Origin of the sequence: Rhodohalobacter halophilus (assembly GCF_001715195.1) — a bacterium.
Taxonomy (GTDB): Bacteria; Bacteroidota; Rhodothermia; order Balneolales; family Balneolaceae; genus Rhodohalobacter; species Rhodohalobacter halophilus.
The window spans coordinates 1-57,671 of the sequence record NZ_MDWE01000042.1; the positions used below are offsets into that span (position 1 = coordinate 1).

The 57,671-nt window shown below is 45.3% G+C and carries 55 protein-coding genes, 1 pseudogene and 1 riboswitch (1 of these 57 running past the window's edge); of the genes and pseudogenes, 37 read left to right on the top strand and 19 right to left on the bottom strand.

Annotation, left to right across the window (positions count from 1 at the left end):
- Window positions 1-204 precede the first annotated feature (204 nt).
- Both BG260_RS14620 and BG260_RS14485 read left to right on the top strand, forming a co-directional pair.
- On the top strand, window positions 205-600 hold the full coding sequence (locus tag BG260_RS14620) for a CDP-glycerol glycerophosphotransferase family protein (protein WP_176719483.1): 396 nt from the start codon (window positions 205-207) through the stop codon (window positions 598-600).
- Window positions 601-649: 49 nt separating this feature from the next.
- On the top strand, window positions 650-1,381 hold the full coding sequence (locus BG260_RS14485) for a CDP-glycerol glycerophosphotransferase family protein (protein ID WP_069132670.1): 732 nt from the start codon (window positions 650-652) through the stop codon (window positions 1,379-1,381).
- A gap of 17 nt (window positions 1,382-1,398) precedes the next feature.
- Here the strand turns inward: BG260_RS14485 and BG260_RS11125 are convergent, their stop codons facing one another.
- The gene (locus BG260_RS11125) at window positions 1,399-2,289 is read right to left on the bottom strand and encodes a hypothetical protein (protein ID WP_141691585.1); all 891 of its coding nucleotides are present in this window, start codon (window positions 2,287-2,289) and stop codon (window positions 1,399-1,401) included.
- Between the two features lie 302 nt (window positions 2,290-2,591).
- Here BG260_RS11125 and BG260_RS11130 point away from each other — a divergent pair, with 302 nt between their 5' ends.
- The 4 genes from BG260_RS11130 to BG260_RS11145 all read left to right on the top strand — a co-directional run bounded on the left by BG260_RS11130 (window position 2,592) and on the right by BG260_RS11145 (window position 7,269).
- Entirely contained in the window at window positions 2,592-3,668 is a 1,077-nt protein-coding gene (locus BG260_RS11130; RefSeq protein WP_069132674.1) for a hypothetical protein, read from the top strand.
- A 351-nt stretch (window positions 3,669-4,019) separates the two neighbouring features.
- Entirely contained in the window at window positions 4,020-5,603 is a 1,584-nt protein-coding gene (locus tag BG260_RS11135) for an amidohydrolase family protein (protein ID WP_069132676.1), read from the top strand.
- An 88-nt stretch (window positions 5,604-5,691) separates the two neighbouring features.
- Entirely contained in the window at window positions 5,692-6,183 is a 492-nt protein-coding gene (locus tag BG260_RS11140) for a hypothetical protein (protein WP_141691586.1), read from the top strand.
- Window positions 6,184-6,315: 132 nt separating this feature from the next.
- The gene (locus BG260_RS11145) at window positions 6,316-7,269 is read left to right on the top strand and encodes a threonine ammonia-lyase (RefSeq protein ID WP_069132680.1); all 954 of its coding nucleotides are present in this window, start codon (window positions 6,316-6,318) and stop codon (window positions 7,267-7,269) included.
- A gap of 60 nt (window positions 7,270-7,329) precedes the next feature.
- Here BG260_RS11145 and BG260_RS11150 read toward each other — a convergent pair whose 3' ends face one another.
- Window positions 7,330-8,163: a hypothetical protein gene (locus tag BG260_RS11150; protein WP_069132682.1), complete on the bottom strand. Its 834-nt coding sequence runs from the start codon at window positions 8,161-8,163 to the stop codon at window positions 7,330-7,332.
- A gap of 108 nt (window positions 8,164-8,271) precedes the next feature.
- Between BG260_RS11150 and BG260_RS11155 the strand changes: the two genes are divergently transcribed.
- The 3 genes from BG260_RS11155 (at window position 8,272) to BG260_RS11165 (ending at window position 11,615) form a co-directional block, all read left to right on the top strand.
- Window positions 8,272-8,658 carry a hypothetical protein gene (locus tag BG260_RS11155; RefSeq protein WP_069132684.1) on the top strand — a complete coding sequence of 129 codons (387 nt, stop codon included), beginning with the start codon at window positions 8,272-8,274 and terminating at the stop codon, window positions 8,656-8,658.
- 19 nt (window positions 8,659-8,677) lie between these two features.
- Window positions 8,678-8,884 carry a DUF3185 family protein gene (locus tag BG260_RS11160; RefSeq protein ID WP_069132795.1) on the top strand — a complete coding sequence of 69 codons (207 nt, stop codon included), beginning with the start codon at window positions 8,678-8,680 and terminating at the stop codon, window positions 8,882-8,884.
- A 316-nt stretch (window positions 8,885-9,200) separates the two neighbouring features.
- A complete protein-coding gene (locus BG260_RS11165; protein WP_069132686.1) occupies window positions 9,201-11,615 on the top strand; it encodes an outer membrane beta-barrel family protein in 2,415 nt (804 codons plus the stop codon).
- Window positions 11,616-11,685: 70 nt separating this feature from the next.
- Here BG260_RS11165 and BG260_RS11170 read toward each other — a convergent pair whose 3' ends face one another.
- On the bottom strand, window positions 11,686-12,033 hold the full coding sequence (locus BG260_RS11170) for a DUF971 domain-containing protein (protein ID WP_069132687.1): 348 nt from the start codon (window positions 12,031-12,033) through the stop codon (window positions 11,686-11,688).
- Window positions 12,034-12,113: 80 nt separating this feature from the next.
- Here BG260_RS11170 and BG260_RS11175 point away from each other — a divergent pair, with 80 nt between their 5' ends.
- Window positions 12,114-12,836, top strand: coding sequence for a hypothetical protein (locus BG260_RS11175; protein ID WP_069132688.1), 723 nt, complete (start codon window positions 12,114-12,116; stop codon window positions 12,834-12,836).
- Here BG260_RS11175 and BG260_RS11180 read toward each other — a convergent pair.
- The gene (locus BG260_RS11180) at window positions 12,833-13,267 is read right to left on the bottom strand and encodes a CoA-binding protein (protein ID WP_069132689.1); all 435 of its coding nucleotides are present in this window, start codon (window positions 13,265-13,267) and stop codon (window positions 12,833-12,835) included. The two genes, BG260_RS11175 and BG260_RS11180, sit on opposite strands and share 4 nt — an antisense overlap.
- A 73-nt stretch (window positions 13,268-13,340) precedes the next feature.
- On the opposite strand from BG260_RS11180, the gene BG260_RS11185 reads away from it, so the two are divergent.
- The 3 genes from BG260_RS11185 to BG260_RS11195 are packed head-to-tail and all read left to right on the top strand — an operon-like array spanning window position 13,341 to window position 15,635.
- A complete protein-coding gene (locus tag BG260_RS11185) occupies window positions 13,341-13,772 on the top strand; it encodes an FKBP-type peptidyl-prolyl cis-trans isomerase (RefSeq protein WP_069132691.1) in 432 nt (143 codons plus the stop codon).
- A gap of 42 nt (window positions 13,773-13,814) precedes the next feature.
- Window positions 13,815-15,068 carry a THUMP domain-containing class I SAM-dependent RNA methyltransferase gene (locus BG260_RS11190; protein ID WP_245683959.1) on the top strand — a complete coding sequence of 418 codons (1,254 nt, stop codon included), beginning with the start codon at window positions 13,815-13,817 and terminating at the stop codon, window positions 15,066-15,068.
- 24 nt (window positions 15,069-15,092) lie between these two features.
- Entirely contained in the window at window positions 15,093-15,635 is a 543-nt protein-coding gene (locus tag BG260_RS11195) for a hypothetical protein (RefSeq protein WP_069132693.1), read from the top strand.
- A gap of 4 nt (window positions 15,636-15,639) precedes the next feature.
- Here BG260_RS11195 and BG260_RS11200 read toward each other — a convergent pair whose 3' ends face one another.
- A complete protein-coding gene (locus BG260_RS11200; RefSeq protein WP_069132695.1) occupies window positions 15,640-16,275 on the bottom strand; it encodes an O-methyltransferase in 636 nt (211 codons plus the stop codon).
- 147 nt (window positions 16,276-16,422) lie between these two features.
- Here BG260_RS11200 and BG260_RS11205 point away from each other — a divergent pair, with 147 nt between their 5' ends.
- Window positions 16,423-17,100, top strand: a complete 678-nt coding sequence (locus tag BG260_RS11205) for a lysophospholipid acyltransferase family protein (protein WP_245683960.1) — start codon at window positions 16,423-16,425, stop codon at window positions 17,098-17,100.
- Between the two features lie 134 nt (window positions 17,101-17,234).
- On the top strand, window positions 17,235-18,656 hold the full coding sequence (locus tag BG260_RS11210; protein ID WP_069132697.1) for an NAD-dependent malic enzyme: 1,422 nt from the start codon (window positions 17,235-17,237) through the stop codon (window positions 18,654-18,656).
- 54 nt (window positions 18,657-18,710) lie between these two features.
- On the opposite strand, the gene BG260_RS11215 is transcribed toward BG260_RS11210, so the two are convergent.
- The gene (locus BG260_RS11215; protein ID WP_141691587.1) at window positions 18,711-19,103 is read right to left on the bottom strand and encodes a sll1863 family stress response protein; all 393 of its coding nucleotides are present in this window, start codon (window positions 19,101-19,103) and stop codon (window positions 18,711-18,713) included.
- A gap of 173 nt (window positions 19,104-19,276) precedes the next feature.
- Here BG260_RS11215 and BG260_RS11220 point away from each other — a divergent pair, with 173 nt between their 5' ends.
- On the top strand, window positions 19,277-19,714 hold the full coding sequence (locus BG260_RS11220) for an META domain-containing protein (protein ID WP_083750278.1): 438 nt from the start codon (window positions 19,277-19,279) through the stop codon (window positions 19,712-19,714).
- A gap of 61 nt (window positions 19,715-19,775) precedes the next feature.
- On the opposite strand, the gene BG260_RS11225 is transcribed toward BG260_RS11220, so the two are convergent.
- Complete coding sequence (locus BG260_RS11225) at window positions 19,776-21,332, bottom strand: NAD(P)/FAD-dependent oxidoreductase (RefSeq protein ID WP_069132804.1); 1,557 nt, start codon at window positions 21,330-21,332, stop codon at window positions 19,776-19,778.
- 113 nt (window positions 21,333-21,445) lie between these two features.
- Entirely contained in the window at window positions 21,446-22,894 is a 1,449-nt protein-coding gene (locus tag BG260_RS11230; protein WP_069132702.1) for an N-acetylmuramoyl-L-alanine amidase, read from the bottom strand.
- Window positions 22,895-22,998: 104 nt separating this feature from the next.
- Between BG260_RS11230 and BG260_RS11235 the strand changes: the two genes are divergently transcribed.
- The gene (locus tag BG260_RS11235) at window positions 22,999-24,552 is read left to right on the top strand and encodes a M20/M25/M40 family metallo-hydrolase (RefSeq protein WP_069132806.1); all 1,554 of its coding nucleotides are present in this window, start codon (window positions 22,999-23,001) and stop codon (window positions 24,550-24,552) included.
- A gap of 399 nt (window positions 24,553-24,951) precedes the next feature.
- Here BG260_RS11235 and BG260_RS11240 read toward each other — a convergent pair whose 3' ends face one another.
- Both BG260_RS11240 and BG260_RS11245 read right to left on the bottom strand, forming a co-directional pair.
- Window positions 24,952-25,914 (bottom strand): D-2-hydroxyacid dehydrogenase, encoded by a 963-nt coding sequence (locus tag BG260_RS11240; protein ID WP_176719484.1) that lies wholly within the window; start codon window positions 25,912-25,914, stop codon window positions 24,952-24,954.
- A 17-nt stretch (window positions 25,915-25,931) separates the two neighbouring features.
- A complete protein-coding gene (locus tag BG260_RS11245) occupies window positions 25,932-27,167 on the bottom strand; it encodes a glycosyltransferase (RefSeq protein ID WP_069132704.1) in 1,236 nt (411 codons plus the stop codon).
- 128 nt (window positions 27,168-27,295) lie between these two features.
- Between BG260_RS11245 and BG260_RS11250 the strand changes: the two genes are divergently transcribed.
- A complete protein-coding gene (locus tag BG260_RS11250; RefSeq protein ID WP_069132706.1) occupies window positions 27,296-28,450 on the top strand; it encodes a ribonuclease D in 1,155 nt (384 codons plus the stop codon).
- A gap of 4 nt (window positions 28,451-28,454) precedes the next feature.
- Here BG260_RS11250 and BG260_RS11255 read toward each other — a convergent pair whose 3' ends face one another.
- Together BG260_RS11255 and BG260_RS11260 are read right to left on the bottom strand one after the other, a co-directional pair.
- The gene (locus tag BG260_RS11255; protein WP_069132708.1) at window positions 28,455-29,471 is read right to left on the bottom strand and encodes a TIGR00341 family protein; all 1,017 of its coding nucleotides are present in this window, start codon (window positions 29,469-29,471) and stop codon (window positions 28,455-28,457) included.
- Between the two features lie 220 nt (window positions 29,472-29,691).
- Window positions 29,692-29,898, bottom strand: a complete 207-nt coding sequence (locus BG260_RS11260; RefSeq protein WP_069132710.1) for a YgaP family membrane protein — start codon at window positions 29,896-29,898, stop codon at window positions 29,692-29,694.
- Between the two features lie 283 nt (window positions 29,899-30,181).
- Here BG260_RS11260 and mtnA point away from each other — a divergent pair, with 283 nt between their 5' ends.
- Entirely contained in the window at window positions 30,182-31,231 is a 1,050-nt protein-coding gene (gene mtnA / locus BG260_RS11265; RefSeq protein ID WP_069132712.1) for an S-methyl-5-thioribose-1-phosphate isomerase, read from the top strand.
- A 1-nt stretch (window position 31,232) separates the two neighbouring features.
- Here the strand turns inward: mtnA and BG260_RS11270 are convergent, their stop codons facing one another.
- The gene (locus tag BG260_RS11270; protein WP_069132714.1) at window positions 31,233-32,330 is read right to left on the bottom strand and encodes an NHL repeat-containing protein; all 1,098 of its coding nucleotides are present in this window, start codon (window positions 32,328-32,330) and stop codon (window positions 31,233-31,235) included.
- Window positions 32,331-32,455: 125 nt separating this feature from the next.
- A pseudogene (locus BG260_RS11275) lies at window positions 32,456-33,436 on the bottom strand (PLP-dependent cysteine synthase family protein); the annotation flags it as partial.
- Window positions 33,437-33,620: 184 nt separating this feature from the next.
- On the opposite strand from BG260_RS11275, the gene BG260_RS11280 reads away from it, so the two are divergent.
- The 5 genes from BG260_RS11280 to BG260_RS11300 all read left to right on the top strand — a co-directional run bounded on the left by BG260_RS11280 (window position 33,621) and on the right by BG260_RS11300 (window position 38,846).
- Window positions 33,621-33,896, top strand: coding sequence for a DUF4290 domain-containing protein (locus BG260_RS11280; protein WP_069132718.1), 276 nt, complete (start codon window positions 33,621-33,623; stop codon window positions 33,894-33,896).
- Between the two features lie 177 nt (window positions 33,897-34,073).
- The gene (locus BG260_RS11285; RefSeq protein WP_069132720.1) at window positions 34,074-35,528 is read left to right on the top strand and encodes an isochorismate synthase; all 1,455 of its coding nucleotides are present in this window, start codon (window positions 34,074-34,076) and stop codon (window positions 35,526-35,528) included.
- Window positions 35,521-37,203, top strand: coding sequence for a 2-succinyl-5-enolpyruvyl-6-hydroxy-3-cyclohexene-1-carboxylic-acid synthase (gene menD, locus BG260_RS11290; RefSeq protein ID WP_069132722.1), 1,683 nt, complete (start codon window positions 35,521-35,523; stop codon window positions 37,201-37,203). Before BG260_RS11285 ends, menD begins: the two co-directional genes overlap by 8 nt.
- 1 nt (window position 37,204) lies before the next feature.
- On the top strand, window positions 37,205-38,014 hold the full coding sequence (locus tag BG260_RS11295) for an alpha/beta fold hydrolase (protein ID WP_069132724.1): 810 nt from the start codon (window positions 37,205-37,207) through the stop codon (window positions 38,012-38,014).
- A complete protein-coding gene (locus tag BG260_RS11300) occupies window positions 38,007-38,846 on the top strand; it encodes a 1,4-dihydroxy-2-naphthoyl-CoA synthase (protein ID WP_069132726.1) in 840 nt (279 codons plus the stop codon). The genes BG260_RS11295 and BG260_RS11300 overlap by 8 nt, the downstream gene beginning before the upstream one ends.
- A gap of 33 nt (window positions 38,847-38,879) precedes the next feature.
- Here BG260_RS11300 and mutL read toward each other — a convergent pair whose 3' ends face one another.
- The 3 genes from mutL to BG260_RS11315 all read right to left on the bottom strand — a co-directional run bounded on the left by mutL (window position 38,880) and on the right by BG260_RS11315 (window position 41,613).
- Complete coding sequence (gene mutL, locus BG260_RS11305) at window positions 38,880-40,721, bottom strand: DNA mismatch repair endonuclease MutL (protein ID WP_245683961.1); 1,842 nt, start codon at window positions 40,719-40,721, stop codon at window positions 38,880-38,882.
- A gap of 31 nt (window positions 40,722-40,752) precedes the next feature.
- Window positions 40,753-40,968 carry a hypothetical protein gene (locus BG260_RS11310; RefSeq protein ID WP_069132728.1) on the bottom strand — a complete coding sequence of 72 codons (216 nt, stop codon included), beginning with the start codon at window positions 40,966-40,968 and terminating at the stop codon, window positions 40,753-40,755.
- 129 nt (window positions 40,969-41,097) lie between these two features.
- On the bottom strand, window positions 41,098-41,613 hold the full coding sequence (locus BG260_RS11315) for an NlpC/P60 family protein (protein WP_083750280.1): 516 nt from the start codon (window positions 41,611-41,613) through the stop codon (window positions 41,098-41,100).
- A gap of 72 nt (window positions 41,614-41,685) precedes the next feature.
- On the opposite strand from BG260_RS11315, the gene BG260_RS11320 reads away from it, so the two are divergent.
- From BG260_RS11320 to BG260_RS11360, 9 genes are all read left to right on the top strand, one after another.
- On the top strand, window positions 41,686-42,417 hold the full coding sequence (locus tag BG260_RS11320; protein ID WP_069132730.1) for a pyridoxine 5'-phosphate synthase: 732 nt from the start codon (window positions 41,686-41,688) through the stop codon (window positions 42,415-42,417).
- 87 nt (window positions 42,418-42,504) lie between these two features.
- The gene (gene era, locus BG260_RS11325) at window positions 42,505-43,386 is read left to right on the top strand and encodes a GTPase Era (RefSeq protein WP_069132732.1); all 882 of its coding nucleotides are present in this window, start codon (window positions 42,505-42,507) and stop codon (window positions 43,384-43,386) included.
- Window positions 43,387-43,485: 99 nt separating this feature from the next.
- Window positions 43,486-45,339, top strand: a complete 1,854-nt coding sequence (locus BG260_RS11330) for a Xaa-Pro dipeptidyl-peptidase (protein WP_069132734.1) — start codon at window positions 43,486-43,488, stop codon at window positions 45,337-45,339.
- A 267-nt stretch (window positions 45,340-45,606) separates the two neighbouring features.
- Window positions 45,607-45,733, top strand: a riboswitch (SAM riboswitch).
- Window positions 45,734-45,853: 120 nt separating this feature from the next.
- Window positions 45,854-46,333, top strand: coding sequence for a CoA-binding protein (locus BG260_RS11335; protein ID WP_218089762.1), 480 nt, complete (start codon window positions 45,854-45,856; stop codon window positions 46,331-46,333).
- A 54-nt stretch (window positions 46,334-46,387) separates the two neighbouring features.
- Window positions 46,388-47,719 carry an O-acetylhomoserine aminocarboxypropyltransferase/cysteine synthase family protein gene (locus BG260_RS11340; RefSeq protein ID WP_069132738.1) on the top strand — a complete coding sequence of 444 codons (1,332 nt, stop codon included), beginning with the start codon at window positions 46,388-46,390 and terminating at the stop codon, window positions 47,717-47,719.
- Window positions 47,720-47,842: 123 nt separating this feature from the next.
- On the top strand, window positions 47,843-48,928 hold the full coding sequence (gene sfnG / locus BG260_RS11345; protein WP_069132740.1) for a dimethylsulfone monooxygenase SfnG: 1,086 nt from the start codon (window positions 47,843-47,845) through the stop codon (window positions 48,926-48,928).
- Window positions 48,929-48,986: 58 nt separating this feature from the next.
- The gene (locus BG260_RS11350; RefSeq protein ID WP_083750282.1) at window positions 48,987-49,526 is read left to right on the top strand and encodes an OsmC family protein; all 540 of its coding nucleotides are present in this window, start codon (window positions 48,987-48,989) and stop codon (window positions 49,524-49,526) included.
- Window positions 49,527-49,613: 87 nt separating this feature from the next.
- Window positions 49,614-50,660 (top strand): homoserine O-acetyltransferase MetX, encoded by a 1,047-nt coding sequence (metX, locus tag BG260_RS11355; protein WP_069132741.1) that lies wholly within the window; start codon window positions 49,614-49,616, stop codon window positions 50,658-50,660.
- A 3-nt stretch (window positions 50,661-50,663) separates the two neighbouring features.
- Window positions 50,664-51,734: a homoserine dehydrogenase family protein gene (locus tag BG260_RS11360; protein WP_069132744.1), complete on the top strand. Its 1,071-nt coding sequence runs from the start codon at window positions 50,664-50,666 to the stop codon at window positions 51,732-51,734.
- A gap of 59 nt (window positions 51,735-51,793) precedes the next feature.
- Here the strand turns inward: BG260_RS11360 and BG260_RS11365 are convergent, their stop codons facing one another.
- Both BG260_RS11365 and BG260_RS11370 read right to left on the bottom strand, forming a co-directional pair.
- The gene (locus BG260_RS11365) at window positions 51,794-52,303 is read right to left on the bottom strand and encodes a hypothetical protein (protein ID WP_141691588.1); all 510 of its coding nucleotides are present in this window, start codon (window positions 52,301-52,303) and stop codon (window positions 51,794-51,796) included.
- 320 nt (window positions 52,304-52,623) lie between these two features.
- Window positions 52,624-53,196 carry a hypothetical protein gene (locus BG260_RS11370; RefSeq protein WP_141691589.1) on the bottom strand — a complete coding sequence of 191 codons (573 nt, stop codon included), beginning with the start codon at window positions 53,194-53,196 and terminating at the stop codon, window positions 52,624-52,626.
- Window positions 53,197-53,682: 486 nt separating this feature from the next.
- On the opposite strand from BG260_RS11370, the gene mraZ reads away from it, so the two are divergent.
- The 4 genes in view from mraZ to BG260_RS11390 are tightly spaced (at most 8 nt apart) and all read left to right on the top strand, a layout consistent with a single transcriptional unit that may run on beyond the window.
- Complete coding sequence (mraZ, locus tag BG260_RS11375) at window positions 53,683-54,150, top strand: division/cell wall cluster transcriptional repressor MraZ (protein ID WP_069132750.1); 468 nt, start codon at window positions 53,683-53,685, stop codon at window positions 54,148-54,150.
- A complete protein-coding gene (gene rsmH, locus BG260_RS11380) occupies window positions 54,147-55,070 on the top strand; it encodes a 16S rRNA (cytosine(1402)-N(4))-methyltransferase RsmH (RefSeq protein WP_069132752.1) in 924 nt (307 codons plus the stop codon). Before mraZ ends, rsmH begins: the two co-directional genes overlap by 4 nt.
- Complete coding sequence (locus BG260_RS11385) at window positions 55,070-55,522, top strand: hypothetical protein (RefSeq protein ID WP_069132754.1); 453 nt, start codon at window positions 55,070-55,072, stop codon at window positions 55,520-55,522. Before rsmH ends, BG260_RS11385 begins: the two co-directional genes overlap by 1 nt.
- Before the next feature lie 8 nt (window positions 55,523-55,530).
- A protein-coding gene (locus BG260_RS11390; protein ID WP_069132756.1) for a penicillin-binding protein crosses the window boundary here: on the top strand, window positions 55,531-57,671 show its 5' portion. The gene runs 13 nt beyond the window's last position; only the first 2,141 of its 2,154 coding nucleotides appear in the window; its start codon is at window positions 55,531-55,533; its stop codon lies off the right edge, out of view.

Sequence of the window (57,671 nt, forward strand, 5' to 3'; positions counted from 1 at the left end):
AAATTAAAAATACCATCGGGAGGTAGATTCAAAATAACGAAGTCAATTCATTCTATGAGCTGGCTGTGCAGGATTTAATCTCACAAAATAAAATTAAGCTGAAAATGGTGGATTTCTCAGCATCCTGGTGGGATGAAATTGACACACCTGAAGACCTATCCATGGCGAGTAACTCTCATCGGCAAGTTCACTATTTGAATGAAAATGCCTGAGCGAAGCTCATATATCAGGCAGCTTTTTTGGTTTTCTATCTCTATTTGCTCCTTTTTTACAAGAAAACAAAAATCACTGGTTGTATTAACCTCTTTTCACGGCGATGGATTTAGGGGAAATACGAAAGAGATATTTGAAAAGTTAGCAGACCATCCATTCTTAAAACCGATTTGGCTGAGCCGTAATAAAGCCCTTGTTCATTCCATTCAAAGCAAGCACGGATCGGAATCTGCACTTCTCACCTACTCTATAAAAGGACTTTCAACGCTCGCATCGGCCGGTGTCATTTTATTAACGCACGTTACCAGCGATTATCCATTTATGTTTCTTCCGCGAAGAGCCGTCATAATACAAAGTTATCATGGGTTACCAACCAAAACGGGGTGAGTACCTAAGGCCACATTCAGATAAGAAACCGAACGTTTTCCATCGGCTAATGTTAAAGTATCGATTTTCGCCTATCGATTATTTCCTCTCATCATCAGAAATAGTAACGGAAATTTTTTCGAAGAGATTTAACCTCACACATGACCAATTTATTCATACCGGCTATCCAATGTACGACAGCCTTAAAAACAATATTATTCCTCCGAACTTCTCTGATGTTCTGCCCAAACCCCGGTGTGAATACAATTGTATACTCCTTTATGCACCAACTTTCAGAAAGAAAAACAAAACGAAGTGGTTCCCTTTTAGTGATTTCACTGAAAAGAAGCTTGAACAGGTTCTACAAAAATATGAGGCTCTATTAATTCTAAGACCGCATCCTAATGAAAAGCTCGATTCAACTCTTTTCAAAGCGAAAAATGACCGGATTGTAGTTATGGATCATCATACAGTAGAAGACACAACAGAATTACTAAAAATCGCTGACTGCATCATTACCGATTACAGCGGTATCTATATTGAAGGTTTATTGGTGGATCTTCCCCCCATATTGATACCGTATGACCTGGCTCAATATGAGCGTTGGCTTCCGCTCCCCTACCACGAAATTACACCCGGACCAAAAGTCTCTTCATTTAAGGAGTTTACAGAGTCACTTAAGCAGTCTGTAAACAACAAAGAAAAGTATCAGGCAGACAGAGAACGTGTGCGAAAAATATACTTCTCAAATTTTAAAAGGGGCGCAACCAAACGTGTTATCAATTTTTTAGAGACATTATGACAATTACCCTAAAGGAATTACTCCTCTTTCAGCTTTATGTTCTCTGAAGCTTCCCTCTGAATCTCACGGATCTCTTTATTTTTATCGCTGTAGGAGATCCACAGAAACAGTACCAGACTGGTGATTTTTCGCAGTACGCTGGAAACCAATAACATTCCGGCTACAGATGCCGTTGCCATATTCAGCATTTTAGACAGCTCAATTCCAGCCCACATGAAAACCAGGTCTTTACTCGGAATGAAGGGAATCCGATTTACTACAATAATAATTGCCAGAAATGCGAACCAAACGGAAATGGGTGTATTTGGAATAACTACTGCCCACTGAACAACAAGAAGCCCGTGGTGTATCAAAAAGCGCGTGATATAGATCACAAAAACAATCGCAGATTTTTTCAATGAAAGCGAAAAAAGGTACTTGCGAAACTGTACGAACAGAACAATAAACACAACGGTAATCACCACGCCAAGAATCACATAGAACGTATTGACATCAGCGATCAGATCTTCGATGTCAATGATTCCGGTAAATACCAAAATACCTACCAGCGTAAATGCCACCAGGTTGGATGTAACCGCGGAGAGTATGTTGTTGTCGCGAATGTTTTTGAGGATCTCTTTATCCTCCTTATCCAGGTGTTTGCGTCCCCAGGCAAACAGGTAGAACTCCCCCGAATAGCCCATCACTTCATCGTTAAATACCTTTTTTGTGATAAATCCCTTGAACAATTCCCATTTTTTTGTCCGCCAGACCTGCCCATAGATAAAAACTTCTGCAAAGGGAAGAGATACATAGAGCAGTCCGAAAATGATGTAAAAGAGCGGATGCGTGGGGAGTGAACGGATAACTTCACGCCACCCGATTTCATAGAGTTGGTAGAGAATAATCCCAACAATAAAGATGATCATCAACCGCCGCAGATTCCTCTTAAGCATCTCTGCCCGGGGGCTCTCCGAAAACTCGTTCCATTTTTTTTTCAACAACTCTAAACGTTTCACTATGCGGCTTCATTTTTTGGCTGTGGAAAGGTACCAATCATTTACAGTGAAAAGAAACCGGGTTTTTGGGTAACGTGAAACTTTTCCGTCCCCATTTGATTTAACATCACATACATACTTTGTTCACAACCTTTTCATTACTTTCACGTTGTGCTATAACTATTTAGAAAAGAAAGACGCGTTCGGCTATTATCTGAAAGAAATCCATTATCATGATCTCACAAGTAAAGTTTGCAGCCCTACTGTTTTTCATCACCCTGCTGATGGTACCCCGTCCGGGCAGTACACAGGTTTCAAATCCAAACGGAGACCTTACACCGCTGGACGCCGATATGATCTGGGCTCAAACTCTGGAAGGCAGTCATTTTAACGAGTTCTGGAACTATCAGTTCTATTTTAATGATGGAATTAAACTGCACGTCACTTTTTCTGCCGCAAATTTTGGCAACCTGAAAGACCCTGTAACCGGGGTTCGGCTCTCAGTCTTTAACCATGGAGGAGATACCTATCAGCTCTCTCGTGAATATCCTCTGCCTTATTTAGTTCAGGATACAGAGAACTATCGTTTTCAGCTTCGTGAGGATCGTCAGCTATTTTTTGAGGGGAAACTTCCTGAAAAACATCGGGTGGTCATTAATACATCCAAAGATGGGGTTGAGTACGATATAGATATCCGCCTGACAGATATTCAAAATGGATTTAAACTGGGTGACGGCGCATACCGAATTGGAAATGAACGGGTGGGAATCGTTACCCACATTCCGTACGCAAAAGCATCAGGCCATGTAACCATAAACGGTGACCGAAAACGGGTTCAAGGTTCAGCTTATATGGATCATACGTGGCAGAATCAAACCACAACCAAGCTTATGCATAGCGGTTACCGGTTTGTTTATCATCAAGATAAAAACAACTGGGACCTGATTTACACCATGCAGCCGGATGATTCTCGCAACAATACGATGATCGGTCATCGAATTACTCGGGAAGACGGTGAGAAGAGATACTCCGCTGTTGCCAACATGGACGTTGTCTCATCTCAAAAAGCGTTCGGAAACACCATTCCCAGAATCATAGATTTAAATCTGGAAAACAGCAGCAGTGTCCGGTTAACACGCACTGAAGACCAGGAGCGCTTCACAGTATTGGGTGAACTGAGCTGGGTGGCAAGACGTGCTGCCCGTGCGTTTCTTGGCGGCGAAGTTATCGATTACAGAGGTGAAGCCGTGCTCATGGAATCATCCAAACGCCCCAAGCACGGTGAGTATAACTTCTTCTTTGTGGACTGAATATAAGGCATGAATCACGAGAAATAAGATGTGAGATGTCTGCGGTTTTTCGATCTTCCCCTGCCTTTTCTACCCCCCCCCCGATTATTTCCATAAAAAAAGCTCCGGAAGGATCAGTTCCGGAGCTCTATGCTTTAGGTTCAGCATAAATAGGAGTGACTAGTTGACTAACCAGAGATAAGATTAGTTCTTATGCTGTTACTTACAAGAGAATCGACCTTACCTTTTGTTACAAATTTTTTTTCAAAAAATCTTTTTTCCCATTTTTGGATGCGTTTGATAAAGATTTTTACGAATCTGTTTCTATTGAAATCGTACATTCCATTCAATTTGATAACCAATAACTCTACTATGAAATTTATCTACACCTTACTGTTCACTCTCCTATTCACACCCGCAATAATGGCTCAAATGCCGGATGCACCGGATCGAGCGGATGGAGATGGGCCGTACGACAGGTTGATTATTCGGGGTGCTACCATGATTGATGGAACAGGTTCTCCTGCTGTTGGCCCTGTAGATATTGTGATTGAAGGAAATCGTATCGCTCAAATTCGCAATGTAGGGTATCCCGGTGTACCGATTGATGAACGTCGCCGCCCACAGGCTGAAGAGGGTGACCGTGAAATTGATGCGGAAGGAATGTATATTCTTCCCGGTTTTGTTGATATGCACGCACACATCGGAGGTAATGCCCAGGGAACCGTTCCCGAGTATGTTTTTAAATTGTGGCTGGCCCACGGAATAACCGGAATTCGTGAACCCGGATCCTTTAACGGAGCAGACTGGACACTGCGTCATGCCGAAAGAAGTCGTAATAATGAAATTACCGCTCCCCGAATTTATCCATATTTCGGTTTTGGCATGGGCTATCCCGGCGGTGTTCAAACACCTGAACAGGCACGCGAATGGGTACAATCCATTCATGAACGGGGAGCTATGGGTATCAAATTCTTCGGTGCCCATCCGGATGTTCTGGAGGCAGCATTTGATGAAGCCAACAAATTGGGTCTTGGTTCAATGGCTCACCATGCCCAAACGCATGTTGTTTACGCCAATGCATTGGAAACGGCAAAAATGGGTCTTCAGGGTATGACGCACTGGTATGGTCTCCCCGAAGCGATGTTTGAAGATCAAGTTATTCAAAACTATCCACTCGACTACAACTACAGTAACGAACAGCATCGGTTTGAGGAGGCCGGAAAACTCTGGGATCAAGCTGCAGCCCCGGGAAGTGATCGATGGAACAGTGTTATGCAACAGATGCTCGATCTGAATTATGACCTAAACCCAACGTTCACCATCTATGAAGCCAGCCGCGACCTGATGCGAGGGCGCCGGGCCGAATGGCATGATAAATACACCCTTCCCTCACTCTGGAGGTTCTACCAGCCCGACCGCCGTGCACACGGCTCCTACTGGTTTGATTGGGGAACCGAACAGGAAGTTGCATGGAAACGCAATTACACTCTCTGGATGCAATTTGTAAATGAGTTCAATAATAGAGGCGGAACGGTAACGCTCGGCTCAGATGCAGGATATATCTTCAAACTCTACGGTTTTGCCTACATCCGGGAAATGGAACTGATGCGCGAAGCCGGCTTCCATCCGCTTGAGATCTTCCAGTCTGCCTCACTGAAAGCAGCCGAAGTGCTCGGCAATGACCACGAACTTGGCACTATCGAAGTTGGCAAACTGGCCGACCTGGTTATCGTGGAGGAGAATCCACAGCAGAATATAAAAGTGCTCTATGGAACCGGAGCTATTCGGGTAGATGACAATAACGAGTTAAAACGAGTTGGTGGCGTAAAATACACCATCAAGGATGGAATTGTTTTTGACGCAAAACAGCTACTTGACGATGTAGCCCGAATGGTAGATCAGAAAAAAGCTGAAGAGGAGTTTGAAATCACCCAGCCGGGATTGAACTGGTAATAATTTTCAATCAAATTGAATCTTTTTAAACAAATTATGGTATGAGTTGTTGATTCATAAATCCAAAAAAAATCAAAAGGTGACACTCATGAAAAGTAAACTTACAGCTGCATTTGTCATACTTTCACTCAGCCTGATGCTCTCCACCGTACAGGCACAAGACAATTCAACAAATGGATCATTTGGAATTGGAGCTCAGGTAACGAACCCTGCCGGTATCGCACTAAAGGGATGGATTTCCGATAATGCTGCCATTGCTTCGGTCATCAGTTTTAACCTGTCTGAAAATGCCTCAACTTTCTACATTCATGGAGATTATTTAATGCACAAGCGCTACAACACACCCGGCTGGGATGTTGGCTTCTTAAGCTATTACTATGGAGTAGGTGGACGCTACCTCTGGCGTGATGCCGGGTTTGATAACAACTTTTTTGGAATTCGTCTGCCCGGAGGGCTGAACTTCACCTTCACTGACGTCCCGTTCGACTTTTATGTTGAAATGGCTCCCGTCGTTGACGTTTCACCTGATTTCAACTTCGGATTTACAGGCGGTCTTGGTTTTCGCTACTTCCTGAATTAGCCCCCATAATCAACAGATGACAGTCGTACTAATTTCACAAAGGTCAGTTCAATAGCTGGCCTTTGTTTTTTTATGGTTTGATGACTAAACTGCCCCTGCCAAATTCAGACTGACATTCTCAACACATTTCCAATGCTCCAAAATCTACCCGATCATTCAGCAATTGAAGACGCTCATAAACGAATTCAACCTTTTGCGCACCGCACACCTGTACTCACATCATCTTATTTCAACCATAAAACAGGCGCGTCAATCTTTTTTAAATGTGAAAATTTTCAAAAAATAGGGGCTTTTAAATTCCGGGGTGCTTTTAATGCCATTTCACAACTACCCGAAGAGGATGGAAAAAAAGGAATTGTTACTCACTCTTCCGGAAATCATGCCCAGGCTGTGGCTCTCGCATCCAAGTTAAACGGCTATAAGGCAACCATTGTAATGCCCGATAATGCCCCGAAGGTAAAAGTGCAAGCCGTTCGGGAATATGGAGCGGAGGTCGTTTTTTGTGAGAATACAACAGATGCTCGTGAGAGATCTGCACGAAAAGTCATCGAAGAGACCGGAGCGGTGTTTATCCATCCGTACAACCATCCCGATGTCATTGCCGGACAAGGCACATCGGCGAAGGAGTTATTGGAAGAGTATCCCGATTTAGATGTAATCATGGCACCGATCGGTGGCGGCGGACTCATCAGCGGTACGGCCATCTGGTCAAAATACATCAACCCGGAAATCAGAGTGATCGGAGCTGAGCCCAAATGGGCAGATGACGCCTACCGATCCTTTAAGTCCGAAGTTATTGAACCGGTGTTGCGAACCGATACTGTTGCCGACGGCCTTCGTACCTCATTAGGTGAGTTGACGTTTCAGGCTATTCGGCTTCACGTTGATGACATACTGACCGTTTCCGAAGAGTCCATTATCCAAACCATGAGAGACCTTTGGGAACGGATGAAAATTATTATTGAACCATCATGTGCAGTTCCATTAGCCGCAATCCTGGAAAATGATCTTAACCTGGAAGGCAAAAATATCGGGATCATCCTAACAGGCGGAAATGTTGATCTGGATAATCTGCCTTTCGCATAAATAGAAAAGGCACGGCTAAACAACCGTGCCTCATCGTGTTAAGTTTGCAGAAACCGTTTTTTACTGATTAACTCTCACATCTGTTACCGTCATTAGCATGGTCATCCCCTCATCACTCTCCAACATACGCTCGAACTGTTCCATTTGCGGTTTGATTTGACGTTCGATCGCTTGACGCTGAGCTTCTGGCATCTGGCTGAGCTGCTGCTCCATCTCTCTCATCGCCTGCCGGGCTTCGGCAATCTCTTCCTCACTGAATTGCGATGCAATGCCATCAATTTTCATCGTCATTTTCATCGGCACCGGATAACCCGAATACGATTCATAACCGTCCATATTCATCGTCATTTTCATCTCCTGGTCTGTATTTACCGTCTGCTCCATCACTACCTGACGGATGTGCAAGCTTCCCGATTCCATCCAAATGGTTGCGCGATCAAAAACAATCTCCATATCCTCCATCTCCATCTCACTCTGATCCAAAGATTGAAGAAGCTCCCGGTCATTTACAAATACCCTGTATGTTTCTACACCGTTTAGGTTCTCCCGGGTGATGCTATCCGCCCCGCGGATCAGTTTCACCATTTGATCGGCTGATCCAGCCATTGCGCTAAAATCCATCTCCATAGCGTCTTTATTCTCAATTTCAAGATATGGAGTACCATTTTCACCGGTCTTCTTAACATATCGAGTAGTCATCTCCGGAATGAGGCTACCCTCATTCAGTTGCATGGTCATCGTCATTGTTTCCACCTGAGACAACCACTGGGCATTTTTATTCAGCATCTCGTCAGCCAGTTGATTAGCCGAAGGCTGTGCAAAGACAGGGCCTGAAATCAGAGATAAAATTACTGCCGCCAGAATTGCATTCACTTGAACTAGTTTATTATTCATAACTCTACTCATTTATTCTTTTTTTTGTGGTTGTGATATGTTACATATTTGTATTCAATAATCGAAACCGGGGTTTTGTTAAGCCCTTGAAATACCAACTACAATACTATGCGTGAAGACGATGTATTTACTGCCATGATCCGTGAGGAGCTTGAGCAACATGAACGCTTTTTCCTTTTTCAGGAAAGAGAACTGCTTCGCAGAAAGGAGTACAAAAAACTGGCCACGCAATCCCTCAGACAAACCCGTAATTTTGCCGTGATCGTTTTTTTGACTATTGTCGCCTTCTCACTGATCAGCATTATGCATTTTGTTGAATTTGGACAGCAAGGTGGGCTTTCACGGTTCACACTGGGTATGCTCTCTTGGGCTTTTGCACTCGCTTCCGTCTTCTTTTACACCAAAAACATACTCGAAAAGAAAAAATGTATGGAGCGTGTGCTAAAACTACTTGAAGCAAGGGAGCAATTTCGCGATACTGCAGGCAACCCTTAACCTATTGATGGACAGTTTTATGCAAAAAATGATCTCAGCAGCACTTCTCGTAGGTGGATTAATCCTCCTCTATTTCGGCTATCAGGAGATGCAATCCTTTAGCAATGAAGTCAACGAATTTGTAACCGGTTCTCCGGACGACCGTTCCATGTGGATGATTGGCGGAGGTGCCGCAATTGCCATTGCCGGGCTTGTTGGGCTGGTCCGTGGCAAAATTTTTAAGTAACAACTCAACTCTAAAATCTGATCAGACCGGACGTTAACCTTGTTGAAGTCCGGTTTTTCACCCGCTTCCCTACAATTTATTCAAGGCTCACCTCCCCACGTTAAAACCTCTTGATTTTTCTACAGTAAAATACTGCAATCCATACTGGCAAGTCAGGTCCTGTTCATCCCGGCATCTCCGCCCCTATCCAGTTCATTTTTGCAAATGAAGAGATTAAAGCCTCCGTTAAATGATGTAAACATCATGTAAAACGTGAATTATTTGATACTTACATAAGTTGTTAAGTTGATCAGAAATTAAAAGAACTCACGCCTGCATGGAAAATAGATACACCTTACTTGGAGTCCTTACCCTTTGCCTTTTCTTTTTCTATGAAAATGCATATTCCCAAACGGATAATCTATCCGTAATCAAAGGTACAGTGCTTAATTCAAATGGTGAGGGTGTCCCAAACGCGACTGTTGCCCTCCTCCCCTCCGACCCTGAATCGGATGAAATACTCGAAGGGACTGCAACAACACCCGATGGCAATTTTGAAATTACTGTAGAACCGGGTGAGTACCGTTTGAGAATCACCTTTGTGTCGTTGAGCCCATATATCACCGAAGTAGAGATTACAGCAGGTGAAACAGTAGATTTAGGTCAGATTGAAATGCAGGATAGTCAGGAGGAACTGGACGAAGTAGTCGTTCGGGGTGAGCGATCCTACGTTGAGATGAATTTTGACAGCCGCCGATTTAATGTCGGTGAAGATGTTACCAGCATGGGAGGATCAGCGCTGGATGTACTGGATAATGTTCCATCCATCACAACAGATTTTGAAGGTAATGTGAGTCTTCGAGGAAATCAGGGAGTACAGATATTGATTAATGGCCGGCCATCAAATCTTGTACGAGGCGGTACAGACGGATTAAGCAGTATTCCGGCAAGTTTGATTCAGTCTGTTGAGGTAATTACAAACCCATCAGCCCGGTATGAGGCACAAGGAACAGCGGGAATTATTGATATTATCCTCGTTGATAACGCACAGCTTGGTTTTAATGGAAACGTACGGGTAACCTCAGGTTATCCTCACGACCATAGCATCAGCACGAATCTGAATTATCAGAAAAATAGTATCAACTGGTTTTTAAACCTCGATTTTGAATATGAAAATCAACCGGAAACCGGTTCTGCCTTTCAGAGTTTCAGCGCCGACACCACCTATATTTTTAGTGAACAGAACGATGTAAGAGAGAAAGAGCGTGAAGGTGATATTTTCTTTGGAGCCGATTTTTTCCTGCCAAGCGAACAAGTCTTCACCGTTTCATCCCGGATCAGCTTGGAGCGAGGTGATGAAGATGGAGATCTGTTATATACCGACTACAACCCGCCTGCTTCTCAGATTTACCGATCCGTTGATAGCAACTGGGATATTCTCCGCCGTATAGATCGTGAAAATATTGAAGATACACGTGAACGGGATCTTGATATACGTCTGCAGTATGAAAATAAGTTTGAAGGTGATGACCATCGTCTCACGGCAGATTTCGATTTTGAGTGGGGAAGTGAAAGTGAGGATTTTCTACAAACCGGAGAAGCAGTGATCGGTGATTCAAATTTTAACGACAGACGAACATTTTCGGATGAATCCTATCGCGAAATTCGTTTTGATACAGATTACGAGCGTCCCATTGGGGAGAACGGTCGTTTTGAAACAGGAATGAGAATTAACTATGAATGGGAAGATAACGACTTCATATCTGAAGAGTTTATCGATGGGGTTTGGACTGAACCACAGGAAGAATTTACTCTCAGTGACAATTTCACATACATCGAAAATGTAAACGCCCTTTATGCCATCTACTCCGGACAAGCCGGCGATTTTACCTACCAGGCAGGTTTGCGCGCAGAAAATACAAATATAGAAACCAAGCTCGATCTGGCCGGAACTGAAAGCAGTCAAAATTATACAAACCTGTTTCCAAGTCTCTTTCTCTCCTACACCATCAGTGAGCAAAATTCCCTTCAGGTCAGCTACAGCAGACGTATTTCCCGCCCATGGTCACGCTATATTTTACCATTCACCCAAATTCGGGATTCACGAAACCGACGAGTGGGGAATCCGGACCTCGACCCGGAAATTGGTAATTCTTATGAGTTAGGCTGGTTGCGTCGTTGGGAAACAGGCTCGGTACTGACCAGTTTCTACTACCGATACCGAACAGGGGTGATAGAAAATGTGTTTTCTATTGATGGTGATGGAATAACCACCCGGTTCCCAATTAACCTTGCTACAGAAGATGCCTGGGGAGTAGAAATTTCAGCCGATCAGGATCTTTTTGAAGGCTTTCAGTTGTCAGGTAGCATGAACCTGTTTCAGTCCGAATCTGAGGGAGAGTTTGAAGGTGAACTTTATGAAAGCAGCTCCGAGTCTTTCACAAGTCGATTGCGTATCAGATATCAATTCCTGGAGAGCTGGAATTTCCAATCCTATATGTTTTACCGGGGGCCGCGCGAAACAACTCAAGGCCGGCGAGGTGGATCAGCATTCTTTGGAGCCGGACTGTCCAAACAGCTTTGGGACCGAAAAGCCCGAATATCTCTGAATGTGCGCGATCTGTTTAACTCCAGGAACAGCGACAGGGAAGTGATTCGTGACAATTCCTACACACTCAATAACTACAGCTGGTCGTCCCGCTCTTTCAGAATCACGTTTCAGTACAATTTTAACTCCCAAGGAGGTCGATAAACCGACATAATCGTAAAGGCTTTATCTGAAAAGTGATATCCCTAAGCCTTCCTGAAAAAGATCAGTAAGGTTAGTCACTCTTCTTATTGTTTAAACGCTGAACAGCTTCATCCATATCCCGAAAAAGTTCCCATTTGTACATTCCGGAGTTGTGGCCATCATCCCAATGAATTTTCAGAGCGTGATTCCCAATCGGTTCAGCTTTTGTAATTTTGTACTCCCTGGGAGGGTCTATCTTGAATAGCTCCGGCTCATACTTGCCCATATTTGAATGACCGCCACGGCACGTTACACAAGGGCAATTTTTTCTTAATCCAAACAGTGGCAGTTCTGTTTTATGACCGTCAGCCCACTCAATGCTAAACATCTGATCCGAATTACTTACATCTACCGATACCGGTTTGTATCTTGGGTCCATTCCTTGATGAGTTCTGCTTACAAATTGAAATTTTCTGATACGTTTGTAAATCTTCTACAGACCAAATATACGCACGATTTATGTGGATTTTAAGCATCGTTTTACTTTTGATTTTTTCAGGTTCTGCATGGCTTGGCAGCAGGCGTTCTTTCCATTTAGATCAGCTTACTCCGCCCCTGGTGCTAAACTCTCTTTTATCAGTCCTTGTATTCTTTACATTTCTGATCATTGCCAATTCGTTTGGATATTTTCCACAATCGGTCGCCGCTCCATTTATGATGGGGCTGTACATTGCAATCGGAGGGTTTTTCTTTGGATATGCATTTCGGCTGTATCAGCACCGAAGCAGTTCCGGTTTGATACTCTATCAGAACCGCTCCTTCTGGGTCGATCACGCTCCGAACCTGCTCGCAGTAGCCATTATCATTTTTGGACTCTATCGAACATCCATCCTGACCGACCTTTCGGTAACTGGAATCCGAATCACATCGGGTCTCTCGCTTGTTGGTTTTGGCCTGTTTACCTGGACACTCAAACCTGTTCCTGAATTCCGAAAAGAAGGAGTATTGATACTCGATCGACGAATTCCCTGGCCTGATGTCGTTTCCTGGCACTGGCAGAGCGAAACGATACTCGTAATCGAATTTCTGGCAGGACACAATAAGGATGATCAGAGAATCAAACAGTTCACCACGTCCATCCCGGAAATGGAGCGAAAGGAGATTGAAACCGTACTCAAATCAAAAATGGAAGAGTTTGCGGATGAGCGGCGAAAAAGGATGTTCGAACAGGATGAGGCTTAAATCGATCGGTGATCTACCATAATACATCGATTTTTGATGTATGTTAACCCACTCTCCTCTGCCCTCTTTTTTGCCGATTCGGTACTCACATCAAGCTGTGTCCAGATGACAGGTTTTTGATTTCGGTCGTTACTCCACGTTAAAATATCGTCAACTACCTTATCCGTGTACATTTTATTCCGAAAAACATTCATCACATCAACGCTTTTATCCTGCGGGATGTCGAAAATAGAAGGGTAGCTTTTCAATCCAAGAACATTCGATTCATTCGGGTTTACGGGAATCACCTCAAAGCCCTGATCCACCAGATATTTTGTGATGTGATTACTGGTTCTGTAAGGGTTCGATGAGGCGCCAATCACGGCAATTGTCTCAATCGATCCAAACAGCTCTTTCAGGTTAATGTTGGCGGGGCCGAATAGTACGCTCAAATTCTTTATTCTGCTTTAAAATCGTTATCTTTGGAACACTTAACACAATAATTTAAAATAAATACAAAACATTTTGTCAAAAGTAAAAGACGGAGATACCGTAAAAGTTCATTACACCGGCACATTGACTGACGGTACGGTATTTGACACTTCAGCAGAACGAGAACCATTAGAATTTACATTGGGTCAGGGCCAGCTGATTCCCGGTTTTGAAAAAGCCGTTGTTGGAATGAGCGTTGGCGACTCAACAGAAGTAGACATCCCAAGTGATGATGCCTACGGTGAAGCAAGAGAAGATTTGGTTATTTCAGTACCGAAAAATCAGCTCCCGGATGATGTAGAACCACAAGTTGGAATGCAGCTTCAGGTAAACCAGCAGGATGGACAACCTATTCCTGTTCGTATTACTGAAGTTGGAGAAGAGAATCTGACTCTGGATGCCAACCATCCGCTTGCAGGGAAAGATCTTAAATTTGAGATTGAACTGGTAGACATTGCCAATTAATCTCTTTTAGAAGCGAATCTTACAAACCCGATCCGATTGCATTTGTGCATTGGATCGGGTTTTTTATTGGATGAAACCACCGACTTCTCAAATAGTGATTTCTATAAACCGACAAACGATTTTAACTCTTTCATTTTAATGGCCGATTTCAACAAAAAGAGTACCGTCAGTATCACTTGTCCACTGGGGCTTGCCCCACTTCTTGAAAAGGAAGTACGGGTTTTGGGTTTTGAACCCAAGACAAAACGCAAAACCGGAGTAGAAATTGAAGCGACACTGAACGACTGTATACTGCTCAATTTTTGGCTCCGAACTGCCCACCGGGTTCACTATATGATCGATGAAAAACCGATTAAATCCCCGGATCAGCTCAGAAACTGGCTCAAAAAAATGCCTTGGGAAGAGTGGATTTCAGAAAATGGATATTTCTCCGTTACATCCAGAGTAGACCATCCAACGATTGATAACGACCAGTTTGCCAATCTGGTGGTAAAAGATGCGGTTGTTGATCGTATCCGGTTTAAAAAGTCGGACCGGCCAGACAGCGGTTCAAACCTTAACGACACTGTGCTCTTTCTCTTTTGGAACCGGCGGAACGCTCGAATATTTATCGACACTTCCGGAGAATCACTATCACGACGTAATTATCGCTCATCATCAGTTGCAGCTCCCATGCAGGAGACGCTGGCGTCTGCCATCGTTCAATCTACACGCTGGAAGCCGGGACAAGAACATTTCATCAACCCAATGACCGGAAGCGGCACCATTGCCATTGAAGCGGTTATGATCGCCTTGAATCGTGCACCGGCCTCGCTTCGGAATAACTTTGGGTTCATGCATGTTATCGGCTATGATGAGTCCTACTACCAGCAAGTGAGGGATGAAGCCAAGAAGAAAGCTACAAAAGATGTACACGGTAAATTTATTGCCACCGATAATAACCCTCAGGCGATTATAGCCGCCAAGAAAAATGCGAAAACTGCCGGGGTAGATCATCTGATCGACTTTCAAACGTGTGAATATGATCAAACCCCCATCCCGGACGGTGACGGCGTAGTTGTATTCAACCCGCCTTATGGCATGAGACTGGAAGATAACACCGATTTGAGACCACTGTATAAGGGGATCGGCGATTTTATGAAGAAAGATTGTCCCGGTAAAACCGGTTATGTTTTTACCGCCAACATGGCTCTGGCTAAAAAAGTGGGCCTGCGTGCCAAATCCAGAACCACGCTGTTCAACTCTACCCTGGAGTGTAAACTGTTTGAGTATGAATTGTACAAGGGAAGTAAGTAATAGACTCAACTCTATCTGAATAGAATGCGAATCACCATCACAGCTCTGACCCTTCCATTTTTATTTGCATGCAGCTCTCAATCAAACAACCCAAAAAAATTCCTCGAAAACTACTCCCAATATTGTGGGTATGCGTACGAGGGATCAACAAATTTTGTGGACCTGAGCAGCGGAGATCTGTTCGAACATGCCCGGTTGATCATCAATTTAACGGACTGTGAAGATGATGAAATCAGGATTCCCTTTCATATTGATGAGGACACCTCCCGCACCTGGATTGTAAAGATGACGTCTCAGGGTCTGCATTTAAGCCACGATCACCGTTATCCGGATGGAAAAGAGTACGACAACAATTTCTATGGCGGATATGCAGATCATGAAGGGAGTTCATCGATTCAATATTTTCCCGCAGACCAGAGAACAGTAGATGAGCGTCCGGCAAGAGCGGCAAACCGATGGGCTAAAGAGATTGATACTGTAAATCATAAATATTACTACCGGCTCTACCTGAACGGTGAACTCAGGCTCGAAACTGAGTTTGATCTGTCTCAGCCAATTGAACTGTAAGCTGTTAGCTCTTTACTTTCACAATCATAACTCCATCACGAAGTGGCAGCATTAACTGCTCTGCTTCATGATCATCGCGAATAATCTCATTCATTTTATGGATGGCTTCAGCCTTTCGATTATTCTGATTCAATACATCTCCGCCCCATAAAACGTTATCTACTACAATGAGTCCCCCCGGTTTGATTTTCTCTTTTGCCAACCGATAGTAAGCGGGGTAGTTCACTTTATCGGCATCGAGAAAAATGAGATCAAATGTGCCATCCAGTTTTGGAATAATTTCAAGTGCATTGCCCATCTTCTGTCGAATTTTTGAACAATAGGGTTCTCTCTCAAAAAAAGGTTCCGAAATTTTGCGGTAACGCTCGTTCATCTCACAGGTGATCAACTCACCATCATCAGGCAGAGCATCGGCCATCATCATTGCCGAATACCCGGTAAATGTACCCACTTCCAATATTCGACGTGCCCCTGAAATTGCGACCAGCAGCTTCAGCAGCATACCGGTCTGCCGGCCGCTAAGCATATCGATATACTCCAGATCTTCATCCGACGCCTTCACCAGCTCCTTGATGATATCCGGCTCTTCTGTTGTGAACGATTCCGTGTAATCTGCAATTTGTTTGTTCGTAATCTCCATATAACGTAAACTCTTTACTGAACCTTAAATTTATTTAGTGTATAGAAAGATGTACACCCCTCGTCCCGGCGAAATACCGCCGGGTCACTCCCCTCGAGGGGAGAATTTCTTACTACATACTCATCAAACTCTTCCACTATTTTTATCGTGAGTAAATCATCAACAGATTTCATACCTGCTAACGAGTCGAAATGGTTTATCTCCATTTTTGATCTCTACGTTCGAAATCTTTTTTGGCGACGATTCAAACATATAGCGATTGATCAACAGTACCAACCCGGCCCCGAAAGTAAAACTATCTATTATCTAAATCACACCTCCTGGTGGGATGGGCTTATCCCCCTCCTTCTAAATCAAAAAATTTTTAAACAGAAAGCAAGAGCTTTGATGGAAGATAAGCAGATGCTCCGGCACAAGTTTTTCCGCAAAATCGGCGCTTTTTCCGTCAACCTTGATGAGCCTCGCGCAGCCATAAAGTCTCTTCGATATGCCGTAGATTCTATGGATCGTCCGAACTCAAGTCTGTTTATCTACCCGGAGGGTGAAATTGTCCCTTTTTCAACCCAAAAACCTACTTTCCGCAAGGGATTGCCCTGGATTGCCGATCGTGTTCCCGATTCTGAAATAGTACCGATAGCGATTTACATCCATACGGCTCGTTACGACAAACCTGAACTTCACATCAAAGTGGGGCAGCCGGTTCTTTTTCAGTCGAATCAATCCACTGAGGAGTTGAACAGCTTGTTTGAAAAGAGAATGCAGCAGTTACTATCGGAACTACAGCGGGATGCTCTCAAAAACCCATCTCTGTTTCGGAAGGTTTAAAAAGTTGCTCTCAAAAACGATTACCGATCAGTGTAAAAAAGCCTTAACTTTTTCTGTTTTAGTTTACAGTTAAACGATTTTGATGCATCTTAGTGGTTGCACAAGACCTAATATTTAGAAAATATTGATTCACTATGAGTGAAATTCAACCGAGTGTCAGTTACAGTTTTACCATGCGGCTTGCCATTGAAAACAAGCCGGGAATGCTCGCCAAAGTATTAAATGAAATTGCGAATCATCGCGGAGATCCAGGCGGTGTGGATGTTGTAGCCGTGGAGGGAAAATTTAAAATTCGTGATATAACTGTAAGTGCTCGTGACGCAAAACACTCTCGGGAAATCGTTGAAGCCGTCAAACAGATTGATGGTATTGGTGTAAAATATGTTTCGGATCGTGTGTTTCTGCTCCATATTGGCGGCAAAATCAGTATTAAAAACAAAGTACCCGTTGATACCCGGGACACACTTTCGATGGCTTACACACCCGGTGTGGCTCGAATTTGCAAAGCTATTGCAAGGGATAAAAAGAATGCCCACTCTCTTACGATCAAACAGAATTCTGTGGCTGTTGTAACGGATGGAACCGCTGTGTTGGGCCTTGGAGATATTGGGCCGGAGGCTGCCATGCCGGTTATGGAAGGAAAAGCGATGCTTTTTAAAGAGTTCGCGGATATAGATGCCTATCCGATCTGCCTGAGTACCAAAGATGCTGATGAAATTGTCAGAACGGTTAAGAATATTGCCCCCGGTTTTGGAGGAATCAACCTGGAGGATATCGGAGCACCTAAATGTTTTGAAATTGAGCACCGTCTTAAAGAAGAGCTCGATATCCCCGTGTTTCATGATGACCAGCACGGAACAGCCATCGTAGCACTGGCCGCCACCATCAATGCTTTGAAAGTTGTGGGGAAGAAGCTGGAAAATATTCGGGTTGTGGTAGTTGGAATCGGTGCAGCAGGAAGCGCCATCAGCCGCATACTGATTGAAGCCGGAGTGAAAGAGCTCCTACCGGTAGATATTGATGGAATTTTAAATCGAGATAATACTGATCATCTCGATGAAAACAAACGGTGGGTAGCCGAAAACGCGAATCAAAATAAAATTACCGGTGGGTTGATGGATGCTACCAAAGGCGCCGACCTCATCATTGGGGTGAGCGGCCCTGATACCATTCCGGTTGAAGCTGTAGAGCAGATGGCAAACGATGCCGTTGTATTTGCGATGGCCAATCCCGATCCCGAAATTCGACCCGAAAAAATTCAGGGTAAAGCGCGGATTATCGCCACCGGCCGCAGCGACTACCCAAATCAAATCAATAACGTACTTGCATTTCCCGGAATTTTCAGGGGAGCTCTCGACGCCAAAGCATCAGACATTAACGAGGAGATGAAACTGGCAGCTGCCTACGCAATTGCCAACTGTATCGGTGAGGATGAAGTGGGAGAAGAGTATATCATCCCAAGTGTGTTCAATAAAAAAGTTGTCAGAGAAGTTGCCAAAGCCGTAAAACAGGCAGCTTATGACAGCGGTGCGGCAAAAGAAGTGTCAGATGTATAAAAAAAGGTGCAGAACCTCTCAGCTCTGCACCTTTATGGGGTCATCTAATAATTCTTACAGCATATCTCGAAGCCGTTCATTTAACTTCTCCATTTTATTGGAGACCGAATTTTGAATATCCTTAGCTTTATTTTTGATCGCTTCCCAGGAATCTTTTGATGCGTTTTCTACTTCATCAATTGCTTGTTCAAGTTCTGATCTATCATCTTTAAGCTCATCCAGTACCTTTTCAACTCCTTCGCCAAACTCCTCCCCGGCATCAGAAACCCGGTCACTTAAATCCTCAATTTGTTCGTTTAGATCACCCCGAAGGTTCTCAAGATCAGTTACAATCTCCTGACGCTCCTGTTCAAAGTTTTGAGTTTGATCTTCAGATGAATCAGCACACTGAATAAACGTTGCTAAAACAAAGAAACCTGACATTAAAAGTGACAAAGTTCGTAACATATTTACAATTCTTGGTTCGAATTTTCTATTCATTCAACTCCTTCTATCGTAAAGATTTAAAAATGTTTCAAAGCTTTTTTGAAGTCGCTATAATCCTTTACAAGAAGTCATTGAAACATTTTTACCTGAAGCTGCTTTATCCATAACAACATCACTTCACTTTATATTAAATTATGCGATCACTAAAACTTCTCTTCAACCTCACTTTTGCAATTCTGATATGGTTTGGTTGCAGCTCCGAAGATCAGATTAGAAATTCATCTCTCCAGGGAGTTGATTGGTCATTAATCGAGGTAAACGGTAAAGTCTATGAATTTGAAGAAGATGATAGTAATCGGCCTTTCATTCACTTTGACAATTCTGAGAAAAGGGTTTTTGGGTCTACAAGCTGTAATAGAATTGGCGGAATGTACAGTGTTGACAATGAGTCTAAGGAGCTCAGTTTTCATCAGCTTGCCTCTACCAAAATGGCCTGTCCGGATATGACCATTGAAAATGAATTTACAGCAATGCTTGATGAGGTAGAACAATATGAAATCAGTTCGAACAACTTGAAATTTTATAACTCTGCAGGAGAGTTAATTGCAATTTTTGAGATTGCAGAACAGTAAGGATCGAGTTAATTCTGAACTTTACAAATCCATCTGACTGCTATAAGCGGTCAGACGATTCTTATTCCTTATACTTAACACAGGCTACCGCACATTTCTCCCCATCCATCGCAGCAGAAATAATTCCACCGGCGTAACCGGCTCCCTCTCCGCAGGGATAGAGCCCCTTCACTCGAACATGCTGGAATGTTTTCCAGTCGCGCGGAATACGAACCGGTGAGGATGTCCGTGACTCGGGAGCATGAACCACAGCTTCATTTGTGAGATAACCTTTCATAGATCGATCAAACTGTTTGAAACCCCGGACCAGCGCATTGTGAATAAAATCCGGAAGTACATTACTCAACTCTACAGATTTTATTCCCGGAGCATAGGATGTATTTGGCAGATCGGCCGAGAGTTTTCCGTCCACAAAATCGACCAGTCGCTGTGCCGGTGCGGTCTGTGTTTTTCCTCCCATCTCCCACGCCCGCTGTTCTATCAATTTTTGGAACTCCATGGCAGCTAATGGACCATGCTTGGCAAACGGTTCAAAATCCTCCTCCCGAAGTTCTACTACAATTCCTGAATTTGCGGTGGCCCGCGCCCGTCTGGATGAAGACCAGCCGTTGGTTACGATCTCCCCCGGTTTGGTGGCACAAGGGGCAATCACTCCACCCGGACACATACAGAATGAGTACACGCCACGATCGTCCACCTGCTTGGCGATACTGTAGGGTGATGGCGGCAGATAGTCACTGCGCACATCACAGCTGTACTGAATGGAGTCGATCAGGGACTGCTGATGCTCCACCCTCACGCCAATTGCCAGCGGCTTGAGCTCAATCTCAACGCCTTTCCGATGAAGCAGCTCAAAAATATCTCGTGCAGAGTGGCCGGTTGCCAATATCACCTGATCAGCCTTAAATGTATCTCCCGACAGCGTCTTAACGCCTGTCATCTGGTCACCCTCGATAATGAAATCCGTCACTCGGGTATTGAAGTGAATTTCTCCTCCATGATTCAGAATACACTCCCGCATCTTTGCGATGATGGGTGGAAGTTTATTCGTGCCAATATGCGGATGAGCTTCCACCATGATATCCCTCACAGCACCAAAACCGACCAGAAGACGCAGAATCCGATCTACATCTCCCCGTTTTTTGGAACGGGTATATAGTTTTCCGTCCGAATACGTTCCGGCCCCACCCTCACCAAAACAGTAGTTGGAATCCTCATTTACAATATGCTTCACGTTGATTCCCTTCAAATCCTGAATGCGCTCTTTTACATCCTTGCCACGCTCCAGAATGATCGGCTTCATGCCCAGCTCAATGAGTTTCAGTGCCGCAAAGAGTCCGGCCGGACCCATCCCCACAATGATCACCTCCTCTTCATTGCCAACATGTGGATAGTCCGGCAGGGATATCGGCTCCTCTCGGTACTCCTCACCAACGTATACATTCACCTTCAAGTTGATAATCACGTCTTTCTGTCTGGCATCGATCGATCGCTTCAGGATCTCAATGTGGTTGATCTCATCCATGGGAATGTTCTTCTGCTGAGAGAGATATCTCTCCAATAAATCAGGCTTTGCGGCGGTCTCCGGATCGACCCGTAACTGGTACTCTTTAATCATTGAAATGGATTTTTGCGGTTTGAGCGTAGAAAATAGGAATAAATCTGTATCATCCCGATGATTGAATTTGAATTTACGTTCCCGTCTGACCGCGGTAAGCGGTCTGACGGGGATCATCGAATGTAAATCATCTGTTTCATCTCCCGGTAATTTCCGGCCTGTATTTCATAAAAATAGACTCCGCTGGCCAGGCCGGTTGGTGTCCAGTTCACTTCGTGTTCTCCCGCTTCGGTCATCTCATCATAAATTCGATCGACTCTCTCACCGTTAACGTTGTAAATATCGATACTTACCCTTAAATCTTCATCAAGTGATAAAGAGATTGTCGTTTCATTTGAAAATGGATTCGGATAGTTCTGATTCAGTTCAAACGGAAAATCCACTATTTCCTCCGGTGGTTCAGACTCGCCGGTTTCCACCTGAGATCGAATATCCGGCAGAAGCTGATATAGATTCTCTCCCGGACAAGCCGTGGCCGAAACATCCCTGTGCCCTGAAATGACCGGGAGGAGATTTCCGGCAAGATATCCGCTGCTTTGGGAATCAATCCCTTTTTGCGTGAAACGCCAGCCAATTGTCTTCACCAATGCATCCAGGGCGAGTACCTGCGGCTGCCCCGGAGTTGGCTGTGCGCCTGGCTCAAACTGTCCCAGCAATGCAATTCCAACGCTTCGGCTGTTGGCAGTTCCCGCATGTGCTCCCTGAACATCTGTCTCTTCCAGGTTGGGATTGTACCGTCCCTGGTAGATTGTCCCTTCGTGATCGATCAAAAAGTTATAGCCAATATCGAGCCAGCCGTTGTCATTTACATGCCAGTCCCAGATTTGCCGCACAACCTGCACCGGATTTGCCGGTTCATTAGCAGTGACAGTATGATGCACCAGTGAGTGAGAAATATCAATCGGTGTGGGCGAGTAACTTGGTTCAAGTTCCGATGGCGGCAGATCACCCCACCAGCCCGATCGATCTACAATCTCCGGCATATCATAGCTTTTCGAAGCCATTTTTGAATTCTGCACATTTTCAAAATCGTCTCCCTCAACCAACCTGGCATCAGCTCCCGTAACTTTAACTTCCTGTAGCGTAATAGAGGTCGGCATCTCAATTTGTACTTCAAACTGATCATGTGTCTCACCGGATTGCGTCACATAGAGCATTGCCCAATAGTAACCGCTTGGAGATTCTTGAGGAGAGAGATATCCGTACGATGAGGTCCAATCACCAAAATTTTCGCCCTGAGGAGTACTTCGAATTTGTAACCTAAACTCATTCAGGTTGATGGATTGATCTTCAATTTTCCACCCAACGGCCAGACCTGTAAATGGCTGTTCCGTTTCTCCACTCAGTTTGATGATGTTTCGATTCGAAGATTTAGATCTCAAATTATTACTGACCGTATGCTCAGTCCAGCTCCATACCGTTCTTGGCAGTTGATCCGGTTCAGATTGAACATTCTTTTCATCAGACTGGACAAAGATAGTTGTATCCTGTGCCCAGACCGACGGAATAGTAGTACAAAAGAGTATCAAGAAAATAAAGCCCTTTCTAAACTCAGAAGTCATAACTGCTAATTAAGATAAATTTTTACGAATGAGTGAAAGAAATTTTTCTACATTCATAGCCATAAATTGTTTCGAATAAGAACCTAAACAAACGCATGGGATATATGAAGAAAGCACTACAACTTTTTGCATTTCTGTTTCTGGTTTCATCCTCGTTGGCCATAGCACAGAGCCAGGAAGAGATTGTCAACCAAATTGTAACAGAAGCCAATGAAAATTCACAACTCGAAGAGCTGGCACATCACCTTCTGGACGTTATCGGACCAAGACTTGTAGGGACGCCTCAACAGCAAAAAGCACACGACTGGGCTGTAGAGCTGTTTGAAAGCTGGGGTATCGATGCCCGTAATGAACAGTATGGAACCTGGCGAGGATGGGAAAGAGGCGTTACTCATGTTGATATGATTGAGCCACGTGTTGTAACGCTTGAAGCGATGCAGCTGGCCTGGAGCCCGACAACACCCGAGGGCGGAATTGAAGCGGAAGTTGTCTCTTTACCCTGGGTAGACAGTGCCGGAGAATTTGAAGAGTGGCTTTCTAAAATCGAGGGGAAGTTTGTACTTGTTTCCATGCCACAAATCACCGGCAGACCGGACTATAACTGGGAAGAGTGGGCTACGGAAGAGTCGTTAGAAAAAATGCGTCAGGATCGTGAAGAACAGATGCGCGCATGGAGAGCTAATATTGAGAACACCGGATACAATCAGAGATCTCTGCCGGCTGCACTTGAAGACGCCGGAGCTGCGGGTCTGTTGATGTCGAACTGGAGTCGCGGCTTTGGTACCAATAAAGTTTTTGGCGCCGCTACGGATAATATCCCTCACATTGATGTACTTCTTGAGGATTACGGTATGCTCTGGAGATTGGCTGAAAACGGGTCGAATCCTGTGATTCGGGTAAATGCTCAATCAAAAGATATGGGAGAAGTTCCAACGTTCAATACAATTGCTGAAATTCGAGGAACAGAGAAGCCGGATGAGTATATCATCCTTTCGGCTCACTACGACTCCTGGGATGGCGGAACCGGAGCAACCGATAACGGTACCGGATCGATTACGATGATGGAAGTTGCCCGAATTCTGAAGAAAGTCTATCCAAATCCAAAACGTACGATTCTGGTTGGCCTCTGGGGAGGTGAAGAGCAAGGGTTGAACGGCTCAAGCGCTTTTGTTGAAGATAATCCGGAAATCGTTGACGGTTTGCAGGCTCTCTTCAATCAGGATAACGGAACCGGGCGTGTGGCAAATATCAGCGGACAGGGATTCCTGCACTCTTATGATTATTTGACACGCTGGCTCTCCGCAGTTCCTCGTGATATTACACAGCATATCGAAACCAACTTTCCCGGGCTGCCGAGCGGCGGCGGAAGCGATCACTCCTCTTTTGTAACAGTGGGTGCACCGGGTTTTATGACAAGCTCGTTAAGCTGGGACTATTACAGCTATACCTGGCACACCAACCGCGACACGTACGATAAAATCGTGTTTGATGATGTTCGAAATAACGTGGTTCTGATTGCTACACTGGCTTACATGGCAAGTGAAGATCCTGAAAAAACATCTCGCGAGCGTCGCGTGCTCCCGATCAACCCAAGAACAGGTGAGCAGATGACCTGGCCGAATCCAAGAACTCCGAACCGTCAGGGCGGACTGGATTAAATAATTAATACCCTCGTGGCACGTCTCCAAGCCGTGCCACGAATTTTACATCAACGTTTTATTATCACCCGGTCATTTAATTTATGGCCGGGCTTTTTTGTAGCGTACCTACGGCACGTAAATATGATGGAGGGATCCTATTCCCACTTCTACCCATGTTTTGTCCCTAACGGGACAATTCAATTATCGATTTTTTTAGTTAAAAAAACTGACTAAAATTTTTTCTGAAATCAAATAGTATGACCACTCACAACCCTCCGTCCCATAGGGACGAAACATGGGTAGAGATTTGCAACCCTAAAACAACAACAGTACCGTCAGGTACGGAACAAAAAGTTTTAAAACGCCTCTTCATCCCGTAGCACGATTTTTTAAAAAAATCCCCATCCCGTAATTTTTTTATTGCCTGGACGCTTTCAGGTGCCGCCTATCCAGAAACTCTTTGATATTCGCATAAACCCCATCAATCAACTCGGTTCGGGCTTCCACACTCGACCAAGTGATATGTGGTGTTAGGAGCAATCTCTCACTGTTTTTAACCCGGAGCAGCGGATTCTCTTTTTCCATAGGTTCATTTTCAAAAACATCCAGTGCTGCTCCCGCTATTAATCCCTCATCTATCGCTTTGGCCAGGTCTGCTTCATTCACAATACGTCCCCTTCCGGTATTGATCAAAATCGCCGAGCTCTTCATTTTTTTGATCTGCTCGTAGGCAATCAAATTGTCTGTATTCTCATTGAACGGGGCATGGATGGAAACCACATCCGATGTTTCCATCATTTCATCCAATTCCAGTCGCTTGTAAGGCTGATCTGTATTTTTTCCGGAGGTTGAATAGTAAACCACTTCAGCATCAAATGCCTCTGCGATTTGCGCCACCTTTTGTCCGATCGTCCCCAGACCGATAATTCCAAACAGTTTCCCCCTCAGTTCATGAAACGTGATGTCCGTATTCGTAAAGATCTCACTTTCGGTATAATCTCCACTCTTGATAAACACATCATAATAGTCCAAATCCTGCATCAGCCTGAATAACATTGCAAACGTAGATTGGGCAACACTATGAGTTGCATAACCAGCAACATTTTTTACAGCCACTCCGTATTTCTCAGCTGCATCCATGTCCACATTGTTCATGCCTGTTGCAGCAATGGCAATCATCTTTAATTGATCGGAATACTTTGATAGCATTTCGTCATTCAGAACAACTTTGTTTGTGATGACAATATCCGCATCCTTAATCCGCTCTTCGGTTTGATCCGGCCGCGTGGACGGGTAAAATGTAACTTCACCAAGCTTTTTCAATTGATCCAGGTTTGGCGGTGTTCCTACTGTTTTGGTATCTAAAAAGACGATTTTCATTATCAATCGGTTTTATTTCAATGTTTATTTTTCTCTTCAATCCACTTCGACATATACTTGGTCCCCTGCTGATAGTGGTGCATCAGCATAGAGCCGGTAAAATTCTTTTTTCTTTGATTCTGCAGATTTTCATGTAGATCAGCCACACGATTTAGAAAATTATCTGCGAACTTTGCTTTATCAAAATTCTGTTTCAGTAGCTTGAAGCCTGTCTGCTGAGACGTCTTCCACTTCTCCCTGTTTTCGTGAAGATCTACTGCACATTTTGCAAACTCAACCGCATCATCTGCAACAGCTCCCGGCCACTTTTTTGGCTCAGCAATTCCTTCGGCTCCGATGGTTGTGGTTACACTCGGCGTTCCGAATCGCATGGCATCAGCCAGTTTTCCTTTCAAACCGGCACCGAAGCGTAAGGGCGCCAATAGAACTCTTGCCTTACTGATTACCTCTTCGGCTGACTCAGCCCATCCATGGACCAAAAATCCCTCTTTCGGGTTGTGCAGCTGATGTACCTTCTGCGAGGGATAAGCACCGTAGATATTCAGTTTTGCACTCGGTAATTCTTTGCGGATTAGTGGCCAGATCTCCTCCTTTAGCCAAAGTACAGCATTCCAATTGGGTTCGTGCAGGAAATTTCCGATTGAAACAAAATCACTTCGTTCATCAAACGAAACCGCAGATTTGGACGGTACGTCATCCATCAAAAATGGCAGATAGTAAAGCAGGTTCTCTGGTATCTTGAATTGATTTTGCAGTAACTCAATCTCAAATTCGGAGATTATCAGAGAAAGATCACACCGGTAGATACTCGCTATTTCCCGCTTGGCGACTTCTTCATCCGGGAGCATCTCCGGGGTAAAATTTTGTCCGCTTTTCCATGCATGTTGCCGGGCCGATCGCAGACAGTGCAGATCTTCGGTATCCAAAATTCTCACCGCGTCCGGACACTCCTCTGCCACCCTCCATCCAAACTGCTCCTCCGTCATAAAACGGTCGAACATGACAACATCCGGCTGCAGATCTCTTATAAACTTGTTGAAGGAAGAGTTATTCATGCATATAGAACTCTTATGCACCCCTATGCTGTTCAAATCTATCGCAAATTCACTGTCTGATGCAGCACTGGCAAATGTTATTTTATAGCTATCTTGCTGAAAAATATCGATCAGCTCCATCATTCTGCTGCCGGCAGCAGATGAGTTTGGCTCCGGCCACACCTTACCGATAATCAACATTTTCTTTGATTTCTTCATGGCCAAAAACTATCCAATTCTTCCATCTTTAGCAGAAATTTTTGGCGGATCACCAACAATTACAAAGTCTATTTTTGATAAGTTCGAGTTCTTGATACCTTTCGCCTGACATTTCACAATAATAATTTATGAGTATACGCTATATCGACAAGGATGAAGAGCTCAGCTCTGTCGTCCGCCATCTCGAATCTACCGACCAAATCGCAATCGATCTTGAATTTGACAGAAACCGGTATCGCTACGGATTTAATCTCTGCCTGATTCAACTATTTGACGGTGAAGACTGTCACCTGATTGATCCGTTAAGCGACGAGATTCAAACTGAAATGCTCTTTCCCGTACTCGAAAATTCAGGAATTGAAAAAGTTGCCTTTGCTTTTCAGGAAGATCATCGGCTGCTCCATTATATCGGCTGCCGGCCCAAAAATATTTTTGACCTTCGAATTGCTTCTCAACTCCTAAATCATCCACCGGCATCGTTGACCAATATCGTTGAAGATGTGTTGGACGTTCACATGGGTAAATCGTCTCAGGATAGCAATTGGTTTAAACGTCCGCTTAAGCAGAATCAAATTCAATATGCGGCCAAAGATGTTTTACACCTATTTGATTTAAAAGAGAGTCTGCTCAACTCCATGAATGGCTCGGAAATAATGAAATGGATAAGGGAAGAGAATGGTGCCTGGGACCAAATACAATACGATGGATCAGACATTAACAACTACATTAAAGAGAAAGATAAGCGAGGACTTTCAGAAACTGAGTGGCACGTTTTTAAAGCTTTGATGACCTTTCGTGAAGAGATAGCCGAGAGTTCCAACCGCCCCTCTTACCAGATTTTCAGTAAAAAATTGATTTACAAAATAATTGAAGACCCAAGCAGTGTCCAAAACTGGACAGAACAGAAAGGTGTTTTCAGGCGAATTAAAAACCGGCACTATCAGAACAAAATTCAGAAGCTGATAAAACAGGTATTGAAAGAGGCAGAAAACCTTGGGCTCTCTCCCTCCGCACCGGCCAGAAAATCTCCCACATCAGAAGAGATGAACCAAATAAACCTCAGAAAGCAGAAAATTCAGCGGGCCAAAAATGAATTTTTCGGGCCTATAAAAGAGAAAATATCCGAGGATTATGGGAATGAAGTGAGTACCTACCTGTTTAGCAACCGTACCATATCAGAAATTGTTATGGGCAATAACGGCTCTCTCGAAAAGTATAAACGGGATTTACTTAACCGTTATGCTTCAGAGTTGAATCTGAATCCTGAACATTACCTGAGCTGATTTTTTACATAAACTGTGTATAGATAATCAGGGCCAGACCTGCCAAAAGAGTGAGCCAGATAATGATGGCATAGCGGCTGAGCTCTTCTCCTTCACGTCGTTCCCGAAAGCTTTTGGGTTTTATTCCCTGAAGAAGAAATGTAACAACCCCGGCAAGATTTACACAGATCACATAGGTGATAGTAAGAACTCCGGCCCCAAATGCGAGATCATACCTTCCGCTGCCTATTAGCAAACCGGTAGCAACCATTGGAGGTAGCAGCGCCACTGCAACCATTACACCGATTACCGCAGCAGAAATTCCTCTTGTGAAAGAGAGGCAGCCGGCAATACCCGCAGCAAGTCCAAGCGCGATATCGGCAAAGCTCACAACCGTACGAGATGAGATTTCATACACATCCGGATCAAACTGAATCAAAAATCCCATCAAAATAGAGAGCGCCATTCCGAGTGAGAATCCATACATAATCGATTTCATGGATCGAATCATCAGGGCTTTATCACCCAATGTTGTAGCAAGTGAAAGCCCGACATTCGGTCCTAAAATAGGTGCTATAACCATGGCTCCGATCACCATGGCGCCACTATCTCGAATCAAGCCGTTTGCGGCAACCACGCATGAGAGGGCAATCAATACAAAATAGACCCAGGAGCTGTCTACAACGGCTTTAACTTCCTCATAAAGTTCATCCCTGGAAATTCGTTTTACACGCTTCTCCTCCTGATCTTTCTCTTTCTGCTTCTGTTCTGCTGAATCTCCCTTCTCTTCTTTTGGCTCCTGTTTTGGAATGGTGGCAGAAACCGGCAACAGAATTACACGATAGTCATCCCTGTGTCCAATTTTTTTATCAATGTCTTCCAGGATCTTTTCGGTGAGCTCCACATCGGCCAAAATATGGATCGTTGTTCTGCCTGAGACGGAGTCGTCCACCCACTGCTCAATCACATCCTCCTGGGCGATAAACTCTTCATTGGCATCGTAATTCTCCGGGGTAATAATCTGTATCAGTCTGAGAGCCATGGCAGAATATGATCTATAATTTCAAGTAAATCAAGCACTCCTAATATTGTACGACCGGTCTACATTTTTAAAGAATATGGAGCTTTATTCTGAAGAAATTGAAACAAAAAAGAAGAGCCGGCTTTCAGTCAGAAAGCCGGCTCCTAACCTATCTCGACAGATATGATCGCAGACTTTTAAGCCTGCATCATTGTGTAAGCAATTGTCAATCAAACAATAATCAATTAGCTCTCTCAATATTGGGTTTGGTAGTCTCTAATTTTAATAACTGATAAATCGGGCAGAACGATGCTGTTCCCGAAAAAACGAGGATTAACCCCAAAAATCCCCAGAAATTATCAAAATAGAGTCCAGCCCCTACAATCAGGGCTCCGATTAAAACCCGTATAACCGAATCGATGTAACCTACATTTTTCTTTAAAATCATAATGTCAACCTCTCAAAGTTTAATTAACAGATTGACGAAATTTCAAACCTTTCGATTTTTGCTTCATCATCTCTTCTTGTTTCTGTTACTATGATAAGCAACTCAATGAAAACCCTACCACATGCAGATCCCGATCTGATGATGATATCTCCCATTATCGGACCATAGGGGAATTCCCTATACCTGCTATCTTCACTGAAGGGTTCGACCTATAAGGGATGATGCTGCCTTTTCATTATATTTGAATTGCACCTCCAATTAATAAAACAGTTCAACAATCATTATGGATTTTAAACCGCCATTTCAATCCATTGTCTGGAATGGAGATCATGTAACAATTATTGATCAGACATATCTGCCTGAACGGGAAGTCTATCTGAATTTATCATCGGCCGGACAGGTTTGGGATGCAATTAAAAAACTGAAAGTCAGGGGGGCACCGGCTATCGGCATTGCGGGTGCATATGGCCTCTACCTTGGATTAAAAACCGTCACAGAAACCTCATTCGAATCGTTTTACAGCGAGGCCGATCGAATAGCGGAGTACCTAAATTCTGCGCGTCCCACAGCCGTTAACTTATCGTGGGCGTTAAAACGCCTGATGGCAACGATCTATGCGGTGAAAGATCAGCCAATTACCGATATAAAACAGACCATACTCGAAACTGCCGTTACCATTCACAACGAAGACCGCAGACTTTGCAAATCAATCGGTGAAGTGGGGCTTGAAGTGATTCCGGACAATGCCAGAATTCTCACCCATTGCAATACCGGAGGGTTGGCAACCGGAGAGTACGGAACAGCCTTTTCGGTTATTTTGCACGCTCATCATGCAAAAAAACTGAAACAGGTTTGGGTTGATGAAACTCGTCCACTGCTTCAGGGATCGCGCCTTACAGCCTGGGAACTGCAGAAAGCTGACATTCCATTTAAGTTGAATGTGGATTCTGCAGCTGCTTATCTAATGCAGCAGGGTGAGATGGATTTGGTTATTTTGGGTGCAGATAGAATCACCAAAAACGGTGACACGGCAAACAAAATTGGAACCTACTCCCTCGCCGTACTGGCTGACGCTCACAATATTCCGTTTTATGTAGCTGCGCCCTACTCTACGATAGACATGGACCTGGAAACAGGCAAAGAGATTGAAATAGAACAGCGTGATGCCGAAGAGGTAACCCATTTTGGGAGTAAACGGACGGCTCCCAAAAAAACGGATGTATTTAACCCTGCTTTTGATGTAACGCCAAACGAATTAATCACGGCAATCATCACCGAAAAAGGAGTGATCAAACCTAACTTTAAAACCAACTTTGAGAAGCTCTTTGGCTAAACTACAACTGTTGAGTTGAATACCGTACCACTTTTTTGAAACCGTCATGATCCTGTTCAACAGCATAAACACTGCCATTTTTTACAGTTTGAATCATGCTCTCTCTTGGCCAGTTAAAAATAGCTTCCACAGGGCTCGTTTCATGAACAGGGTTTAAAATCCACCACTCAAATACATTTTCATTTTCGGGGATCATTGCCACCCAGATATTACCTGAATCATCCGTCAACATGGTGTAGATTGCCGGCCAGGTTTGCGGGTAAATTGCACTCTCACGAGTAAGTTGTAACTGACGGTTATGGCTGAACTGTTCGCTGACCAATCTTTCTGCATCCAACGTTGCACGGGCAAATGGGTATGTAATTTTTCTGATGATTTCTCCGCTCAAATCTCGCTCCACTATTTCAAACTCTGTAGTTCGGGCGGTAAAGAAAACACCGTTTACTGTCTCTGTTATTAACGACCTTTCCGGATAAGGTAGCTGAAATGCTGAAGGCCGACCGGCATGATCACCAATAAGAAAATGATCTTCTTTCAGCGAAAAAAGGTTCAGTTTCTGTATTTCCCCATCGTGGTTACCTCTTCGATAAAATCGTGACCTACCGTAAAATATAGCCGGATCTCTGTCGTCTCGATACTCAATTAAATAGTTTCCGTCCTGCATAAGCTGAATGGGTGCAGGGAAATATACCACCGAATCATCTTCAACTTGATACAATGCTGAATGGAACTCAGTACTCCCCAAAGTTTGATTATGCTCCAAATCAAACCTAGTAACTCTGCGAAGCTGATCATCGAAAACATGCAGTGTATCTCCATTTACACGGACATTTCTGATGCTCTCAAATTCTCCGGCCTGATTTCCATATCGGCCTAACGTATCAAGTAGCTCACCCTTCGGTGAGAACTGATAAACCGCTCTTACACGATGCCTTTCTGCAGAAATATACACCACACCATTTGGGGCCACATCAATTGAAGGAATGTGTTCGATGAACAGCGAGTCGTGATATTCACCCTCATATGTCAGGGTAAATGCACTCTTTTTGATGGTTTGAACATCTGCTGATTCCAAGGAGAGAATCGGCACGTCACTCATATTATCTGTTTCACTGTTGCATGCTAAAACAAGTATAAATAGACAAAACAGAACGACACATCTGTCAAATCTCAAACTCTTCCGAAGTTTTCTATAATTAGGCACAGCCCCTCATGGTGTTAAGAATCCAGAAAACCGTGCTCCTTCATCCACTCATCATTGTAGATTTTTGAGGTATATCGGGTGCCGCTGTCAGGTAAAATCACCACCATCAGATCGTTCTCACCAAGGTTATTTTCTCGGGCATACTGTAATGCTCCGTGAACGGCCGCGCCGCACGAACCGCCAATAAAAAGCCCTTCCTCTTTGGCCAAGCGCCGCGTCATTTGAAATGCATCTTTATCACACACCTGAACGACTGCATCCAGAAGATTTATATCCACATTTTTGGGAATGATATCTTCACCGATTCCTTCTGTTAGATAGGGTTTTACTTCACTTTTATCAAACTCGCCGGTTTCAAAATATTTTTTATATACAGATCCCACACTATCCACACCAACCACTTTCACATCGGGATTCTGCTCTTTCAGATATTTTGCAGTACCGGTAATGGTTCCCCCGGTTCCCATCCCTGCCACGTAGTGGGTTATTTTTCCTTCGGTCTGCTCCCATATCTCCGGACCGGTGGTTTCATAGTGAGCCTGTTTATTACTCAGATTGTCATACTGATTTGGGTAGTATGAATTTGGTATCTCTTCGCTTAACCGTTTAGCTACCGAATAGTAGCTGCGTGGATCGTCCGGCTCTACATTGGTTGGGCATACTCTAACTTCGGCACCCAACGCCCGCAGAAGATCAATTTTCTCCTGGCTCTGCTTATCGGTAGTGGTAAAAATACATTTATATCCGCGTACTGCAGCAACTAAAGCCAATCCCATTCCGGTATTCCCTGAGGTTCCCTCAATAATGGTTCCGCCGGGCTTGATCAATCCTTTCTCCTCAGCATCATCAATCATCTTCAGGGCAATCCGATCTTTGATACTCTGACCCGGGTTCAGATATTCAACTTTTGCCGCAACCGTAAGTTTAAGGCCATCGGTTACTTTATTTAGCCGAACCAGCGGCGTGTTTCCAATCGTATCAATTATTGAGTTGTGAATCATAATACATTCTCTTTGAGCGATAAACTTTTGCGCTGAATATAGGGATTTTTAAACGCGATTTTCTAATCAAACCTTTTCAAAACAGCTGTTGACGAAAGAGGTTTTATCTCTTTTTCTTTAGTAATGGAAAAATTGTAGATTTGAGCATCATAAAAGAACAAATTGATTCCTTTCTAAATTGACTATGTTTCTCGAACAAGATAAACCGAAAGACTACGACTGCGGCTACAATCTGGATTTGATGATTGCCGCCATCCCAAGAATTGACGACCATCAGGAGCGGGTACGCTACGCAAAACGTGTTGTTGGACTGATTAAGCAGAGCCATCCAAACTGGGTTGATAACAACGGTCAGAGTCGCCTGGCATGGGAGTACTACTTTGAACTGGCAGATTACAATCCGAGAGATTATGGAATTCAGAACCCGTTTGAAACCGGCCAGAAAGACGACGCAGAGTAGCAGAACCTCAATCAGAGCTACAGACTTTACGCCTGATTGATCTCAGTAAATCTTTGATTATCACAGCTCTCTCACTCTTTTGTGTTCCAACAGGATAGCACTAACTTTTCTGTTTTGGAATGATAAACTTTCAATTTATATTGAAAGTATTGAAAGATGACGGACTGAAACATACACATGGATATAGATTTTTCAGATCACATTACTCCCACCGAGTTTATTGAAGCTCTTGACTCGCCTTCATTTACCGGGTTTTTGAAAGAGATAAAAGAATCCAAAAAGCCCATACTTTCAGTTACGCTGCCCATTGCAGCAATTGATCCATTAGCCGCTTTGGAGCTGAACAGTGAATACCGTCAGCAGTACTACTGGGACCATCCTGAAAACGACATTGCCATAGCAGCCGCGGGATGTATCAGAGAGTTAAAATCGACGGGAAAAGATCGGTTTGGTGAAATTTCTGCGCAGACACGCTCCATGAAAAATCAAATTGAAGCCTACACAGCCATTAAACACTCCATGGCCGGCCCACTCTTTTTAGGGGGCTACTCATTTTCCGATCACAATATTGGAAAAGTTTGGAAAAAATTTGGCGGGGCTCGTTTCGTCCTTCCCGAGTGGCTTATTGTAAAAAATGGCCAGCTACACCTGCTTACTCTTACTATAGATCGAAGAAATTGCTCTCCGGATGAAATTTATCAGGTTATCATCAGCCGTATCACAGATTTCCTAAACCTATCAGGCCGATTACAGGATAAACCACTCAAGGAACCTAAATCATCGTCCATTCTGTGTACACTTCAATCTCCGGAGGATAAACAGAAGTGGGTAAAAAAGGTTGATCGTGCCCGAAAGATGATCTCGGCAGAGAAGTTTGAAAAAATTGTACTGGCACGATCGGTGGATGTCGAATCCAAGCATAAGCCGGTGTTTACTCTATTGACTCATAAGCTTCGGCAAAAATATCCGGAGTGCTTCAATTTTATGATTCAGAAAGATGAAGAGACTGCATTTATAGGCGCTACTCCGGAACGGCTTGCATCGTTCAGAAATCAGGTCTTTATGACGGAAGGCCTGGCAGGAAGTACATCCAGAGGTAAAAGTGCCATAGAAGATGAAGTTCTTGCCAAAGATCTTCTTCAAAGCCGAAAAGACCGGGAAGAGCACCAGTTTGTAGTGAAAGCGATCCAGGAAAACCTGGAGCCTCTCAGTGAGAAAATTGAAAACCCGGAAATGCCTCAAATTAAAAAGCTGAAGAATGTTCAACACCTCTTCACACCTATTTCTGCATCCATCAAAAAGGGAGTGCAGATTCATGATCTGATTCGCGAACTTCACCCAACTCCGGCGGTTGGCGGATTTCCACGGGAGGAGGCCGTTTCATACATTCACGAAATTGAACAGATCGACAGAGGGTGGTACGCGGCACCGGTTGGCTGGTTTAACCTGAATGGATGCGGAGAATTTGCTGTTGCCATCCGAAGTGCACTGCTTCACCAAAACCGTGCAACACTCTATGCAGGATGTGGAATCGTAGCAGATTCCGACCCCGATAAAGAGTGGAATGAAACCCTTTTAAAGTTCCGGCCCATGATGGAATCCCTAACAGGTTCACACGACTACCATGAATAGTCACCTTCGATGGACAAGTGAATTTATCCACTCACTTTATCAGTCCGGAGTACGCCATGCAGTGATCTCTCCGGGATCTCGCTCCACTCCCCTCACCTTTGCTGCCGCCATACACGATGGGATTGAACAACAGATAGTGTTGGATGAACGCAGTGCCGCCTTTATTGCACTCGGCATTGGCAAGTCTACCGGTACCCCGGCAGTTCTGATCTGCACTTCTGGTACCGCTGCTGTGAACTATATGCCGGCCATCACAGAGGCGAAGGAATCGGGTGTACCATTGATCGTTTTAACTGCCGACCGCCCTCCGAACTTACGGGGCATCGGCAGCTCACAAACAGTAGATCAGATAAAACTTTATGGCAATCAGACAGTCTTTTTTCATGAAGCCGGTGAACCCCGTTTTGAGGTGCCGGATCTTAGAAGACTTCGGTATTTGGCAAAGCAGGCCGTGAGTCATGCAACTGAACAAGGCGGTGCAGTTCACATCAATTTCCCTTTTCGTAAACCGCTGGAACCGACAGTAGATGAAATTGAGACTGAAAAAACCCGCTTGGATAAACACCTCTCATCAAAAACTGATCTCCAATTTCAGAAGGCACAACGAACCGTTTATCCGGGAGATAGTTTAAAAACGTTACTGTCAGAGTCGGTTCGCCCGTTAATCATTGCAGGACCGGCAGATCCGGCATACCGATTGTCTCAACAGCTTTCTGAGGTTGCTCAGCTAACGAATGCTCCCGTCATTGCTGAACCGGGAAGTGGAGTTAACGCAGGCAACCAGCAAATTCATCGATATGAACAGTTTCTGAGGTCATCTGAAATTAGAAATGATCTAAAACCTGACATCATACTCCGCTTCAGCGATCAGCCTTACACTAAATCGGTGCTGACGGCTTTGGAGGAGTGGAATGAGATTCCAACTTTTCACTTTACAGCACGAAATTCAGACCAGGATCATACCCTGTCTGTGACTGATAAAATTATCCTCTCCCCGGTCGATCGGCTACATTTTGAGTCAACGGAACTCAACCCTGAAAAGAACTGGCTGAATCTATGGAAATCGTACGATCAGAAATCACAGAAAGAGTTAGAAAAGTCCATTAAAGCGGAAGGTAAACTAACCGATGGCCATCTTTTTCAAAAAATTGACCGGTCACTGCCGAAAGCATGGAATATCATGCTCTCCAACTCATTCATACCCAGAGATATGGCGATGTTTGGTTCATCCGGGGAATTTCAGTTTGTCAACCGAGGGGCTGCCGGTATAGATGGGATCATCTCCACAGCCATCGGCATTTCGGCTTCAACAGAAAAACCGACCTGCTGCATAACCGGTGATCTAGCATTTTTACACGATTCCAACGCCCTGTTAAGTATCAGGCAAGCTTCAGAGCCTTTTCTACTTGTTGTAGTGAACAACGGAGGCGGTAATATTTTTAACATGCTTCCGGTTTCTGACAACAGAGAGTATTTTGAAGAATGTTTTCTCACACCGCAAGCCGTTGATTTAGAACATCTGGCCAATGCGTATGGCATCCCCTATTCACTCATTGATTCTGTTCATCAACTGGACCGGTTCACACCAATTCGTGTGACAAAGCACAAAATTGTTGAGGTGCGAACTGACTCCAAAGCATCGATGAGAATGAGAAAAACTCTCTGGGGAGTTTGAGATGAAACTTTATGCTGAGGGAGTGGTTTACCACGCCGAAATACATCAAAATAATTCCAAGCTGCCTCATCTGATTTTATTTCACGGTTTCATGGGATCGGGTCGAGCGTTTAGCAATATTCTTTCCGAGCTTAAGGCTTTTTGTAATCCTGTTACGATCGATCTGATTGGTCATGGCAAAACGATAACACCCGATGATGTGAATCTTTTTTCCGCCGAACGTCAAACAGAACAGAGCAAGTCAATATTAGATCGTTTTCAGTTTAAAAATCTGTATGTGTACGGTTACAGTATGGGCGGACGGTTACTATTTCAGTTGCTGACCTCGATCCCCAGTTACTTTCGCGGTGCACTTATAGAAAGTTCACATTGCGGAATTGATGATGAATCAACTCGAAAAGAGCGAGTGGAGGTTGACCAAAAACGGGCTTTAGAAATTGAACGTGATTTCGAAACATTCCTGGATAGATGGATGGGTATGCCACTATTTCAATCCGAGGATCAAACCTCATCACTTCTGTATAGAAACATCATGGAAGATCAATCACCCCGGAATCTGGCCTACTCTCTGAAAGGATTCGGGGCCGGCGTGATGCCTCCGGTGTGTGAAAAGTTGCATCAACTGCGAGTACCTCTCTATCTTATGGCCGGTTCAAACGACCAGAAATACGTGGATCGGATGACTGAAATATCAAAACTGAGTAGCCACTTTGAACTAATTGTTGCCGAAAATGCCGGACACCGGGTTCACGCCGATCGTCCCGACTTACTCATAAAATCTCTAAAAAAACTTATATCAACTCATGTCTGACTGGAAAACTGTAAAAGAGTACGAAGATATTACGTATCGAAAACGAGACGGTGTGGCCCGAATCGCATTCAATCGGCCGGAAGTTCGCAATGCATTTCGCCCACAAACCCTTTTTGAACTGGAAGAGGCGCTGATTGATGCCCGGGAAGATACTTCGATCGGAGTCATTCTGCTATCGGGCGAAGGCCCTTCAAAAAAAGATGGCGGCTGGGCTTTCTGTTCAGGCGGAGATCAGAAAGTGCGTGGCAAGCGTGGCTATCAAGGTGGTGACGGTGTGCAAAGACTCAATGTCCTCGATATTCAGCGCATCATCCGATTCATGAGTAAAGTCGTTATTTGTGTGGTACCCGGCTGGGCTGTGGGCGGCGGACACAGTCTTCATGTGGTTTGTGATCTGACACTCGCCAGTAAAGAGCATGCCGTTTTTAAACAGACCGATGCCGATGTTGCCAGTTTTGACGGTGGATTTGGTTCGGCACTGCTTGCACGTCAGGTGGGTCAAAAACGCGCGCGCGAAATTTTCTTCCTTGGCCGTGACTACTCCGCTCAGGAAGCGTATGAAATGGGTATGGTAAACGAAGTTGTTCCGCATGAAAAACTAGAAGAGACCGCATTTGAATGGGCTCAGGAGATCTTAGGGAAAAGCCCGACTGCCATTCGTATGATTAAATTTGCCTTCAACCTGGTGGATGACGGTATGGTTGGCCAGCAGGTATTTTCGGGTGAAGCCACACGCCTGGCCTACATGACCGACGAGGCTGAAGAGGGACGAAATGCTTTTCTTGAAAAGCGAAAACCTAATTTTAAGAAATTCCCCTGGTTGAGTTTATAGCTTGGATTTTCTTAAAGTCGTCAGACGAGGGGATTACCGAAATCTTCGCATAATTTCATCCATCGACATGTAGATGAGTGTCGGCTTTTGCAGCGGATCCTGGTAGGGCTCTTCACACGCAAAAAGCTGATCAATCAGCATCTCCATCTCCTCCTGAGTGAGGCGTTTTCCTCGCGGAATTGCGGTACGCGATGCAAAAGCGATCGCTACTTTTTCTCTGGCTTCCAGCTTCAATTGCTTGTCCAGATCGCGATATTGATGAAGCATATCTCTCAGAACTTGCCGTTCATCCCCGATATCAATATCGGCCGGTACACCATTGATCATGGCTGTGTTTCCGCTGAGCAGATCAATACTAAATCCCATTCGCTGTATAATTGGCAATAACTCCTTCAATAAGGAAAACTCCGTGGCACTCAGCTCTATCGTTCGAGCAAACAGAAGCTGCTGAGTGAACGGCAATGATTCTTCGGTTGCACTCAAGGTATTTTCGTAAATAATTCGTTTGTGTGCCGCATGCTGATCAATTACCGTCAAACCGGTACGGGTTTGGGTGAGGATATAGCGGTTATGTAGCTGCCAGAATGTTTTATCCCGGCTGTTCTCATTCTGCTTTGTTCTCTCTGATTGATCATCAGCTTGATCGCTTTGTGCCGATGCGTCGCCGTAGAGCTGTTCTGCACTTTCATTGCCATCCAATCCGGCTCTCTCCCTAAAGTTGATCCTTGACGGGAACTGAACCGGTTCCGATTGACTGCTTCGATTCTGAAACTGACCGCCTGAAGAACCGCCCGGACTCACCTGATCAAAACTGAGGTCAAAATCGGAATTCATGAAGTCTGAATTACCAACATCCGGCACTACAAAGTGTTCATTAAGTGCCTTTTTTACGACCGATCGAGCCAGCTGAATAATACTTCGCTCATCATCAAATTTTACCTCCATCTTTGCAGGATGAACATTTACATCAACCTGACCGGGGTCTATCTCAAGAAATATTGCGTAAAACGGATACTCATTCTGCTTTGTCCACGCATCATACAAACTTAATATTACATAACTTAGATAGCGATGCTGGAATGGCCGACCGTTCACAAAAAGAAACTGTTCTCCCCGAGATTTTTTAGCCAATTTTGGATCTGCAAGTACACCACGAATTTTCACGTAGCTGGTCTCTTCACTGAACGGAATAAGACTGGCTCGATACTGCTTTCCAAAAATATCGGCCACCCGCTGCTCGAGCTCCTGTTTGGGCAGATGGTAAATTCTATCCCCATCGGCATGCAGTTCAAACTCAATCTCTGTGTTTGCCAGTGCAATATTCTGGAAGGTTCTGATTATGTGTTTCAGTTCCGTGGCATCCGTTTTTAAAAACTGACGGCGGGCAGGCACATTGTAAAACAAGTTTCGGATAGCTACAGATGTCCCGTCATCGGTGGCAACGGGTTCAAAACGTTTCTCCTCTCCTCCCCAGATTTCAAGCAGAATACCGGAATCATCTTCTACCCGTTTGGTTTTCATCTCAACCTGCGAGATGGATGCTATGGATGCCATCGCTTCACCTCGAAAACCCATAGTCCGAATTCGAAACAGATCATCTACCGACTGAATTTTTGATGTGGCATGGCGTTCAAAACAAAGCCTTGCATCTTCAGCCGACATTCCACAGCCGTTATCTATCACTTGAATGAGAGTTCGCCCGGCCTGCATAACGATCAGCTTTATTCGGTCGGCTCCGGCATCAACGGCGTTATCGAGAAGTTCTTTGGCTACGGAAGCGGGTCTTTGAATTACCTCACCCGCGGCAATTTTGTTGGAAAGCTCGGGGGGCATGGTTCGAATAATAGATTGCCCCGTTTCTCCGGTTTGATTCAACAGCTTATTCTTGAGTAGTTAGTTTTCTATTTCAGAGAATTGACATCAGGAAAATTACAGCGGCCAGCGCCACAGCATAAATCACAATGCGAAGATTCTGGCTCTTTTCGCGCCGTTGTCGGCTCAGGCTACGGGTTTTTATCTGAATCCGTTTTTTGCGTTTCTCTTCCTCTTCCGGATTGTAGTACCGAAGCGGAATTTCAAATTTTTTGGGCTTTACTCTGCGCCCCATCATGGGTCTGATCATAGGTATACTCCATTCTTTAGCCTGTTAACGATCAAAATCGCGCTGTCGTGTAAAGATACAATTTGAAGGGAGAAATGTGCAGTTTTTTCTTGTCTATCCCGATTTTTTCAATCTGGCATTTTCAGTCCATCAAAGGACTCTGCGGGTTCCTATATACCGCCCGGCCCAATACGGTTCAGCCAAATTAGAGATCATGACGCCGTTTGAGACCGAAGCGTGCAAAAAATTCCCCTCTTCCATTGCAATGCCAACATGCAGCACATTTCGACCGGTTCTGAAAAAAATCAGGTCACCGGGGCGAATGCTTTCCCGGCGTACTCCGGATCCGGTGCCCAGTTGCTCCCTCGTATTTCTTGGGAGATCTTCACCAAAAAAGTCGCGGTAAACAACTTGTGTAAATGCAGAGCAGTCAATTCCGTTGATGCCCGTTCCCCCTAATCTGTAGGGTGTCCCCTCCCACTCTCTGTGAGCACTGTGAAGTTGATTCACAACACGATCGAACGATGAAACAGAAGCTGTTATCGGCCTTGAAGCCGGGGGCTCTTCATCCGGTGCAGATGTAAGAGCACCGTCGCGGGGAACCACACCACAGGCGTTCAGCATCAGAAACAGGAGTAACAAAAGAGGCAATCGATTTGATGACATGTTGGCTTTCCGGTTCACAATTGGTAATGGGATGTTGTATCTTTGAGCAAAACGAAAGTAACATACAAAACCATGAAATTACTTGTAAATATCGATCATGTGGCAACACTTCGCAATGCCCGCGGTGAAGGTTATCCCGATCCGGTCGATGCTGCAACAGTTTGTGAAAATGCCGGAGCTGCGGGAATCGTTTTTCACCTGAGGGGTGATCGCCGCCACATTCGCGATGAGGATGTCTACCGATTAAAAAACTCCGTGAAAGGTCTGCTCGATTTCGAGATGGCTGCCACAGACGAGATGATTAAAATTTGCAAAGAGATCCAACCGGAACTCTGCACGCTTGTTCCCGAAGGCCGCGAAGAGCTCACGACCGAGGGCGGACTGAACATGAAAAAAGTATATGATGACTTTGAAAACCGGGTATTTCCGAAGTTTGAAGGAACCGGTATCAAGATGAGTCTCTTTCTGGATCCAAACCCGGAAGATATCAAACTGGCACACAAACTGGGTGCCGATGTCATTGAGCTTCATACCGGCGTTTATGCAAATGCCGTAACGGTCACCGAACGAGAAAAAGAGTTATCCCGACTGAAGAAAGGCGCTGAACTGATTCATGAACTTGGCATGACCGTGAACGCGGGACATGGATTAAACCTCAATAATTTGGGTGAATTGATCCGGGAAGTCCCCTATTTGCAGGATATCAGTATTGGCCACGCGCTCATCTCAAAATCTGTTTTCTGGGGATTGGATCGCACGGTGAAAGAGTATCTGAAAATCATGGATGAAGCCAATGAGAAATAACTTCAATGTAACTGCAGTATAAATTTTTCAACACCCCCAATTCCCTCTCAAGAGGGGACTTTTTTTACAATTACTAAATAGATTAATTTGACTGATCAACCACATAAGTCGGGCTATGTAGCCATCATCGGAAAACCAAATGCCGGAAAATCGACCTTGATGAACCGGATTTTGGGCACAAAAATCTCCATCACCACTCACAAACCACAAACCACCAGGCACCAGGTTGTGGGAATATTTTCAGATGATGATACACAGATCATATTTCTGGACACTCCGGGAGTTATTTCTCCAAAATATGAACTCCAGCGGGCGATGATGAACACGGTAGAACGAGCCCGAGCCGATGCCGATGTAATCCTTTTTCTGTTTGATCCGACCGATCGGTTTCCTACCGATGAGGTGATCGAGCTTCTAAAAACCATCAACAAGCCGATTTTTCTGGTTGTGAACAAAATGGATCAAGCCGACAAAAAACGAGCCGAAGGGAAAGTCCGTGAACTTGAAGAGAAACTGCGGTTCAAGGAAATTCACTACGTTTCTGCACTGCAGGGTGAAGGCGTGGATGAGTTATTACAAGCTGTTCGAACCTACCTGGTTCCCGGCCCTCCCTACTATCCGAAAGAGGATTTAAGTGAACATCCGGTACGATTTTTTGTATCTGAACTGATCCGTGAGCAGCTATTCCTGCAATTTGATGAAGAGATACCCTACTCCTGCACCATCGATGTGGTAAATTACGATGCAGACACAGATATAGACCGAATCAGCGCCGATATCATCGTAAACCGAAAATCACAGAAAGGAATTTTGATTGGAAAAAAAGGTGCGGCCATCAAAGAGCTGGGAATAAAATCAAGAGAAGCGATCGAAGGATTTATCGGTAAAAAAGTATTTCTGGACCTGCACGTGAAAGTGCGTGAAAAGTGGCGCGAAAAAGAGAACTGGGTACGAAATTTTGGGTATTGATCGTTTACCGACTGTTTATCATCTTCCCAGAGATTTACAACCCGTTACAATCTTTTGATCTACATTTCAGACAAACCTCAACCCAAGATTTTACCTTCCATGAAAAAATTGGCTGCCGCACTGTTTCATTTTTATTTTTTCATTGTATTCGTCACATCATCGTCAATCGCTCAATCGTCCTCAATCACCGTTCCTGTAATTGAAGACGGCCAGGCACAGGTGATAGAAGCATTTAACAATCCGGAAGAGTGGATCCGCCATGATCTATGGGTTGAAACCGATTTTGATACCGACGGTGATGGAAAACCGGACCGAATGTATGTATCGGTAACACGACCTGCCCAAACCGAAAACGGTGACCTTCAACTTCCTGTAATCTATGAAACCAGTCCCTATTACGCCGGCACGGCACGCCCGCCATACGATTTCTTCTGGGATGTAAAACAGGAACTGGGCGAGGAGCCACCTACTCGAAAACCGGGACCGGATGTGCAGCGACGCGGAGAACGCCCGATCATATCCAACTCGCATATCGCTACCTGGGTTCCAAGAGGCTTTATCGTCGTTCACTCAACATCACCCGGAACAGGATTGTCGGACGGATCCCCTTCTGTTGGCGGTGAAAATGAAGCCCTGGCACCAAAAGCAGTGATTGATTGGTTAAACGGACGCGCAAACGGATACTCTACACGCGATGGAGATGAGATCGTTGAGGCGTACTGGACCAATGGAAATGTAGGTATGACCGGCACCTCCTACAACGGATTTTTACCATTTGCTGCCGCAACAACCGGTGTAGATGGTTTGAAGGCGATAATTCCTGTTGCTCCTGTGACTTCGTTTTATATGTACTACCGATCTAACGGATTGGTACGTTCGCCGGGCGGTTACCTTGGTGAAGACGTTGATGTACTTTATGATTTTGTGCACAGCGGTGACGAATCGAAACGGGAGTATAACAACCGCACCATGCGGGATGGAATTATGGCAGAGGGCTTGGACCGCAAAACCGGCGACTACAACGATTTCTGGGAAGAGCGCGACTACCTGAAACAAATGGATGGCTACAAAGCCGCTACGCTTTTTGCACACGCCTTTAATGACTGGAACGTTATGCCTGAGCACACCTATCATGCGTATGAAAAACTGAAAGAGATGGGTGTACCATCGATGGTGTACTATCACCAGGGCGGGCACGGCGGAGAACCTCCGCATGAACTGATGAACCAGTGGTTTACACGGTATCTTTTTGGGGTTGAAAACGGAGTTGAAGATCTGCCCCGCTCGTGGATTGTCCGGGAACGCGATGAGCGTGACGAACCCACTCCGTATGATGACTTCCCTCACCCCGCAGCCTCTGACGTTACCTTCTATCTGTCGCCCGGAGCCCCTGAACGCGGTGGTCTGACGCTGAGCAGGCCTGCCAAACAGGGCACCGAAACGCTGACCGACAACTTTTCCTTTACCGGTTCATCACTGGCCCGGGCTGAGTGGACCGGTCACCGGCTGATCTACCTGACGCCCGAACTTGCCGATTCGGTGCACATCTCGGGAGCTGCATCGGTATCGATAACCCTGGCCAGCAGCAAGCCGGCTGCCAACCTCACGGTCTGGATGGTCTCCCTGCCGTGGAATGACGGGCGGAACTCTCAAATTACCGACAATATCATCACCAAAGGGTGGGCGAGTCCACAGAATCACAGCTCCATCCACCAGAGTGAACCGCTCGAACCCGGAACGTTTTACACCGTTGAGTTTGACCTTCAGCCTAACGATCAGATCATTCCCGCCGGGCAGCAGATCGGACTGATGATCTTTTCAAGCGATAAAGAGTATACCCTTTGGCCGCAACCGGGTACGGAGTTAACGGTCGACCTCGGACGCACCACGCTGACGCTTCCGGTTCTCTATGGTGAGGAGGCATTTTCAGGGATTGACTGGAACGGCAACTGACCCGCTGAACGGTGAAGCGGAAACCGGATTTCACAAAATTGAAAAATAAATTTGCATTTTCTTTGCAGACAGCAATATCTTAAAGCCAATGAAAAATTCTACCCGACATAGCGGCATTTTTGCAATCTGTACCATGTGTATGTGTATGCATAGCTACATATCGTACAGAGGGTAACTTTTCATGAAATAATTTATTTGATGGCCCTCTGGAAACAGCAGGGCCTTTTTTGTTCAGTTTAACTGAACATCGTTCTTTATCAAAACTGAGTCTTATCAAGAAAGGTGGAGGGACAGGCCCTGTGAAACCTTAGCAACCGCCCCGGTTTATCCGGGGGCCAGGTGCTAAATCCTGCCCGTCACGGTTTGAATGAACCGCGACAGGGAAAGATAAGAAGTCTGGCTCCCCTGTAGTTCACAGGTTCTGTATAAAGCCTCTTCTGAAAATCTTTCCCGCAGGATTTTCGGAAGAGGCTTTTTTTGTTTGAATCCAATTTAATTCCAAACTGCAGGACCCTTGAAAAGCACATTTAACAACTGGTATGAAACAAAGATGCGGGCAACTCCGGAGTTGTCGGATGAGACCGACCGGATTGAGCAGCACCTCGACCGGATCCGGACTGTCGCGATCGTCGGGCTTTCACGCAACCGGCACAAAGACAGCCATTTTGTGGGCCGGTACCTTCAAAAGGCCGGATATACCATCTACCCCGTCAACCCCGGGGCCGACGAGATACTGGGCGTCAAAGCTTACCCCGACCTGAAATCAATTCCCGAAGCGGTGGATGCAGTCGACATTTTTGTGAAACCCGAGTCGGTACCCGCAGTTGTTGAGGCATCCATCGCCATCCGCCCAAATATTATCTGGCTTCAGCTGGGCACCGGGAATCACCCGGATCAAAAAGCGATCGCTGAGCAAAATGGGATCACCCTGGTGCAAAACCGGTGCATGAAAGTGGATCACCAGTTCCTGATTCGCGACCGGGACAACGTCTGATATCCAAAACCATTTTAAAAAAACATAACACCAACTGAATAAACATTTAGAACCATGAGCACGAACGGACAAGATAAAACCTATCATTTCGAAACCCTGCAGCTTCACGCCGGACAGGAACCTGACCCTGTAACCGGCTCCAGGGCCGTACCGATCTATCAGACCAGCTCGTATCAGTTCAATGATACCGAACACGCAGCCACCCTTTTTGCACTGAAAGATTTCGGCAACATCTACACGCGGATCATGAACCCGACCACCGATGTTTTTGAAAAACGGATTGCTGCCCTTGAAGGGGGTGCAGCCGCCGTGGCCACAGCGTCGGGCCAGGCCGCACAGTTTCTGGCAATCACCACACTGGCCCAAGCGGGAGACAACATCGTCTCCACACCCAACCTCTACGGCGGGACATACAACCAGTTCAAGGTGACCCTTCCCCGGCTGGGAATCCATGTAAATTTTGTAGGCGGAGATGACGCCCCTGAAGATTTTGAGGCCGCCATCGATGACAATACCAAGGCAATCTATGTGGAGAGCATCGGAAATCCACGGGGCAATGTGCCTGACTTTGACGGCATCGCAGCCGTTGCCAGGAAGCATGGCGTGGCACTAATTGTCGACAACACCTTCGGAGCTGCGGGAGCCATTGCGCGTCCCATAGACCATGGTGCCAATGTGGTGGTACAGTCAGCAACGAAGTGGATTGGCGGACACGGCACCAGCATTGGCGGTGTGATCGTTGATGCCGGAAACTTTGACTGGGGCAACGGACGCTACCCTCTGTTCACCGACCCTGCTCCCGGCTACCACGGGCTGAACTTCTGGGAGGTCTTCGGTGAAGGCGGACCCTTCGGCAATATCGCATTCGCCATTCGTGCACGCGTGGAAGGACTGCGCGATGTCGGACCCGCAATCTCACCCTTCAACAGCTTCCTGTTGCTGCAAGGCCTTGAAACTCTCTCATTGCGCGCCGAACGGCACGCGGAAAACGCACAGAAACTGGCCGAATGGCTGAAAGAGCAGAGTGCGGTTTCCTGGGTGAACTATACCGGCCTTCCCGATCATCCGCACCACGAGAACGGAAAAAAATATCTCCGCGAGGGACGATTCGGTGCCGTTCTCACTTTTGGTGTCAAGGGAGGATATGAGCCCGCCCGTGAATTTATCGAGGGCGTGGAACTGGCCAGCCACCTGGCCAATGTGGGCGATGCCAAAACACTGGTGATTCATCCGTCATCCACAACGCACCAGCAGCTCTCTGATGAAGAGCAGGCTTCGAGCGGCGTCAAGGAGGACCTGATCCGGGTATCTGTCGGTATCGAGCATATCGACGACATCATCGCCGATTTTGAACAGGCATTCAGCAAAATTAAAGTAACTGCATAGCACGATACTGCAGCATAACAAAAAAACCCGGCTCCGAAAATCGGAACCGGGTTCAAAACCATAACGCCGGAAGGCACTTTTTAGCGGAAGACCAACCGGCATCATGACAAACCAAATATACAAATGAGTCACGTAAAATTCGCATACTGGGTTCCCAATGTCAGCGGCGGGCTTGTGGTTTCAACGTTGCCGCAACAGACCGACTGGACATTTGAGGCCAACAAACGATACGCACAAACAGCAGAACAGAACGGCTTTGATTACGCACTGCTTCAAACCCGCTTTATTGCCAGCTATGGCGCCGACAAACAGCTTGAAGCAGCTGCACTGGGATCGGCACTGGCTGCCGTTACCGATAAAATCAACCTGATTTCAGCGGTTCATCCGGGTTTATGGCATCCGGCCGTCTACGCCAAAATACTCTCTACAATAGACCGGGTAAGCGGCGGACGCGCAGCCGTAAATGTGGTCAGCGGATGGTTCAAGGGCGAGTTCACCTCCTTTGGCGAACCCTGGCTGGAACATGATGAGCGCTACAGGCGATCGGAAGAGTTTATTAAAGTTCTGCGACAGCTCTGGAGTGAGGAGAAAGCCAATTTCAGAGGCGACTTCTACCAAATCAGTGATGCCCCCCATAAACCCAAACCGGTTCGCGAAGAGGGTATTCCCATCTTCCAGGGCGGCAACTCCAAGGCAGCCCGGCAGATGGCTGCCAAAGTCTCCGATTGGTATTTCATGAACGGCAATACCAACCAGGGAATACGGGATCAGATCGATGATGTAAAACAGCTCGCTCAAAAAGAGGGCCGGGAAGTCAAGTTTGCACTCAACGGTTTTGTGATTGTACGCGATACCGAAGAGGAGGCAATCGCACAGCTGGAACAGATCATCACCCATGCCAACGATGACGCCGTTGAAGGGTTTCGAAAAGCCGTTCAGCAAGCCGGTGCCTCATCAAAAGAGGGCGAAGGAATGTGGGCCAACTCTTCCTTCGAAGACCTGGTGCAGTACAACGACGGATTTAAAACCGGGTTGATCGGCACCCCTGAACAGGTGGCCGACCGAATCATCGAATTGAAAGAGCTGGGGGTAGACCTGGTGCTAACCGCATTTCTCAATTACGATACGGAACTCGAGGAGTTTGGAAAAAAAGTGATCCCGCTGGTCAGGGAAAAGGAACAGGAACGCCAAAAGGGAGCCGCGGCCTGACACCTGCCGAAAACTGAATACTCACTCTGCTTAAAAACATTTAAAAACGAAAGAACCCATGAGTACAACAATCAAAACCACCCCCAAGCACGATCCGGAACTGGAAAAATCACTTTTAAACCTGATTGAAGGGATTCGGAGCGACCCCAAACAGGCCGGTGCAACCTTTAAGGCTCGTTCAGAGCTTACCGAGGGATTCCTGGCCGATATCAATGTCCGGGATTTCACGTTCCACTCTGATGAACCCAAAGACCTGGGCGGCACCGACAAGGGGCCCAACCCGGTTGAATATGTACTCGGCGCCTTTGCCGCGTGCCAGGAAATTGTCATCAAAGCGTACGCCACCGTACTGGGCATCCGGGTATCGTCGGTACGTGTCGATGTACAGGGCAAACTCGATCTGCACGGATTCCTGAACCTCTCTGACGAGCGGCCGGGCTTTACCGGAGTCACCTACCAGACCGTGATTGAAACGGATGAAACGGATGAAAAAAAGCTGAAACAGCTTGAAGAGTTCTCGGTTAACAGATGCCCGGTGCTCGACATCGTTCGCGATCCGGTGCCCGTTGAAGGCTCCATTCAATTTCAACAACCCTAATTAGATATCTGCAAGCCTCTTCCGGCATAAAGCCGGGAGGGGCCTGCCATCAACCAGAACCCTGAAACCAAACAGAAGGATGCAAACATGAATCAAGGAATTACGCAAACCCGCTTGGAGGATCATTTTATCACTGAATCGGGTGCCCGGCTGGAGTCGCCCGAAGTTGCCTACAAGACGTGGGGAACGCTCAATGGCGGCCGCGACAATGTGGTTCTGATCTGTCATGCTTTGACCGGCCATGCGGCTGCCGATGAGTGGTTTCCCGGCATCTTTGGCAAGGGCAACATCTGCGATCCCGATCAGCATTTCATCATCTGCATCAATGTTCCCGGAAGCTGCTACGGATCGGTGGGCCCGCAGTCGGTCAATCCGCAAACCGGCCGGCCCTATCGCAACGACTTCCCCGAACTGACTATCAGGGATATGGTGCGATTTCAGCAGCAGTTTCTGGATCAGCTGGGTATCAACGGAATTGAACTGGTCATCGGCGGTTCCATGGGCGGCATGCAGGCGCTGGAGTTTATTATCATGGATCGCCGTTCTCGTTCAGCTGTACTGATCGCCATGGGGAAAGCTCATACCCCTTGGGCGATCGGTATCAGCCATGCTCAGAGAACTGCCATCACCAACGATCCCGGCTGGAAAGATGGGAACTACGAACTGAATGAGGGTCCGTTTCGTGGTGTAGCTGCTGCCCGAATGATGGCAATGATCACCTATCGGGCACCGGAGGATTACAACCGAAAATTCGGACGAAAGCTTCAAAATGAAGATGGTCAATTTCAGATTGAGTCCTACCTGAACCACCAGGGTGAAAAGCTGGCCAAACGGATGGATGCTCATACCTACATTACGCTGACAAAAGCAATGGATTCACACGATATCTCCCGTGGCCGCAGTGACTTTGAACAGGTTCTGGACCGGGTAGAAATTCCGGTTCAGGTCATAGGTATCCGTTCAGACCACCTCTACCCCATTGCTGAACAGAAAGAGCTTGCGGACCTGCTCCCCAATGGGCGATATGCTGAGATCGATTCACCTGCAGGCCACGATGGATTCCTGATTGAATTTGATCAACTCAATGAAATCATCATCCCATTTGTAAAACATAAAGAACTTCAATTTATCTGAACCATGTCACATTTACACGCCATTAAAAAATCATCTGCTCCATTCATCAAACCCAAACCCGTGAAAAAAGTCTTTATTGCCGGAGTCGGTGCTGTAGGGTGCACACTCATTCAGCAGCTGGAAAATCACCCATCATTAAATGTCTTGGGATATTGTAATTCACGTCACGTTCAATGGCTTGATGGGGAGAAGGTGCATTACCAGCATAAAGACTTGCAAAAAGCTCCCGCAAAGAACTGGGATGAAATCATCAAAAAACTTACAACCTATAAACGGGGAAGCGTTATTTTTGTAGATGCAACAGGAAGTCCTGAAGTCTCTACACTGTACCCTTCACTGTTTGAACATGGTATTCATATTGTAACACCGAGTAAACTGGCCAACACTCAGAGCCAGGAAACTTTTGACAAACTTCACAGGATTGCCTTGGAAAATGAAGCCGAATTCTATTTTGAAACAAATGTAGGTGCCGGGCTTCCTGTTATCAGTACGGTCAAGAACTTAATTGCATCGGGTGATGAAATCCTTGAAATCAGCGGAGTGGTGTCCGGTACGATGACTTATCTCTTCTCTGAGCTGGAAAAAGGAGCCTCATTCAGCGAAACGGTCAATAAAGCCCGAACTCTCGGTTACGCAGAACCCGATCCCCGGGATGATCTATCCGGAGAAGATGTAGTACGCAAGTTCCTGATTTTAGCCAGAGTTTGTGGTATTAAGATAGAACGGGATGAGGTGGCAGTTGATTCGCTTATTCCTGAACATCTTCAAAACGTGGAGCCGGGTCAATTTCTGGAGGGGCTGAAGGATTCAGACAAGGATTGGGAAAAAAGAATTGCTGAAGAATCTCAAAAGGGAAAAGTATTGCGCTACACAGGTAAACTGACAGGTAGGAAAATCAGTGTAGGCATTGAGGCTGTACCTAAACTCTCTGCATTGGGCAGTTTAACCGGAACCACAAATCTCATTACTCTTCGCACCAAACGATACAACGATCAACCTTTAACCATACAGGGTCCCGGGGCAGGAAAAGAGGTTACCGCTGCCGGCGTTTTGGCAGATCTCCTGAAAATATAGATCTAAAAAAACCTCCTGATCTTTTTCATCAGGAGGTTTTTTAGATGTCAACGGCTAAACTATTTCACACTTCCCACTACAATGGCTGGAATACTAGCAATTTTCATTTCCGGATTGCTCTTTTCCGGCACTGCAAATAGGATGATTGCCAAAGGTGAACCTTTGCTGTTCCGCATTTGGCTTAATGCACGTCTCCCAATGTCAACAGCCATTCGCTCCAAATTTAAAAATGCATCTCCGGGGATGAATGCGTCTCCGGGAATGAATGCATCGCCCGGAATGAATGCGTCTCCGGGGATAAAAGCATCCCCAGGAATGTACCTATCCAAGTCTCCGGCCAGTTGCCGTCCATTCATCATTCTGCTCAGTGATACAGGGCGTTCAGATAAGATCAACTGATGACTTGCCTTACCAATGATTCCATTTTCCCCCACTATGAACGATAACATTTGTCCGCCGGAGTTATCCAGTTCTTGAGTTGACTTTACACTCAGTCTTCCATTTTCAACAATCCAGCGTGCAAGTTCTTCCGGGGCAACCCCTTTCTCTCTACTGTCAGATACTAACATGCTATAGCTCCTCTCATTCAATTCCATCCTAAAAACAGACTCTCCTGAAGTTTGAGCTAATAAATTCGAATTAAAAATTACTGTAAATAATAAGATCCCCGATATTGATAAGATAACTTTTCTCATTGATGTACTCTTTAAATTAAAATTTAGGCCATTTGAATTAATCGAACCACAATTTGACCTTTAACTCTATATGCGTAAAGGATTTGGATTAGCTGTCAAATGCACTTTAAGACTGACCGATGGTTTTTCTGTCTGTAATTTTTCATAAAAAAACCTCCCCGGTATAATGTGAGGAGGTTCTCTTGATGAACTTGTTATTTCATGCTCCCAAAAAATGTTACGGGTTTGCTTTGAACGGGATTTGATCTATCGATCTTTTCGGGTAGCAGCATAAAAACTATAGATAATTCTGAATTCGATTGCCGGAGTGATCTGTTTGCTACATCGACCGCCATTCGTTCGGCTTCTTGAGTTGAGGTGACAAAGTGATCACCGGGGAAAAAGTGATCTCCCGGAAAAAAATTGTCACCGGGAAAAAAGTGATCACCCGGAAAAGCCAACTTTACAGCTCTTGATAGTTCGGACGGATGAACAGCGCTGCCCATCTGGGTACGCTCACCGTTTAACCGGAGAGGCAAACTATTTTTTTCAGCAATTCCACTCCTGCCAACAATGTAAACCATAAGATGTACTCTCTCGTCTGCAGGCTCACTTTTCACACCTTCAAAATTTTTAAAAATAGTTCCATTATCGGCAACCCATTTCGTTATCTCCTCTGCAGAAACTCCTCTCTCCCCGCTCATAGAAACTAATGTTTTGTAGGCTGACTCATTGAAATTTAACAGGTAAGATTTTTTACCATCCTGAGCATCAGCTTCGTTATTCATTATAATTATCAGGAATAGTACTAAAGATAAAAAGTGTATGATCTTTCTCATTATATATAGGTGAAGTTTGAATTTCGATCAACAGCAATTGAATTCAACTATCGATCATTACTTCAATAAGCGCCAAGTAACTATAAAAAGTGTCACCGCTCTCAAAATTCTTTTGGCATAGGCACAAATCATAACATTCCATACCTCTACCACTCCCTCCCACTTCTTCCCCACAGAAAAACACCTACACAATAAACCGCCAAATCAATCAATTGAGGGCGATTTACAAACTGTTTGCGTGATACTTAAAAAATTTTCATTTGCCAAAGACTTTTTTCTTGACAAGTACAGAGCCTATGAGGTACATTGTGGGGAGAAGTGGGAGATAGTGGGGAATAAATTAGCAATCGTTCCCGTACCCGGTTTTATCCGGCTATCAACAAGTTTTAGCAATCCAGGTTCCTGAAGTAAAGGGGATCAAAATAGAGAATACCCGTGCCAAGTTTTAAAGGGGAATATGAACACAGTGTAGACAACAAAGGCCGTGTTGCTTTTCCGGCTAAGTTGCGTAAGAACCTCGCTCCGGAGGCACAGGAGAAGTTTACCCTTTTGAGAGGCCTGGAACCCTGCTTATACCTCTACCCACAGGATGAGTGGGAACGTGTTGAAGACAAACTCTCCCAAATAAACAGTTTCTCCCGCCAGGGACGTACTGTAAAACGAAACTTCCTTCGATTCGCCGAAGATCTGGCTCTGGACAAGCAAAATCGCATCTCTCTTCCATCCCACTTAATGGACTGGTCCGGAATTCAGGAAAGCGCCATTTTTATTGGCAGCGGTGAAAGAATTGAAATATGGTCACCTGAGAAACTTGATGAAGTCGACTCCGAACTCAGCTTTGAGTCATACCAGGAGCTTTTTGAAAAGGTTATGGGTGGTCAGCACAACGGAGGGGAATTATGACCGATTTTATCGAACATATTCCCGTGTTACTCCAAGAATCTGTTGAATATCTGATTACAGATTCAAACGGTATATATATAGATGCCACACTTGGTGGCGCCGGACACAGCCAGAAAATTCTTCAGCAGTTAGGCCCGAAAGGACATCTGTATGGGATAGATCAGGACCATGAAGCCCTTCGAGCCGCAACCGATCGAGTCGGAAACGACACCAGGTTCACTGCTTTGGAAGGAAATTTTGGTTACCTCCCGACATTGGTTCCTCAGGAATATCATGGAAACATTTCCGGAATCCTGTTTGATTTCGGTGTATCAACACATCAAATAAAAGAGCCGGAACGCGGTTTCAGTTTTCAGCACGAAGGTCCGCTGGATATGCGCATGAGCTCTATGAGTGGTGTTTCAGCCAATCAGGTTGTGAATGAGTACGACTACAAAAAACTGCGCGATGTGATTTTTCACTATGGAGAAGAGCGGTTAAGCCGGCAAATTGCTAAAGAGATTATCAATCGGCGTCCACTCGAAACCACATCCGACCTCCGTGAAGCAGTGGAGAGTGTTGTAAAAGGTCAGCACACCATTAAATCTGTTGCCAGAGTTTTTCAAGGCATCAGAATTGAGGTTAACCGGGAAATGGACGTTTTGAAATTGGCACTCAAGGAGTCGCTTGAGCTTCTTAAAACCGGTGGGCGAATTGTCGCCATCTCCTACCACTCTCTTGAAGACCGTTTGGTGAAAAACTTTTTTAAGAGTGGAAATTTTGAAGGTAAGATCGAAAAAGATTTTTACGGGAACCCGATCACCCCAATTGAACAGGTGAACAAGCAGATTATCACCCCCACAAAAGAGGAAATTGAACGAAACCCTGCATCAAGAAGTGCAAAGATGCGTGTTGCTGAAAAATTAGAGGAGGTGAAGTGATGTACATTCAAACTCCCATCAAAGATAAACTGGATTCCAAATCTCAACCCCGTGGTATATCATACGGCAAACCGGCCGGATGGAAGACAAAAAACGGTTTAGGCAGCAACGGATTTAATGAAAGTTCGGGAACCTATGGTACCCGAAAAAAAGAGCCTAATCAAAAAAAGAAGACATCCCTTCCGGCTTTTACCCCCTGGAAGGTTATTCTCGTAAGCTTTGTGATAGGAGTTTGCGGGATTCTCTATATCGGTCATGTTTTCAGTACACAACAGGCGTTGCAGGAAGTGCGGCAGCTGGAAATTGAATTCAACAAAGCACAGCGCCACTACAATGCAACACGCCTGGAGTATGACCGCCTGGTTGGCCCAAAGGAGATCTATCAGCGTGCTCGTCAGCAAGGATTCATTAATGCCGGACCGGCAGATCAAATCATTCACCTAAAACCTTAAAAACGATAATGAACGTAAGATCGGCTATTATGGGACGTATGTTTTTGCTGCTGGGACTTCTGTTCCTGCTGCCTGCGGCCATTCTTATGCAGATTTTTCGCGTCAATTTACTGGAAGGTGACGGATTGAAGGAGCTCTGGAGTCAGCAGGCCATTGATACAATTCCCATTTCTGCCCAGCGCGGCAATATTTTTGATGCAAATGGCTCACTGCTTGCAACAAACAGTATAAACTATAAAGTTGCTGTAGATCCGCTTGCTCCTACCACAACCCGCGACCAACTCAATAATGTAGCTCAGGTTTTAAGCAGACACACCGGACGATCTGCTTCGTACTATCAAAATGTAATCCGAAACGCCTCAAACCGATCACGTTATATTGTACTGGAGAGAAGTATACCGGTCTCGGCATACGACGACCTGAAAGAACTCGGTTACAGAACTCTCATACTTGAAGAGGAGTACCGTCGGAATTATAATTTCGGTTCTCTTTCGGCGCATACGCTTGGGTTTGTAAATCACAATATAGATGGAATGTCAGGCCTGGAAAGCAGCTACAATTCGCTTTTGAAAGGCACCAACGGATTACAGCAGGTTCGAAAAGACAGGAGCAATAGAATTTTTGCCTATGTCGGTGCCCCGCAAAAGCAACCGGAACAGGGGTTAAATCTCCACACCACCATCGATGCTTACATTCAGGCAATTACTGAAGAGGAGCTGGAAGCCGGCATCAAACGCCACATGGCAAAATATGGCACCGCTATTGTGATGGATCCGAAAACAGGTGCCATTAAAGCATTGGCGAACTACCCGACTTTTAATCCGAATGCTCCATCCTCCATCGACAGTGAAAACCGGCGAAATTACGCTGTTTCTGACATGATTGAACCCGGCTCTACCTTTAAACTAGTGACAGCCATTGCCGCTGTAGAGCAGGGTGTAGTCGATTTTGATGAAATTTTTGAAACACCGGAAAACGGTCGAAAAATGATTCACGGTCAGATGATGCGTGATCACGATCCACTTGGTTCTCTTGATTTTAAAGGCGTTATTGCCAAGTCTTCCAATATTGCCACATCCGAAATTGCTCTGCGGCTGAAACCCGAAACGCTCTACCAATACGCCCGGAATATGGGGTTTGGAACGCTAACCAACATCGACCTGCCAAGTGAAATGCCCGGAAGACTCCAAAAACCATTTGAATGGAGTCGTGTAACGCAGCCCTGGATGTCTATCGGTTATGAAGTACAGGCCACTCCTATCCAGATGGTTCAGGCATACGGTGCTTTCGCCAATGGCGGTAAAATGATGCGCCCTTACGTGGTTGATAGAATTACGGATGAGTTTGGAAATGTAATTCGTCAAAACCGCCCGAACCTTGTTCGAAGAATAGCCAAACCTTCCACAATTGAAAAGCTGCTGCCCATTTTTGAAGAGGTGGTCAGTGACTCCGGAACTGCAGAATGGGCTGAAGTTGAAGGGCTTAGAATTGCCGGAAAAACAGGGACCGCTCAAAAACTTATTGATGGCAGATACCAGGCGGCATACCGGGCATCATTTGCCGGGTTCTTTCCGGCCGATGATCCGCAATACGTGCTATTTGTATTGTTGGATGAGCCCAGAACAAGTATCTATGGCGGATTTACGGCAGGCTCCATCTTTAAAGAAATTGCAACACGCATTGCCGGGCTCGACAACGACATTCACCGAAGCCTGATTGAAGGAAATTATGCAACAGTTCCATCAGACAGCCTCATTACTCCTAAGGTTGAAGGCCTTAGACGGGAGTATGCCAAACTTATTCTAAATAATAAAAATCTTAGGGCAAGCTATTCAGGATCGGGCGATTACGTCATGGAACAGTTTCCACCTGCGGGCGAAAAAATTGCCGGAAACACTTCCCTGAATATAAAGTTGGGAACCATGGAAACGGACTCCATTCCCGACGGTTTTGCACAAATTCCTGATTTGCTAAATATGAATATGAGGCAGGCAACCACCCTGCTGCTATCCAGAGGATTGGATATTGAGATGATCGGTTCAGGAACAATTTATACACAGTTTCCGAGAGCCGGTGATTTGATGAGAAAAGGACGAACAGTTACCGTTCGCGGAAAAGCCCGACCGATGCAACAGGCAACCACAGTAGC

Excerpts from the sequence above, each read along its gene's own strand:
- BG260_RS11210 (WP_069132697.1), top strand. The coding sequence starts at position 17,235 with ATGAGTGAAATTCAACCGAGTGTCAGTTACAGTTTTACCATGCGGCTT.
- BG260_RS11215 (WP_141691587.1), bottom strand. The coding sequence starts at position 19,103 with ATGTTACGAACTTTGTCACTTTTAATGTCAGGTTTCTTTGTTTTAGCA.
- BG260_RS11125 (WP_141691585.1), bottom strand. The coding sequence starts at position 2,289 with ATGATCATCTTTATTGTTGGGATTATTCTCTACCAACTCTATGAAATC.
- BG260_RS11165 (WP_069132686.1), top strand. The coding sequence starts at position 9,201 with ATGGAAAATAGATACACCTTACTTGGAGTCCTTACCCTTTGCCTTTTC.
- sfnG (WP_069132740.1), top strand. The coding sequence starts at position 47,843 with ATGAGTCACGTAAAATTCGCATACTGGGTTCCCAATGTCAGCGGCGGG.
- BG260_RS14620 (WP_176719483.1), top strand. The coding sequence starts at position 205 with ATGCCTGAGCGAAGCTCATATATCAGGCAGCTTTTTTGGTTTTCTATC.
- BG260_RS11145 (WP_069132680.1), top strand. The coding sequence starts at position 6,316 with ATGCTCCAAAATCTACCCGATCATTCAGCAATTGAAGACGCTCATAAA.
- mtnA (WP_069132712.1), top strand. The coding sequence starts at position 30,182 with ATGGATTTTAAACCGCCATTTCAATCCATTGTCTGGAATGGAGATCAT.
- metX (WP_069132741.1), top strand. The coding sequence starts at position 49,614 with ATGAATCAAGGAATTACGCAAACCCGCTTGGAGGATCATTTTATCACT.
- BG260_RS11245 (WP_069132704.1), bottom strand. The coding sequence starts at position 27,167 with ATGAAGAAATCAAAGAAAATGTTGATTATCGGTAAGGTGTGGCCGGAG.
- BG260_RS14485 (WP_069132670.1), top strand. The coding sequence starts at position 650 with ATGTTAAAGTATCGATTTTCGCCTATCGATTATTTCCTCTCATCATCA.
- BG260_RS11240 (WP_176719484.1), bottom strand. The coding sequence starts at position 25,914 with ATGAAAATCGTCTTTTTAGATACCAAAACAGTAGGAACACCGCCAAAC.
- BG260_RS11330 (WP_069132734.1), top strand. The coding sequence starts at position 43,486 with ATGAAAAAATTGGCTGCCGCACTGTTTCATTTTTATTTTTTCATTGTA.
- BG260_RS11130 (WP_069132674.1), top strand. The coding sequence starts at position 2,592 with ATGATCTCACAAGTAAAGTTTGCAGCCCTACTGTTTTTCATCACCCTG.
- BG260_RS11135 (WP_069132676.1), top strand. The coding sequence starts at position 4,020 with ATGAAATTTATCTACACCTTACTGTTCACTCTCCTATTCACACCCGCA.
- BG260_RS11175 (WP_069132688.1), top strand. The coding sequence starts at position 12,114 with ATGTGGATTTTAAGCATCGTTTTACTTTTGATTTTTTCAGGTTCTGCA.
- BG260_RS11140 (WP_141691586.1), top strand. The coding sequence starts at position 5,692 with ATGAAAAGTAAACTTACAGCTGCATTTGTCATACTTTCACTCAGCCTG.
- BG260_RS11340 (WP_069132738.1), top strand. The coding sequence starts at position 46,388 with ATGAGCACGAACGGACAAGATAAAACCTATCATTTCGAAACCCTGCAG.
- BG260_RS11150 (WP_069132682.1), bottom strand. The coding sequence starts at position 8,163 with ATGAATAATAAACTAGTTCAAGTGAATGCAATTCTGGCGGCAGTAATT.
- BG260_RS11235 (WP_069132806.1), top strand. The coding sequence starts at position 22,999 with ATGAAGAAAGCACTACAACTTTTTGCATTTCTGTTTCTGGTTTCATCC.
- BG260_RS11300 (WP_069132726.1), top strand. The coding sequence starts at position 38,007 with ATGTCTGACTGGAAAACTGTAAAAGAGTACGAAGATATTACGTATCGA.
- BG260_RS11285 (WP_069132720.1), top strand. The coding sequence starts at position 34,074 with ATGGATATAGATTTTTCAGATCACATTACTCCCACCGAGTTTATTGAA.
- BG260_RS11155 (WP_069132684.1), top strand. The coding sequence starts at position 8,272 with ATGCGTGAAGACGATGTATTTACTGCCATGATCCGTGAGGAGCTTGAG.
- BG260_RS11200 (WP_069132695.1), bottom strand. The coding sequence starts at position 16,275 with ATGGAGATTACGAACAAACAAATTGCAGATTACACGGAATCGTTCACA.
- BG260_RS11195 (WP_069132693.1), top strand. The coding sequence starts at position 15,093 with ATGCGAATCACCATCACAGCTCTGACCCTTCCATTTTTATTTGCATGC.
- BG260_RS11310 (WP_069132728.1), bottom strand. The coding sequence starts at position 40,968 with ATGATCAGACCCATGATGGGGCGCAGAGTAAAGCCCAAAAAATTTGAA.
- BG260_RS11170 (WP_069132687.1), bottom strand. The coding sequence starts at position 12,033 with ATGGACCCAAGATACAAACCGGTATCGGTAGATGTAAGTAATTCGGAT.
- BG260_RS11385 (WP_069132754.1), top strand. The coding sequence starts at position 55,070 with ATGTACATTCAAACTCCCATCAAAGATAAACTGGATTCCAAATCTCAA.
- BG260_RS11280 (WP_069132718.1), top strand. The coding sequence starts at position 33,621 with ATGTTTCTCGAACAAGATAAACCGAAAGACTACGACTGCGGCTACAAT.
- BG260_RS11160 (WP_069132795.1), top strand. The coding sequence starts at position 8,678 with ATGCAAAAAATGATCTCAGCAGCACTTCTCGTAGGTGGATTAATCCTC.
- BG260_RS11255 (WP_069132708.1), bottom strand. The coding sequence starts at position 29,471 with ATGGCTCTCAGACTGATACAGATTATTACCCCGGAGAATTACGATGCC.
- BG260_RS11350 (WP_083750282.1), top strand. The coding sequence starts at position 48,987 with ATGAGTACAACAATCAAAACCACCCCCAAGCACGATCCGGAACTGGAA.
- BG260_RS11230 (WP_069132702.1), bottom strand. The coding sequence starts at position 22,894 with ATGACTTCTGAGTTTAGAAAGGGCTTTATTTTCTTGATACTCTTTTGT.
- BG260_RS11365 (WP_141691588.1), bottom strand. The coding sequence starts at position 52,303 with ATGTTAGTATCTGACAGTAGAGAGAAAGGGGTTGCCCCGGAAGAACTT.
- BG260_RS11320 (WP_069132730.1), top strand. The coding sequence starts at position 41,686 with ATGAAATTACTTGTAAATATCGATCATGTGGCAACACTTCGCAATGCC.
- BG260_RS11360 (WP_069132744.1), top strand. The coding sequence starts at position 50,664 with ATGTCACATTTACACGCCATTAAAAAATCATCTGCTCCATTCATCAAA.
- BG260_RS11250 (WP_069132706.1), top strand. The coding sequence starts at position 27,296 with ATGAGTATACGCTATATCGACAAGGATGAAGAGCTCAGCTCTGTCGTC.
- BG260_RS11370 (WP_141691589.1), bottom strand. The coding sequence starts at position 53,196 with ATGAATAACGAAGCTGATGCTCAGGATGGTAAAAAATCTTACCTGTTA.
- BG260_RS11225 (WP_069132804.1), bottom strand. The coding sequence starts at position 21,332 with ATGATTAAAGAGTACCAGTTACGGGTCGATCCGGAGACCGCCGCAAAG.
- menD (WP_069132722.1), top strand. The coding sequence starts at position 35,521 with ATGAATAGTCACCTTCGATGGACAAGTGAATTTATCCACTCACTTTAT.
- BG260_RS11220 (WP_083750278.1), top strand. The coding sequence starts at position 19,277 with ATGCGATCACTAAAACTTCTCTTCAACCTCACTTTTGCAATTCTGATA.
- rsmH (WP_069132752.1), top strand. The coding sequence starts at position 54,147 with ATGACCGATTTTATCGAACATATTCCCGTGTTACTCCAAGAATCTGTT.
- BG260_RS11315 (WP_083750280.1), bottom strand. The coding sequence starts at position 41,613 with ATGTCATCAAATCGATTGCCTCTTTTGTTACTCCTGTTTCTGATGCTG.
- BG260_RS11295 (WP_069132724.1), top strand. The coding sequence starts at position 37,205 with ATGAAACTTTATGCTGAGGGAGTGGTTTACCACGCCGAAATACATCAA.
- BG260_RS11260 (WP_069132710.1), bottom strand. The coding sequence starts at position 29,898 with ATGATTTTAAAGAAAAATGTAGGTTACATCGATTCGGTTATACGGGTT.
- BG260_RS11270 (WP_069132714.1), bottom strand. The coding sequence starts at position 32,330 with ATGAGTGACGTGCCGATTCTCTCCTTGGAATCAGCAGATGTTCAAACC.